The sequence below is a fragment of the Microbacterium sp. genome (genome assembly GCF_036566905.1).
Classification (GTDB): domain Bacteria; phylum Actinomycetota; class Actinomycetes; order Actinomycetales; family Microbacteriaceae; genus Microbacterium.
Window position 1 is genome coordinate 1 of record NZ_DATCVK010000109.1, and the last position, 44134, is coordinate 44134.

The 44134-nt window shown below is 66.9% G+C and carries 42 protein-coding genes; 12 read left to right on the forward strand and 30 right to left on the reverse strand.

What is annotated here, in order from left to right:
- Positions 1-158: 158 nt before the first annotated feature.
- From VIP82_RS07950 to VIP82_RS07965, 4 genes are all read right to left on the reverse strand, one after another.
- The gene (locus VIP82_RS07950) at positions 159-1463 is read right to left on the reverse strand and encodes a sensor histidine kinase (protein WP_331907385.1); all 1305 of its coding nucleotides are present in this window, start codon (positions 1461-1463) and stop codon (positions 159-161) included.
- Positions 1456-2133, reverse strand: coding sequence for a response regulator transcription factor (locus VIP82_RS07955; protein WP_331907387.1), 678 nt, complete (start codon positions 2131-2133; stop codon positions 1456-1458). The genes VIP82_RS07950 and VIP82_RS07955 overlap by 8 nt, the downstream gene beginning before the upstream one ends.
- A 76-nt stretch (positions 2134-2209) precedes the next feature.
- On the reverse strand, positions 2210-3193 hold the full coding sequence (locus VIP82_RS07960; RefSeq protein WP_331907389.1) for a hypothetical protein: 984 nt from the start codon (positions 3191-3193) through the stop codon (positions 2210-2212).
- Between the two features lie 108 nt (positions 3194-3301).
- Positions 3302-3607: an ArsR/SmtB family transcription factor gene (locus VIP82_RS07965; RefSeq protein ID WP_331907392.1), complete on the reverse strand. Its 306-nt coding sequence runs from the start codon at positions 3605-3607 to the stop codon at positions 3302-3304.
- Between the two features lie 81 nt (positions 3608-3688).
- Between VIP82_RS07965 and VIP82_RS07970 the strand changes: the two genes are divergently transcribed.
- The gene (locus tag VIP82_RS07970; RefSeq protein WP_331907394.1) at positions 3689-4915 is read left to right on the forward strand and encodes an MFS transporter; all 1227 of its coding nucleotides are present in this window, start codon (positions 3689-3691) and stop codon (positions 4913-4915) included.
- Positions 4916-5068: 153 nt separating this feature from the next.
- Here VIP82_RS07970 and VIP82_RS07975 read toward each other — a convergent pair whose 3' ends face one another.
- A complete protein-coding gene (locus VIP82_RS07975; RefSeq protein WP_331907396.1) occupies positions 5069-5389 on the reverse strand; it encodes a hypothetical protein in 321 nt (106 codons plus the stop codon).
- 183 nt (positions 5390-5572) lie between these two features.
- Between VIP82_RS07975 and VIP82_RS07980 the strand changes: the two genes are divergently transcribed.
- The 3 genes from VIP82_RS07980 (at position 5573) to VIP82_RS07990 (ending at position 6888) form a co-directional block, all read left to right on the forward strand.
- On the forward strand, positions 5573-5788 hold the full coding sequence (locus VIP82_RS07980; RefSeq protein ID WP_331907398.1) for a hypothetical protein: 216 nt from the start codon (positions 5573-5575) through the stop codon (positions 5786-5788).
- A gap of 11 nt (positions 5789-5799) precedes the next feature.
- A complete protein-coding gene (locus VIP82_RS07985; protein ID WP_331907400.1) occupies positions 5800-5970 on the forward strand; it encodes a hypothetical protein in 171 nt (56 codons plus the stop codon).
- A 93-nt stretch (positions 5971-6063) separates the two neighbouring features.
- Entirely contained in the window at positions 6064-6888 is an 825-nt protein-coding gene (locus VIP82_RS07990) for an alpha/beta fold hydrolase (protein WP_331907402.1), read from the forward strand.
- Here the strand turns inward: VIP82_RS07990 and VIP82_RS23025 are convergent.
- The 8 genes from VIP82_RS23025 to VIP82_RS08025 all read right to left on the reverse strand — a co-directional run bounded on the left by VIP82_RS23025 (position 6770) and on the right by VIP82_RS08025 (position 15868).
- Positions 6770-7156, reverse strand: a complete 387-nt coding sequence (locus tag VIP82_RS23025) for a DUF2255 family protein (protein ID WP_414684636.1) — start codon at positions 7154-7156, stop codon at positions 6770-6772. The genes VIP82_RS07990 and VIP82_RS23025 overlap by 119 nt on opposite strands.
- A gap of 62 nt (positions 7157-7218) precedes the next feature.
- Complete coding sequence (locus tag VIP82_RS07995) at positions 7219-8298, reverse strand: tartrate dehydrogenase (protein WP_331907404.1); 1080 nt, start codon at positions 8296-8298, stop codon at positions 7219-7221.
- Entirely contained in the window at positions 8295-9278 is a 984-nt protein-coding gene (locus VIP82_RS08000; protein WP_331907406.1) for an ABC transporter ATP-binding protein, read from the reverse strand. Before VIP82_RS08000 ends, VIP82_RS07995 begins: the two co-directional genes overlap by 4 nt.
- Positions 9275-10279: an ABC transporter ATP-binding protein gene (locus tag VIP82_RS08005; RefSeq protein WP_331907408.1), complete on the reverse strand. Its 1005-nt coding sequence runs from the start codon at positions 10277-10279 to the stop codon at positions 9275-9277. The genes VIP82_RS08000 and VIP82_RS08005 overlap by 4 nt, the downstream gene beginning before the upstream one ends.
- Complete coding sequence (locus VIP82_RS08010; protein ID WP_331907410.1) at positions 10276-11178, reverse strand: ABC transporter permease; 903 nt, start codon at positions 11176-11178, stop codon at positions 10276-10278. Before VIP82_RS08010 ends, VIP82_RS08005 begins: the two co-directional genes overlap by 4 nt.
- Positions 11175-12098 carry an ABC transporter permease gene (locus VIP82_RS08015; RefSeq protein WP_331907412.1) on the reverse strand — a complete coding sequence of 308 codons (924 nt, stop codon included), beginning with the start codon at positions 12096-12098 and terminating at the stop codon, positions 11175-11177. Before VIP82_RS08015 ends, VIP82_RS08010 begins: the two co-directional genes overlap by 4 nt.
- A gap of 66 nt (positions 12099-12164) precedes the next feature.
- The gene (locus VIP82_RS08020; RefSeq protein WP_331907414.1) at positions 12165-13865 is read right to left on the reverse strand and encodes an ABC transporter family substrate-binding protein; all 1701 of its coding nucleotides are present in this window, start codon (positions 13863-13865) and stop codon (positions 12165-12167) included.
- Positions 13866-14017: 152 nt separating this feature from the next.
- On the reverse strand, positions 14018-15868 hold the full coding sequence (locus VIP82_RS08025; protein ID WP_331907416.1) for an alpha/beta hydrolase family protein: 1851 nt from the start codon (positions 15866-15868) through the stop codon (positions 14018-14020).
- A 137-nt stretch (positions 15869-16005) separates the two neighbouring features.
- On the opposite strand from VIP82_RS08025, the gene VIP82_RS08030 reads away from it, so the two are divergent.
- Positions 16006-16722: a TetR/AcrR family transcriptional regulator gene (locus VIP82_RS08030; protein WP_331907418.1), complete on the forward strand. Its 717-nt coding sequence runs from the start codon at positions 16006-16008 to the stop codon at positions 16720-16722.
- Positions 16723-16735: 13 nt separating this feature from the next.
- Here VIP82_RS08030 and VIP82_RS08035 read toward each other — a convergent pair whose 3' ends face one another.
- The 13 genes from VIP82_RS08035 to VIP82_RS08095 all read right to left on the reverse strand — a co-directional run bounded on the left by VIP82_RS08035 (position 16736) and on the right by VIP82_RS08095 (position 30606).
- Positions 16736-17968, reverse strand: coding sequence for a flavin monoamine oxidase family protein (locus tag VIP82_RS08035; protein WP_331907420.1), 1233 nt, complete (start codon positions 17966-17968; stop codon positions 16736-16738).
- Complete coding sequence (locus tag VIP82_RS08040; RefSeq protein ID WP_331907422.1) at positions 17965-19815, reverse strand: S9 family peptidase; 1851 nt, start codon at positions 19813-19815, stop codon at positions 17965-17967. The genes VIP82_RS08035 and VIP82_RS08040 overlap by 4 nt, the downstream gene beginning before the upstream one ends.
- Positions 19808-20950, reverse strand: coding sequence for a M20 family metallopeptidase (locus tag VIP82_RS08045; RefSeq protein ID WP_331907424.1), 1143 nt, complete (start codon positions 20948-20950; stop codon positions 19808-19810). Before VIP82_RS08045 ends, VIP82_RS08040 begins: the two co-directional genes overlap by 8 nt.
- Positions 20947-21783, reverse strand: a complete 837-nt coding sequence (locus VIP82_RS08050; protein ID WP_331907426.1) for an alpha/beta hydrolase — start codon at positions 21781-21783, stop codon at positions 20947-20949. Before VIP82_RS08050 ends, VIP82_RS08045 begins: the two co-directional genes overlap by 4 nt.
- Positions 21784-22055: 272 nt before the next feature.
- Positions 22056-22835, reverse strand: a complete 780-nt coding sequence (locus tag VIP82_RS08055) for an NAD-dependent epimerase/dehydratase family protein (RefSeq protein ID WP_331907428.1) — start codon at positions 22833-22835, stop codon at positions 22056-22058.
- A complete protein-coding gene (locus VIP82_RS08060) occupies positions 22835-24040 on the reverse strand; it encodes a hypothetical protein (RefSeq protein WP_331907430.1) in 1206 nt (401 codons plus the stop codon). Before VIP82_RS08060 ends, VIP82_RS08055 begins: the two co-directional genes overlap by 1 nt.
- Positions 24037-25029, reverse strand: coding sequence for a hypothetical protein (locus VIP82_RS08065; protein WP_331907432.1), 993 nt, complete (start codon positions 25027-25029; stop codon positions 24037-24039). The genes VIP82_RS08060 and VIP82_RS08065 overlap by 4 nt, the downstream gene beginning before the upstream one ends.
- The gene (locus VIP82_RS08070) at positions 25029-26255 is read right to left on the reverse strand and encodes an enolase C-terminal domain-like protein (protein WP_331907434.1); all 1227 of its coding nucleotides are present in this window, start codon (positions 26253-26255) and stop codon (positions 25029-25031) included. Before VIP82_RS08070 ends, VIP82_RS08065 begins: the two co-directional genes overlap by 1 nt.
- A complete protein-coding gene (locus tag VIP82_RS08075; RefSeq protein WP_331907436.1) occupies positions 26252-26515 on the reverse strand; it encodes a hypothetical protein in 264 nt (87 codons plus the stop codon). The genes VIP82_RS08070 and VIP82_RS08075 overlap by 4 nt, the downstream gene beginning before the upstream one ends.
- On the reverse strand, positions 26512-27525 hold the full coding sequence (locus VIP82_RS08080; protein ID WP_331907438.1) for a LacI family DNA-binding transcriptional regulator: 1014 nt from the start codon (positions 27523-27525) through the stop codon (positions 26512-26514). The genes VIP82_RS08075 and VIP82_RS08080 overlap by 4 nt, the downstream gene beginning before the upstream one ends.
- A 57-nt stretch (positions 27526-27582) precedes the next feature.
- Positions 27583-28863, reverse strand: coding sequence for an ABC transporter substrate-binding protein (locus VIP82_RS08085; RefSeq protein ID WP_331907440.1), 1281 nt, complete (start codon positions 28861-28863; stop codon positions 27583-27585).
- A 70-nt stretch (positions 28864-28933) separates the two neighbouring features.
- A complete protein-coding gene (locus tag VIP82_RS08090; protein WP_331907442.1) occupies positions 28934-29758 on the reverse strand; it encodes a carbohydrate ABC transporter permease in 825 nt (274 codons plus the stop codon).
- A complete protein-coding gene (locus VIP82_RS08095; protein WP_331907444.1) occupies positions 29758-30606 on the reverse strand; it encodes a carbohydrate ABC transporter permease in 849 nt (282 codons plus the stop codon). Before VIP82_RS08095 ends, VIP82_RS08090 begins: the two co-directional genes overlap by 1 nt.
- Before the next feature lie 264 nt (positions 30607-30870).
- Here VIP82_RS08095 and VIP82_RS08100 point away from each other — a divergent pair, with 264 nt between their 5' ends.
- From VIP82_RS08100 to VIP82_RS08125, 6 genes are all read left to right on the forward strand, one after another.
- Positions 30871-31773: a 5-dehydro-4-deoxyglucarate dehydratase gene (locus VIP82_RS08100; RefSeq protein WP_331907446.1), complete on the forward strand. Its 903-nt coding sequence runs from the start codon at positions 30871-30873 to the stop codon at positions 31771-31773.
- Positions 31770-33191 (forward strand): aldehyde dehydrogenase (NADP(+)), encoded by a 1422-nt coding sequence (locus VIP82_RS08105; RefSeq protein WP_331907448.1) that lies wholly within the window; start codon positions 31770-31772, stop codon positions 33189-33191. The genes VIP82_RS08100 and VIP82_RS08105 overlap by 4 nt, the downstream gene beginning before the upstream one ends.
- Complete coding sequence (locus tag VIP82_RS08110; protein WP_331907450.1) at positions 33188-34144, forward strand: N-acetylglucosamine kinase; 957 nt, start codon at positions 33188-33190, stop codon at positions 34142-34144. Before VIP82_RS08105 ends, VIP82_RS08110 begins: the two co-directional genes overlap by 4 nt.
- Before the next feature lie 123 nt (positions 34145-34267).
- Positions 34268-37270 (forward strand): hypothetical protein, encoded by a 3003-nt coding sequence (locus VIP82_RS08115; RefSeq protein ID WP_331907452.1) that lies wholly within the window; start codon positions 34268-34270, stop codon positions 37268-37270.
- A gap of 215 nt (positions 37271-37485) precedes the next feature.
- Positions 37486-39099: a glycosyl hydrolase family 28 protein gene (locus VIP82_RS08120; RefSeq protein ID WP_331907454.1), complete on the forward strand. Its 1614-nt coding sequence runs from the start codon at positions 37486-37488 to the stop codon at positions 39097-39099.
- A gap of 96 nt (positions 39100-39195) precedes the next feature.
- Positions 39196-40629, forward strand: a complete 1434-nt coding sequence (locus VIP82_RS08125; RefSeq protein ID WP_331907456.1) for an L-fucose/L-arabinose isomerase family protein — start codon at positions 39196-39198, stop codon at positions 40627-40629.
- Positions 40630-40807: 178 nt separating this feature from the next.
- Here the strand turns inward: VIP82_RS08125 and VIP82_RS08130 are convergent, their stop codons facing one another.
- The 4 genes from VIP82_RS08130 to VIP82_RS08145 form a co-directional block, all read right to left on the reverse strand.
- Positions 40808-41185, reverse strand: coding sequence for a RidA family protein (locus VIP82_RS08130; protein ID WP_331907458.1), 378 nt, complete (start codon positions 41183-41185; stop codon positions 40808-40810).
- A gap of 75 nt (positions 41186-41260) precedes the next feature.
- Positions 41261-42190, reverse strand: coding sequence for a PDR/VanB family oxidoreductase (locus tag VIP82_RS08135; RefSeq protein WP_331907460.1), 930 nt, complete (start codon positions 42188-42190; stop codon positions 41261-41263).
- The gene (locus tag VIP82_RS08140) at positions 42187-42678 is read right to left on the reverse strand and encodes an MOSC domain-containing protein (RefSeq protein ID WP_331907462.1); all 492 of its coding nucleotides are present in this window, start codon (positions 42676-42678) and stop codon (positions 42187-42189) included. Before VIP82_RS08140 ends, VIP82_RS08135 begins: the two co-directional genes overlap by 4 nt.
- Positions 42675-43367 carry an alpha/beta fold hydrolase gene (locus tag VIP82_RS08145; protein ID WP_331907464.1) on the reverse strand — a complete coding sequence of 231 codons (693 nt, stop codon included), beginning with the start codon at positions 43365-43367 and terminating at the stop codon, positions 42675-42677. The genes VIP82_RS08140 and VIP82_RS08145 overlap by 4 nt, the downstream gene beginning before the upstream one ends.
- A gap of 103 nt (positions 43368-43470) precedes the next feature.
- Between VIP82_RS08145 and VIP82_RS08150 the strand changes: the two genes are divergently transcribed.
- On the forward strand, positions 43471-44079 hold the full coding sequence (locus tag VIP82_RS08150) for a helix-turn-helix domain-containing protein (protein ID WP_331907466.1): 609 nt from the start codon (positions 43471-43473) through the stop codon (positions 44077-44079).
- Positions 44080-44134: the final 55 nt, after the last annotated feature.

Sequence of the window (44134 nt, forward strand, 5' to 3'; positions counted from 1 at the left end):
GCCGCCCGGGTCGGGGGCCTGCGTGGCGGCGACCACTTCGGTCTGCCCGGCGTCGACGGGGCGGGCGGGGGAAGTTTCGGGGGTGCTGTTCTTGTCATCCATGCTCCGATGGTGCCGACCGGTCGCTGAAGCAGGCCTGAAGCATCCTGAAGCCGTGTTCAGGATGCCGCGGGGAGCACGACCGTGAACCGCGCGCCGCCGAGCGGCGAATCCTCGACCACCACGCTGCCGCCTTCGGCCTCGGCGATCGCGCGGACGATCGCAAGGCCCAGCCCACTGCCGCCGGCGTCGCGTGCACGTGCCTCGTCGAGGCGCACGAAGCGCTCGAAGATGCGCTCGCGCTCCGCCGCCGGAACGCCCGGGCCGTCGTCATCGACGGTCAGCAGCACCTGCCCGTCACTCTCGAGCACCCCGATAGCGACAGCCGACCGCGCGTGCCGCGCGGCGTTGTCGGCGAGATTGCGCACGAGCCGGCCCAGCAGGCGGACGTCACCGCGCACCCGTGCGGCATGGATGCCGGACCCATCGACCTCAGCCCCCCCGGCGCGGAGCCGCGAGATCTCCGCGAGGGCGAGGTCGTCGAGGTCGACGGCCTCTTGGTGGATCACAGGACTCTCGTCGAGCCGCGTCAGCAGCAGCAGCGCGTCGACGAGCTCCTGCATCCGCAGTCCTTCGTCGTGGACCACCCCGGCGAGATCGTCGACCGATGTCGCGTCGGGGTGCAGCTGCGCCAGTTCGGCGTGCTGGCGGATCGTAGCGAGCGGAGAGCGCAGCTCGTGCGAGGCATCCGATACGAACCGGCGCTGCGCAGCGGCCGCGGTATCCAACCGATCCAGCATTCGATTCATCGTGCCGGCGAGCGCGGCGATCTCGTCGCCCGATGCCGGCACGGCGATCCGCCGGTCCAGGCGATCGGCGGAGATGTCGTCCACCTCTGCGCGGATGCGCTCCACCGGGCGGAGTGCTCGCCCGACCACCCACCACGTGATCGCGGCGACCAGTGCGACGACGCCGGCGACGGCGACGGCGAGCAGCACCGCGACGGTGGCGAGGGTGCTCTGGTCGTCCTCCACCGACACCGCCAGGAGCAGCGCGCCGCCGTCGTCGAGGTCTTCCCGCACGACGATCATCGGTTCGTCGTCGTACGTGATCACGGGGCCTCCGTCGAGGTCGGGCAGGTCGCCGCCGTCGGCTTCCTCCGACGTGGCGACGACGCGCCCGTCCTCGCCGAGCACCTGCGCGATGTCGTCGTCGAGCTCGGTCACCACGGCCGGCCCTTCGGCGTCGATCCGGGCCGCGAGCTGCTCGGCGCGCGTCTCGGCGGCACGCACGGTGGCGTCACGGATGGTGACGGACAGGATGCCGTAGAACGCCAGCGCCCCCACCACCAGCGCGGCGGCGACGACCAGCGTCGAGGCCGCGGTGATGCGGGTCCGCAGCGAACGGCGATGCCCCTCAGCCACCGTCGGCCGCCAGACGGTAGCCCGCGCCGCGGATGGTCTCGATCGCCGCTCGGCCGAACGGCCGGTCGACCTTGCGCCGCAGGTGACCGACGTAGACCTCGACGATGTTCGGGTCCCCCTCGAAGTCGTCGTTCCAGACGCCGGCGATGAGGTCGCGCTTGGAGATCACCTGCCCACGGTGGCGCATGAGGTGCTCGAGCACGGAGAACTCCCGCGACGTGAGGTCGACATCGGTATCGCCGCGCCGCACCGTGCGGGCACCGGGGTCGAGCCGCAGATCGCCCGCCTCGAGCACCGTCGGCCGCTCGACACCGCCCCGGCGGATCAACGCACGCAGACGGGCGACGAGCACGGCGAACGAGAAGGGCTTGGTCACGTAGTCGTCGGCGCCCGTCTCGAGCGCCTCGACCTGGTCCCACTCGCCGTCCTTCGCCGTGAGCATGAGCACCGGCGTCCAGTTCTCCTCCGCCCGCAGCGCCTCGCAGACCTTCCATCCGCTCATGCCCGGCATCATCAGGTCGAGCACGATGGCGTCGTACGCGGTCTCCCGGGCCCGCCACAGTCCGTCCACACCGTTGTGGGCGACGTCCACCCCGAACCCCTCCGCCTCGAGTCCGCGACGGATGCCGTCGGCGAGGCGCACCTCATCATCCACCACGAGAATCCGCATCGGCCCCAGTCTGGCCCCCGCCGGCTGAATCCCGCCTGAAGCGCGGCCCTCCCGGAGGACGGGGCGTGACCTCGTGTCAGTATCGCCCGGCGGCGTGGAGGATTCGTAGTGCGGCGAGCGTCACCCACGGGTTCGGCAAAGTCTTGCCCGTCGGGCCCCAGTCGACGGACTCCACGCTCGGCCCCTCATCACGCACGCGGTACCAGCGCGCCGTCGCCGGCCACCCTCCGTCCGGAAGTCGAAGGCTCTCCAGCAGATCGAGCGCCCGGCCACAGCGCGGGTCGCGCATGTGACCCGTCTCACGTAACGCATCCAGCCCGGCCAGGACGTCATAGTGCCAATAGGCGGGGAAATGCAGCTGCACGGTAGATGGATGGAGCGGTTCATCGACGGACCGACGATACGTCACGTGCCGCTCGAGGAAGAAGTGGGCGGCTCGTGCGACGTTCTCTTTGTGCCGGCCGTGCGCCGCGAGACCCCGCAGCGGCAGGAACGACTCGTTGACCGACGACATCCGCGCTTCGGGGCGGCGGTCGCAGTTCCACCCGCCGTCTGGCCACTGCCACTGCGTGAGCCGATCGGCCAAGATGTCGACGCGCGGATCCGCACGGTAGCCCAACACGATCGCCGCCCAGAGGGCACCACCCTGCTGCGAGCCACAGCGCCGCGCCTTACCCGCCACCACGGGAACGAACCGTTGACTTGAATCCGCTCGGACTACTTCCCGGTCCGAGAGGTACTGGGGCGAGGTCCAGTGCGCGAGCACTTCGTCGACGAGGGAATCCACCTGGCCATCACCGCCGGCGCAGCCGAGTGAGGCAAGATGCAGCGCCACCCAGTGTGCACCCTGCCACTTGCGATACGTGGTGGCGGCAACCCGCAGCCGACCCGACAACAGGGCAGCCACCCGCGTCGACTCGCGCACCTCCCGGCGCAGCGCGCGCATGGGCCGCGACGAGGGGTCCTCGTCGCCGAGATCGCGGCGCGCGAGGAAACGCAGCGACACCTCCGTCGATCCCAGAAGCGCGCGCTCGTCCGCGGCATACCGCCCCTTCGCCACGCCCCGACTGTATGCCACGACAGACGCGAAGACATCCCGCTCGGACCCGGGACGCCCGCCCAAGGCCCGGCTACGGGGGCGCGTTCCGCCTGGACAGGATGCGGCAGGTCAGCTCCGAAGCACCGACTCCAGCAATCCCGGAAACAGCTCGTCGAGATCCTCGCGCCGGAGCGTCAGCATCCGCCCGCGCCCGTTCGGTTCGTTGCGGATGACGCCGGCCTCGCGGAGGACTTTCATGAAGTGCGACTTGGTGGACTTGGGGAGCGTCGGGTCAGTGGCATGGCAGGCGGCCATGTCGAGGGGACCATCGGCGAGCTGGCGCGCAATGGCGAGGCGCTCAGGGTCGCTGAGCGCGAAGAGCACGTCCGTGAGCTGGATCTCGGAGCGCTCGGGGTGCGGAAGATCCCCAGACATAGTTCGAGAATAGTTGAACAATTGTGGAAAGGCACGTACGCTCCGATAGTTCGAGAAAAATCGAACTCTAAGGGAGCAACCATGACCAACACCGCCTCGAGCCCAGTCGTCGAGCGGGCGAAGAGAGACGAAGCGCTCCCGCGCCGCACCCATTTCGGCTTCGTCCTGGCGATCGTGGCGCAGATCCTGATGATGGTCGGCGCCAGTGCGCCCTCGCCGTTCTATCCGGTGCTCGCGCAGAGCATCGGGTTCGATGCGATCGTCATCAGCGCCGTGTTCGCGGTGTACGCGGGAGCGCTGCTGCTCACCCTGCTGACGGCGGGCTCGCTCTCGGATCATGTCGGCCGTCGACCGGTCGTGATCGCAGGGTTCGTGCTGCTGGCTGGGAGCATGTTCCTGTTCTGGCATGCGGATGCCGTCGCAGTGTTGTTCTTCGCCCGGATTCTGCAGGGCGTGGCGAGCGGTCTGCTCATCTCAGCGCTGTCGGCGACCGCTCTCGACTTCGCGCCGAACGGACGCGCGGGTATCGCGGGACTCTGGAACGCGCTGAGCGCCGGCATCGGGCTTGCGCTCGGCGCACTGGTCTCGGGCGTGCTGCTCGACGTGAGCGGCCAGGCGCTGCTCGACGTCTTCGCTCCGCTGAGCACCGTGTATGCGGTGCTCGCGGTGCTGTTCTTCATGGTGCCGGAGACTGCTCCGCGCACGCCAGGAGCGTGGCGGTCGCTGCGCTTCCGGTTGACGGTTCCGTCAGCGATCCGCGCGGACTTCTGGCGCGGAGCTCCTGCCGTGGTCGCCGGTTGGGCGACAGGCGGACTGTTCCTGTCGCTCGGTGCGAACATCGTCCGAAGTGAGCTCGATGGCGAGGCGCACTTCTGGCAGGGGCTCGGAGTCGTGCTGCTCGCCGGCGTCGGCGCCGTGGCGGCGTTCGTGCTGCGCAAGCGTACGGCGCGGACGCTGGTGCTGTTCGGCACCGCAGCGCTCGGTGCAGGGACACTGCTGTCGCTGGTCGCGCTCGGTGTCGAGTCGCTGCCGTTCTACCTCATTGCGACCGCGGTGACCGGGATGGGTTTCGGCACCGGGTTCTCCGGTGTGATCGCCTCCCTGGCTCCGCGGATTCCGGCGGGCGAGCGGGCGGACACGTTCGCCGTGCTGTATGTGCTGGCTTATCTGTCGTTCGGTGTGCCCGCGGTCATCGCGGGGGCGCTGGTCGGGGTTGTCGGCCTGGGCGCTGTGGTCGTGGGGTACGGGGTCGTCGTGGTGGTGCTGGCGGGGGTCGCGTTCTGGTTGCGCCTACGGCGCGGGGCGTGACAGCATCCGCCTCAGGTAGATGTATGCGTCAGCGGAGCCTCGAGCGCTGACCGCATCCTGTCATCAGGGGTTCCGTGACTCGAACAACCCGGGAAGACCGCCGACATCTGGTCGCTAACGCGCGGCACAGGCAACGCGGTTATCGCTTCGTCATCACGGTCGCCCCGCGATCTCAATCGTCTCGGGCAGGTTGTCTCCCGGTTCCGTTGCCACACGGCGAGCGATGTCCCCGTCTACGAGGTACATCCCCGCATTCGATCCGGTGATGAAGAAGTCGTTGGCGGCGTCGCCGTCCAGCATCGTCGGAGTCAGCCACAACGCGTACTCCTTGCCTTTTTCGAGGAGAGGCCGGGACGACGGATCCTGCCGGACCGCGACGGCGTCTCCGGCGCTGACCGGCTCAGCAACCCGGCCCTTCCCAGCGCTTCCCGCTTCGTCCCGCGCGAAGCCAGGACCGATGATGACCTGCCGCACCGCATCATGAGCCGAGCTTAGGACGACGGCACACTGCCCTGCGCGCCGGAGCCCGGCTCGTTGAGAGCAACAGCGCCCGCGGCGCGGACCGGCATCCGCCTGCTCAAGGACCCGCCTTCGGGCCGTCTTGGTTCGAAGCCGGCGTGCGCGACGCGACTCCGCGACGCCGATAAAGTGCGTCGCATGGCAACGGACGTGACGCTCTACATCGGTCCCGCGACGGCGTACAAAAAATTCCGGTTCGTAGACATGAGCGCGTGGGAAGCCGTGCGTTCCCAGATCATCTCCGCGATGAACGCAGGCAAGGGCACGATCGAAATCGCCTGGAAGGGCGACACCATCGTCTACGTGTACAGCCCGCACCTCATGGTGACGTGGGTCGAGAAGACCGCGGAGTAGAGCGCCGCCGAATGCCACCGGCGCACATCCAGGTCGTGCCACGGCTCGAGAAGACCGCCGGCTACCTCAGTCGTCTTGGCGTTCCGTTCACGGTCCACGAGTGGGTCAACGGTGAACCCGAGGAGATCTCGGTCGAGGTCATGCGACAGATCATCGGATCTGCCGGCGGGGAATATCACTGAAGTACGCGTCGGCGCGGCGCTCCGAGCGACCGCGCTGCGGGCTGATCGTCAGAGTCGCTTGGGTCGGCGGATCGCCTGAACGATCATGGGGACATGACGATGCGGGTTCTGCTGAGCGATACGGCGTCGCTGGCTTACGACAGCGTCGGCGTCGGCATCCCGCTCCTCGCTCTGCACGGCGCGTACTCCGCACGGGGCGAGGTGCGCGGCTTCCTCGAGCCGATGATCGATGCACGGCCGGTGCGGCGGGTGTACATCGACTTGCCTGGCCACGGCGACTCCCGCCCCTCATCGGGAGTTCGGAGACCGGATGACGTGCTGGACCTGGTAGACCTCCTCCTCGACAGGGAAGCACCGACCGGCAGATTTCTGGTACTCGGGCACTCGTTCGGCGGACACTTCGCGCGCGCGATCGCGGCCCGGCATCCCGACCGGATCGCCGGAGTCGCGCTGATCTGCCCGGCTCTACCCGGGGAACAGCGCACCCCTGCACCAGTAGTGATTCGAGACGATCACGTGTCCACCGAACTCGATCCCGATCAGCGCGACGAGTACGAGGGGTACTTCGTCGTCCGAACGGCGGATACTCTCGATCGATTCCGTCGCGCGGTGATCCCCGTCGTCGGAGAGGTCGACGAGCAGACATTGGAGAGCGCGATCACCGCGGGACCACACAGCGCGGACCCCGACACGGTAGCCATAGACGCGCCGGTGCTGGTGATCTCGGGCCGACACGATCACTGGGTGGGCTGGGAACGGCAACAGCGCCTCGGCGATCGGTACCCGCGTGCCACCGTGGTCACTGCGGGCGACGCAGGACATGCGCTTCCCCACGAGCGTCCCGGTCTCGTGGCAGCGCTTTTGTCCGACTGGCTCGATGGGATCGGAATTTCCACAGCACCAGCTCGCCATCAGTAGCCACTGCGCGCGATAGGGTCCGGCATCCGCGCGCTGCCCGACCGGGTTGCGGGCGACGCGTCGGCCGAAGGTTCAGACGCCCTTCACAGCCGTCGTGGCGGTGGACTGAGATGCGCTCGTCGTCTTCGCTTGTGCGTTGGAACGTCACATGATGCAGATGGCCGCCCACCTCGATCGTGCCGGTGCGGTTCTCGACCGCTGCAGCGAACCACCGGGAGTCCGCCCCCTGGAAGGCACGGACCATCAGTCGTCCCTCGATCGTGACCATGCCGAGTTCGACGCGGTCCAGCACTGAGCTCCCGGCGGAGAGCCAGATCGACGAAAGGGCCGTCAGGCGAGTGCATCCGTGATGGCCCGCGCGAGCGTCTGCGTCGTACCCGTGCCGCCGATATCCGGCGTCAGGACCGCCGCCGCCCCATCCTCGAGGACACGTTCGATTGCCATCAGGATGGCCGCGGACGCGTCTGGATGACCGAGATGGTCGAGCATCATCGCACCGCACCAGATCTGTCCGATGGGGTTGGCGATGCCCTGACCTGCGATGTCTGGCGCTGACCCGTGAACCGGCTCGAACAGGCTTGGAAAGAGACCCTCGGGATTGATGTTGGCGCTGGGCGCCACTCCGATGGTGCCGGTGCAGGCGGGACCCAGGTCGGACAGGATGTCACCGAACAGGTTGCTTGCAACGACGACGTCGAACCAGTCAGGGTGCAGCACGAAGTTGGCCGCCAGGATGTCGATGTGGAACTGGTCCCGGGCGATGTCCGGAAACTTCGCTCCCATAGCCGCGAATCGCTCATCCCAGTACGGCATGGAAATGGTGATGCCGTTGCTCTTGGTTGCCGACGTGATTTTGTGGCGGTCTCGTCGCTGCGCCAGTTCGTAGGCATACCGCAGCACTCGATCCACACCGGTTCGGGTCATCACCGTTTGCTGGACGACCACTTCACGGTCAGTGTCATCGAAAATCTTCCCGCCGATGGATGAGTATTCACCTTCGGTGTTCTCACGGACCACGACGAAGTCGATATCGCCGGGGCCGCGGCCAGCGAGAGGGCTGGGAATTCCGGGGAGCAGACGGCAGGGGCGCAGACTGATGTACTGGTCGAACCGCCGGCGAAACTGGATGAGGCTTCCCCACAGCGAGATGTGGTCGGGGACGGTGTCCGGCCACCCGACAGCGCCGAAGAAGAGGGCGTCGAAACCCTTGAGTGTTTCGAACCAGTCGTCGGGGAGCATCTTTCCGTGCTCTACCCAGTAGTCGGCCGAGGCGAAGTCGAACTGCTCGTACGACAGTGGCACGTCGTACCGGTCCGCGGCGGCGCCGAGCACGGCAAGCCCTGCCGGTACGACCTCCTTCCCGATTCCGTCTCCGGGAATGACAGCAATTCGATGGGGCGCTGCGCTCACACCACGTTCCTTTCGGCAGGATAGTGACAGGCGACGCGGTGGCCGTCGCCGCGGTCGATAAGCGGCGGTTCCTCGACGGCGCACCGCTCGGTGGCTTTCCAGCAGCGGGTGCGAAACCGGCAGCCTGACGGCGGTGCCACAGGGCTGGGTACGTCACCGGTGAGCACGATGCGTTCCCGCGCTCGCTCGACGCGTGGGTCCGGAACGGGAATCGCTGACAGCAGAGCCTGTGTGTACGGGTGCATCGGACCCTCGTAAAGGGTGTCCACCGGCGCTTCTTCGATGAGTTTGCCCAGGTACATGACTCCGACGCGGTCGCTCAGGTGCCGGACCACGGACAGGTCGTGTGCGATGAACAGGTAGGTCAGGCCGAGATCACGCTGGAGGTCATCAAGCAGGTTCAGGACACCGGCCTGCACGCTGACGTCGAGCGCGCTGACAGGCTCGTCAAGGACGATGATCTCCGGTTCGACGGCGAGCGCTCGTGCGATGCCGATGCGTTGGCGTTGACCGCCGGAGAATTCGTGCGGAAACCGGTCAGCGAGTGCGGGATTCAAGCCGACCATGTCCAACAGCTCAAGCACCCGCTCACGCTGCTTCCCTCGATGAAGCCCGTGGATGATCAGGGGCTCCGTGAGGGTGTCGCTTACGGACTTTCGAGGGTTCAGCGACGCGTACGGATCCTGAAAGACGAACTGGATGCGGCGACGCAGGGCACGCAACCGTGTTCCTGCATGGCGTGTGATGTCCAAATCGTCGAGGCGGATGACCCCGGACGTCGAGGGCTGCAACTTGGCGACGCTGCGTCCCAGCGACGACTTGCCGCATCCTGACTCTCCGACAAGCCCAAAGGTCGTGCCGCCGGGCACGGACAGACTCACATCTGACACCGCATGGACGACCTCTGTGCTGCGCCGCAACAGGCTGCCGCCGGTAGGGTACTCCTTGACGAGACTTTCGACCGTCAACGTGGTGCTCATCGCGCCTCCTGCTGCCATTCGCCGACCCGGACGCAACTTGCCGTGTGCGCGGGCCCCACGCTCAACGGAGGCGGCACGACGACATCACAGCGACCTGCAACGGCGTACGCGCATCGCGGCGCGAAACGGCAGCCGTTCGGCCAGTTCGTAGCCACCGGCGGCTGCCCCGGGATCTGATAGAGGCGGTCGTCGCGCGACGAACGGCGGTCAAGGCGCGGCAGGGATGCGAGCAGCCCCGCGCTGTATGGATGCGCGGTGTCGTGGAAGAGCGGGTCTACGTCCGCCGCCTCGACGACGCCACCCGCATACATCACGATGACACGGTCGGCGATGCCGGCGACAACGCCGAGATCATGCGTGATGACAACGACCGTCGTACCGGTCCGTCGCTGCACCTCCCGCAGGACTTCTAGGACCTGAGCCTGCACGGTGACGTCCAGAGCAGTGGTCGGCTCGTCCGCGATCAGCAGGTCCGGCTCGTTGGCGATGCTCATCGCAATCATCACGCGCTGACGCATGCCGCCGGAAAACTCGTGGGGATAGCGGTCGATGCGCTTCTCGGGCGCCGGGATGCCCACAAGTTCAAGCAGTTCGACAGCCCGTACCCGGCGCTGCTCGCGCGTCGTGTCAGGACGGTGCACCCGCACCGCCTCAATCAGCTGGTCACCGACTGTCGCCACAGGGTTCAACGCTGTCAGCGCGTCCTGAAAAACGATGGCAACTTCGTTCCCGCGGATCTCGCGCAGTTCGTCGTCAGACAGCCCGACCAACTCCCGTCCGCGCAACCGGATAGACCCGGTGACGACCGCGCGCTTGGGAAGAATTCCCATGATCGCCATCGCCGTCATCGATTTACCCGAACCGGACTCCCCTACGATGCCGAGAGTCTCCCCGGCGAGCAGGGTGAAGCTGACGCCTTCGATAGCGCGGGCAGGGCCGGCGTCGGTCGGAAAGGTGACGGAGAGGTTTTCCACCTCGAGAAGCGGCGCGACGTCGTTCACAGGTTCTTGCCTTGCGGGTCGAGAGCGTCGCGCAGCCCGTCTCCGATGAAGTTGACGCTCAGCACAGTTATGAGGATGAACATGCCCGGGAAATAAAGCAGGTACACCTGCGGTGTGCCGACGTAGCCGGCGGCCTGGCTGAGCATGGACCCCCAGCTGGTCTGCGGCGATTGGACGCCGAAGCCAAGGAAGCTCAGCGTCGACTCCGCGATGATGGCCGACGCGACGGCCAGGCTCATGGCGACGGCGATGACCCCCGCCAGATTGGGGAGCAGGTGCGACAGCACGATGCGCACACTCGAGGCGCCAATGCCGCGAGCTGCTTCGATGAAGTCCTTCTCCCTCAACGACAGCACCTGCGCGCGCACCACACGGGCGATGTATGTCCAGCCCAGCGCAGTCAGGGCGAAGACGATGGTCGTCGGGGACGGCCCCAGCCCCTGCACGATCACAGCCAGCAGCGCAATGGCGGGGACGATGAGGAACAAGTCGGTCAGGCGCATGATGAGTTCCCCCACCCATCCCCCGGCGTACCCGGCGACGGCCCCCAGCGCGGTCCCGACCAACGTGGCCAGCAGCGCGACGCTCAATCCGATGGCCAGTGAGATCTGGCCGGCGTAGAGGATCTCGCTGAGGTAGTCACGGCCGAGCTCATCGGTGCCGAGCCAATGCTCGGCTGACGGAGAGGTCGGCCCGAGCAGCAGGTCCTGCTGACCCTGCGGGTACGGTGCGATCCAAGCAGCGCCGAAGCACACCACGATGAGGATCAGCAGGACGACGAGACTGCCCAGCGCCAGCTTGTGGTGTGCGAAGCGCTTAACGAGTTGCCGCGTGGAGCCAGCCGCGACGGGCTGTTCGGCGAGGAGTTCCTCGCTGCCGGTGATCCCTGCGCCGCTCATTGCAGCCTCACTCTCGGGTCGAGAAGTGCATACCCGATGTCGGCCACGAGGTTGCACAGCACCACTGCGATGGCGACCACAATCATCCAGGGCAGCAGCACGAAGACGTCGCCTGCGACAAGCGACTGCAGGAACAGGCGTCCCATCCCCGGGATGGCGAAGATCTGCTCGGTCACCACCAGACCTCCGATGAGGATCGCCGCATCGAGCGCGACCACGGTGACGAACGGCGCCAGCGAATTGCGGACCGCGTGACGCCAAATGATCTGCTTGCGAGGCACGCCCTTGGCTCGCGCGGTACGCACATAGTCGCTGGACAGCGAGTCCAACATCGCCGCCCGGCCGAAACGGCTCCACGAAGCGACCAGCGCGATCATCAACGCCGCCACCGGGAGGATGAGGTGGCGCGCGTAGTCCACCACACCGACCTCGGACACCGGCGGCAGACCGATAAAGAACAGCGGCGGCTCATCCAACCCGAACGTCTCCTTCGGCCAGACCGCCAACGCCTGGATCAATATCAGCCCGAACCAGAACGCAGGCATGGCGATGCCGACATACGACGCCCCGGTGAAGATCTGGTCGCCTAACGAGTATTGGCGGACAGCGGAATACACACTGATCCCGCCGGCGATGATGATCGCGACCAGCAGGCCCCAGAACGCCAGTTGCAGTGTCGGCCAGAGCGCGTCGCCGATGAGGGGCAAGACCGGCGTGCCGGTTCGCGAGCTCACCCCCCAGTCCCCCGTGAGGAAAGAGCGCAGCCAGAGCAGGTACTGCTCCACGATCGATCGCTCCAGGCCCAAACGCTCAATCTCCCGTTGCAGCGCAGTGGGGTCCGCGGCCTGCCGGAGCTTCGCCAGCGGGTCGAAGGTGGAGCGGACGGCCCAGAAGAGGATGAACGACGCCAGCAGGATCACGGGGAGTGAGTAGAGCACTCTCCTGGCGACGAAGCTGAACACAGTCTCTCCTGGGCCCGTCCGCTGTCAGCCTGCGAGACCCCAGGCGGCGAGGTTCCAGAAGGGACCCTGCACGGGGTTGATCTCGAGGGGCCCGCCCACCTTGTCGCTCCACAGCAGCACCAGCGGGACCGTGTCCAGCGGAAGGGAGGGCACGTTCTCAGCGATAACCGCGTCGGCCTGCTTCGACACATCGATTCGCTTGTCGATGTCCAGCTCGGTATCCACCTGGCTCAGCAGCGGGTCCAGCTCAGGAATCGAAACCCGGTAGAAGTTGATGCCCGAGAACCCGTTGTCTGCGGTCGGGATGTTGGTCGACAGGAACGACGAGCTGAGCGTGGGATCCGCGAACGTGTCCACAATCGCCCACAAGCCCGCCTGGAAGTCACCCTCCGGAGCGATCGTACCGAACAGGTCCGCCGGGGTGACCGAGTTGATGGTCATGTCGAACCCGGCCTCAGCGAGCTGGGACTGCAACACCTGGGTGGTGAGGTCGCGGCGCTTGTTGCCGGCCAGCGTTTCGATGGCGAAAGAGGCGGTCTGACCGCCCTTCTCCCAGACGCCGTCAGAGTTCTTCGCCCAGCCGTCACCCTCCATCAAGTCGCTCACCTTTTCGAGGTCGAGGCCGTACTGGGAGAAGTCGTCAGCGGCGTATTCGGCGACGATGGGACTGTTGAAGCTCTGCTGCGCCTCGTCAACTCCGAGGCTCCCGAACAGGCGCTCCACGATCGCGTCACGGTCAATGGAGTACGCGACGGCCTGACGGACCGCCTGGGAGTCGAAGGGGAAGGCCTCATTGTTGAACCACACCGCTTCCAGCGACCCGCTTCGCGCGTCGACCTGAGACGTGATGCCCGGCAGCCCAGACTCGATCTGGCTGAGTGCGTCCAGCTGCGGCGACGGGTACAGGACGTCGACCTGGCCGCTCTTGAGCGCCTGGAAGGCCGCAGTGGTGTCCGGGAGGAAGAGGTAGGTCACCTTGTCGAGATGAGGCTTTTCGCCCCAGTAGTTGTCATTGGGGATGAGGGTGACAGATGTTCCTCGGTCCCATGACTCGATCCTCCAAGGCCCGCCGCTGAAGTCGTAGCCGTCGGCCATGATGGCCGCTCGGTCCTGCCCATCCAGCAGGTGCGCCGGCAGCACACCGTAGTTGCTGAACAGGGTGCGCCAGCCGGCATACGGGGTGTCGAGCGTCACGACGACCGTCTGAGGGTCAGGCGATTCGATAGCGGAGATCCGGTCATAGCCGGTCTTGTCGAAGATGTCCTCACCGTCTCGGATCTGTAGGGCGGTGTATTCGAAGTCGGCGGAGGTGATGGGCTGACCGTCCGACCACACTGCGTCCGGGTTGATCTTGTACGTGATGGTCTGGCCGGCGCCGGTGGTCTCTGCCACAGGCTCCCCCGCGACCAGGTCCGACGGCACCGGCCCCCACGCACCATCGACCAGGCGGGTGTCGAAGACCACGGGCATGGTGGGCACCTGCATCATGTAAGTGCCCCAGATGGAGCCGGCACAGGTGGCGATCCAGTCCACGCAGTCGGGCTCCTGCTCGGCTCCGATGACGACTTCGCCCCCCTCCTGCACCGCGCCGGTCGGGGTTGAACTGGTGTTGCTGGTGGCGCCCGTGCAGCCTGACAGTGCTGCGGTGAGCGCGACAGCAGTAACCGATGCGACGGCGAGTACCAGCCGACGCGAGAGCCGGGAGACCGGCGGTGTCTTCGACATCTGAAACTCCACTTTTCGTTCGTTGACGGGTGGCTCGGGTGGCCCTACGTCGGCCGGGTGCCTCGAATATATGGCCGTGCATTCCCCTTTAGCAAGACTTATAGTCAATGGGATTGATTACGTTTTTGTTTCGCGATGCAGCCGACTTGTGGTCAGCGCTGGGCGGCGTCGGGTTCGACGTCGCTCCACGCAACTCCCGAGAGCGTTCGCAGTGCGAGATCGGTCATCCTTCGCTGGGTGTGCTCCAACATCGCCAACCCGGTCGGCTCGTGGCCGCCTTCGAAGACATCGAGAAGGATGTCCCCGCCGCGTTGCCGCACTTCGTCGACGAAGCTCTGAACTCCGACGATGGGGGTGCGCGTGTCGATGGCGCCTTGGTTGATCCATACGGACGCGGTCAGATGGTCGATGTAACTGATTGCCGAGTAGCGCTCAACCATCTCGGGCGGCACCCAAGTTGTCCAGACGCTCCGAACGGCGGGGTTCATCTCTGCGATGGCGGCGCTCCAGTCCGCGACGGCCACTTGCGCGAGACCCCCCGCGAACCGGTCGGGAAGCCGCCCGACACTGAGCAGGGTGAGATGGCCGCCGAAGGAGGCGCCCGTGATGAAGGTGGTGTCCGGATCCGCCAAGCCGCGCTTCGCGAGCCAGTCAAGGGCCGCGGCGACGTCTTCGATCTCCCGGTCGCCGCCTGAGCCCCAGAACCCCTCGCGGAAGCGTTGACCGAACGTGACGGATCCACGGTAGTTGAGCGCCGCGTAGGCGAAGCCGGCATCGAGCCAAGCCTGCGCGGACGGATCGTAGGCGTCGACGGTCACGAGGTTCGGACCCCCGTGGACGGCCAGTATCGTCCCGAGCGGTTCGCCGTCTGGGATCCCCAGCCACACCTGAACCTTGGTGCCATCGGCGCTGCCGACCATCGCCGAGCCGAAGGGAGTGGCCCGCGCGACCGCAGCCGGAGCGACGAGGGTCACCGGAGCATCATTGCTGTCCAGTCCGATGACATGAAGTGGCTCATCCCATCGAGACCGGACCACACGGACATGCCCGTCGGGTGCGTAGTAGGACGACCATTGGAAGGGATGGAGGTCGGCGACGTCCGGGTTCGCAAAACTCGCTCCCTCCATGACGATGCTGTATTCCGCGGACCCTTCCGTCAGCTCCAGCAGGCGGTGCAGCCCATCTTCTACGTGGAGAGCGAGCACCCGGCGGGACGGGGCGTGCCAGTCCAGTGGAACGAGTTCACCGGCCAGCTCGGGGAACGCGAAGTCTTCGCGAGCGTTCGTCCTGGGATTCCAGATCGCCGGGCGCGCGAAGCCGGACCTCTCCGTGCTCAGAAGAATGCGCTCGTCCCCGGCGGCTGCGGAGAACCGCACGCCTCGCACCGGCCCAGCCGGCAGATCATTCAGGACGCCTACCGTCTCATCGGTGTCGGCGTCGATGACAGTCAGTGCGGGCCTGCGTACGCCCGGGTTGTGGTCTGTGGTGTCCACACACACCAGGCGACCGTCGGCGGAGACTTGGCCGTACCATGCCTCGACGGGGTTGCTGTAGACCACTCGCGGCTCACCCCACGGCTGAGCAGGGATGAGCAGGACGTGGAAGCCTTCGTCGTCGACGACCGTGGCGACGACCGCTGAACCGTCGACACTTGCCTCCAGTCCACGCAACACGTACGGCGCCCGCCCGGGTGTGAGCGGCACGGCGGTCGTACCATCGACGGAGATGGCCACGAGTGAACCGACTTCGGATCCCCCGCCGTCGTCCAGGTCGATCACCCAGCGGCCGTCCGCGGTGAGGATGGCACCGACGCTTATCGGAAACGGAAGCAGTGGGGACTCCGGCTGACCCGGGCGCCAGAGTCGGCCACGCGAACCGTCGGGATGGTCCTCGACGAGGAGCAGCACCTCGTCCCGGCTCGTTGCCGGACGAACGGTGAGCAGATATGGCATGGAGAACCGCTGTCCGATACGGTCTTCCACGCTTGCGAATTCTGTCGACATCCTCGCTCCTCCGAAGTCAGATATGTTGACTATGACACTGACTAGACGCGTCCTCAAGAGGCAAATCAGCGTCGTTGACAATGGGCCTGCGGGGTGCGCTACGGTGAATCAGCGACACCGGCTCTGGAGGGGATGCGATGGCGACGAACCAAGCGGGCAAGAAGCCCGGCTCGCCTCGACCGCGCCGCCCGCGCGACTCCCTCAGCCGCGAGATCATCGTGGAAGCGGCGGAGAAGATCGTCGAGCGCGACGGATTGGACCGCCTGACATTCCAATCACTGGGCGATGAACTATCCGCCCACCCCACGTCTATCTACCGCCACTTCCGGGATAAGGATGATCTCCTCCTAGAGGTCATCGACACGCTGCGAGCACGCTCCTACAGCGGAGCGATGATCCCCACCGATGACTGGATGGCGGACCTACGGGCGCAGGCTCACCTCATCCACGACCACTATCTGCGTTACCCGCAGTTCGCGCTGCAGATGGCATTGCGGCGGCCGACGGACTTCCATTCGATGGACTTCTCCATCGGCGCGTTGCGCCGTGGCGGGTACGGCCCGGAGGAAGCAGCCCTGTATGCCCGCGCGATGGGGCAGCTCGTGCGGTCGGCGACGAGCATCGAGGCCGCCCTCGCCGCTCTGCCTGACGAAATCCACGAGGCCGACGAGCTCACCTGGGAGCTCGACTACCGGCGCCTGGACCTCGAGGAGTACCCCAATATCGCGTGGGTGGATTCGCGACTCCCCGGCATTCGTGACCCACGAGCGTGGGAAACCGCCTTGGACCTGCTGTTGGAGAGCATCGAACGCCGCGCGCCCGGCCGAGCCGCCGATGCCAGCGCCGACGAGTAGGGCGAAGGACCCTCTACGCAAGGTAATTCAGGACCTCACTGGCAGCCTCCTGGCCAGACGCGATCGCCCCGTCGAGCGTGGCGGCGTGGTGCCTGGAGATATCCGCGCCCGCGAAGATGAAGCGGCCGTCGATCTCGCGCACGGCAGTCGCGCGCCGATCGAACCCGGGAGGCTTCGCCAGCCAGGCGCCACGGAACAACGGGTCGTTGTTCCAATCGTGCGTGTCCACCGCCCGGACCCGCACCTCCGGGAGCAATTGTCGCAGCTCACGCTCAATCGCCCGTGGGGTGAGATCGGCACGGCCGAGGTCGCTTGCGGTGCCGAAGGCCACCAGCAGGGAGCGATCGCCTCCGAGCTTCCGGTACGTGCGCACGTATGCGAACGGCCCCGTTGCATCACTTGCCCGCACTGTGCCGTCGACACCCTCGACCTCAAGCCACAGTTTCACCGATGCGCCCGGATGAGTGCCGAGGGGCCGTGTAGCAGCCGTCACGCCCGCGGGCAGGGAGATGTGCGGCCAGGTGTTGACGGGTGTCGCCATGACGACGGCGGCCGCATCGACCGACGGCCCGCCGTCGGCGTTCACGGTGAAGCCTCGCCGGGAGGGGACAATGGCGCGGACGGCTCTTCCGGTCTGCGCGCCGGGCCCGTCGGAGTGGAGGGATGACACCAGCTGGCCGGTGCCGCCTTGGATGGTCAGGTTGTAGTGGTCGAGGTCCGCAAGGAGTGCTCCAGTGGCGCCGCGGAACGTGGTCGCGGCTGCCTCATCCATCCTGCAGCCGTTGAGGTAGCGGCAGAAGATGTCCATCCAGGCTCTCGCTGCGGATCCCACACCGCGACGCGCGAGCCACTCGTCGAGGCTGACGGAGTCGTCCCAGCCCTCGCTGGCCGACAGCGCCGCCGTGAGTTCTTCGATGGACTCCGAGGGGACAGCAGGCGACCCGAGGACAGCTTCTGCCGTCCTCACGATGTAGCGGTCGGGTTTCGGTGTCTCCTCCAGACGCAACCCGTAACGGGACATCTCCGCGAGGATGTGCTGATGCTCGGGCAGCACCCATGTGCCGCCGAACTCGACGTCTGTGGCGGTATCGTTGAACGGCCGCTGATAGGCGCGTCCACCGATACGGTCGCCAGCCTCCAACAGCGCGACGACAACGCCGGCCGCATGCAGGTCGCGCGCCGCGGTCAGTCCCGCCAGGCCCGCCCCGACGACCGCGACGTCGCGGTGGAGGGTCTTGCCGCTCATCCTCGTACTCCAGTCCACGGCTCGCCCCGCAACGCCCGCCGCGCCAGCTCGAGCATCACCTGCTGATCCCTCACGAGCTCGTCCACCGTCACCGTTTGGTGACCACCGTCGAACCACTCCAGTGAGACGTCGCCGCCAGCTTCTCTTAGCGCCGCGACGTACGCCTCGATCTGACGCGGCGGGGTCCGGGTGTCGTTTCGGCCGTTTCGGATCCATACCGGGGAGCGGACATCGTCCACGTAGCTCAGAGCGGACGCGTGGGTGTACGCATCGGCGGCTTCATCAGGAGTGCCTCCCAGGAACCACCGAATGGCCCGCTGCAGCGCGGGGCTCATGTCGGGATAAGCCAATGCCCAGTCCGCCATCGCGACGTGGGCCCAGCCACCCGCGAACAGGTCCGGAAGCTTTCCCAGCGCAAGCAACGTCAAATAGCCCCCGTACGACTCTCCGGTGATGAACACCTCACCCGGTGCGGCATGTCCGGAGGCGACCAGGAACTCGGCCGCCGACCGCACGTCCTCGATCTCGCCCACTCCGAGTCGGCCGACGAACGACTCCCGGAATTCTCGACCGAACGTGACTGATCCGCGGTAGTTGAGCGATGCGAACGCGAAGCCCTCGTCGATCCAGGCCTGCGCGACGGGGTCGAAGTGGTCCGTGGTGACGAAAGTAGGACCGCCGTGCAGTTCAAGCACGGTCGGCCATGGCCCGCCGCCCGCGGGCGTGCCGAGCCAAAGCTGACTGGACATCCCATCCGATGCTCGCACTTGCCAGGACGTGAATCGTGCGCCCGCGGGTGTGTCATGGGGCGGAAGCAACGGCTGCGGCGACAGCTGCTCTGGCCCTGTCCAGGACAGCACCTGGAGAGGCTCGTGATAGGCCTGGCGCGTGATCCTGACCGTGCCGTCCGCGGCGTAATGGGACGCATAGACGTACAGTTGGCCGGTGACGATGCTCGGCTGAAACACCGCCCCCTGAGGGTGTGGCACGCGGGTTACCTTGCCCGTGTCAGCGCTGACCTCGTACAAGACGTGCACACCCCCGTCGACGTGCGCCACGAGAATCCGCTTGGCGTCGGGCGACCAATCCAACGGGTGGACGTCACCGACGAAGTCGGGCATGGCATATTCGGTGCGAGCGCCGGTCGCCGGCGTCCAGATGGCCGGCCGAGCGAATCCGCTGCGCTCACTGACGACGAGGAGACGGTTGTCACCGGGTAGAGGCGAGAACGTGACCGCACGGGCAGTACCGTCGGGGGCATCGAAGAGCGTCCCGATGACTTCCCCGGTGCTCGTCTGCAGCGCAGTCACACCGAACCGCCGTCGATCGGGAAGGTGGCTCGTCGAGTCGACCGTCGCCACAGACCCGTCGGTCGACAACTTGCCGTTCCAGGCTTCGACTTCGCTGCGGTAGAGCCGTCTGGGAGGTTCCGACTCATCGAGTTGGACGAGCCACAGGTCGAACCCACCGGAGTGAACGGCGGTCAACAGACACGTGTGAGCGCTCGCGGACACGTCGATGCCCCGCAGCGAGTAGGGGGGCAGGTCCGGCGTAAGGTCGCGGTCGCTCCGGTCAATGAAGGACGCGAGCCAGGCGTGGCCCAGTTCGGTACCGCCGCCGTCGCGGAGCCGGATGACACCCTCACCGTCCGGCGCAGGCACCCCGGCCAAAAGGTCGCCATCGATCGGATGGATAGCCGTCAGGCTGTCGGTCCCCTCCCTCCAGCGCTCAAGGTAGGGACCATTCGGGCCGATGGTCACGACCAGCGCCTGGTTCAGGTCCCCCGCCGCGCGCTTGACCGAGTAGCGCAATGGGGTGGCGAACCGCTGCCGCCACGACTCACTCATCGCCGGTCGCAGCCGCTGAAAAGAGGCCACCTTGAGCTGGCGAGAGCGGGGCCCGCGTCAACTCGTTCAACAGTCCAGTGACAAGTTCGACCCGCTCCAGCAGAGATGGGACCGATACCCATTCGTCGACGCCGTGCGCGCCCGAACCATCGGGGCCGAGGCCGTCCAACGTCCGCGCTCCGAGCGCGGCTGTGAAATTGCCGTCGGAGGCTCCCCCCGCCGAGACAGCCTGAAGGTCGGTGTGACCCAGCCGTCCGCCCACCGCACGGGCGATGTCCAGCAGCTCCCGCGAGCAGCGGTCCTCCATCGGCGGACGGTTGATACCGCCGGTCACCCGGACCTCGACATCCGGGGTGTGCGCGGGCAAGGCGTGCATGTGGGCGTGAACTCGTTCAAGTTCGGCGACCGTCCACGCTCTCACATCTATCTTCAGGTGCGCGGCGTCGGGGATCACGTTCGTCGCGGTGCCCGCGTGCGCGACCGTTGGGCTCACGGTCGTTCCCTGCTGTTCGTCAGCGAATGACGCCACACCCAGCACCTGGTGCGCGAGTTCCACCAGCGCGTTGCGGCCCTCGGCGGGGTCTAGACCTGCGTGAGCAGCGCGGCCGTGAACATCCAGTCGGTAGATGCTGCCGCCTCGTCGGGCCACCTTGACCGCGCCACCCAGACTGGGCTCGAGAACGAGCACGGCGCCGGCACGCACGGCTTCACGTTCGATGAGAGCGCGTGAGGTCAGTGAGCCCACTTCCTCGTCGCTGGTCAGCAGCACCGCGACTCGCTCCGGGTGGCGAGCCTGGGCGAGCGCCTCGGCCATGATCACGATCCCAGCCTTCATGTCGAACACCCCCGGGCCGGTCACCCGGTCATCCCCGCAGCGGAACGGCCGCTGCGCGGTCGTTCCGACGGGAAACACGGTGTCGATGTGTCCAAGCAACAGCACATCGGGCTGCGTCCCGCCGGCCCACGAGAGGTGTGTGACACCGCTGACCGTCTCACGGCGCGGTGGTCCGATCAGCGGTTGAAGCCAAGCGGACACCAGTCCCTGCGCGGCTGCGATGCCGGGTGCGTACCCTGAGGGCGTTTCGATGGAGACCAACGCCTCCAACCGCTCCAGCACACGTGTTCTGTCAGTCACCATACGACGTCTTCCCTGGTCAGAAACTCCGCCAGCGCGGCGGCCGTGGCTTCGGGTGCCTCTTCGGCGAGATAGTGCTCAGCGTCGACGTGGCGCCCGGAGACGGTAGTGGCGTATGAGCGCCATATGTCGGTGACGTCGAAGTTCCGGCCGACGTAGCTGTGCTGCCCCCACAGTGCGAGCAACGGAGCGGAAATGACGCGACCGCACTCCTGGTCCTCACGGTCGTGCTCCAGATCCACCGTGGCGGCGGCGCGGTAGTCGGCGCAGGAAGCCCTGATGCACTCGTCGTCGAAGCAGCGGAGGTACTCGGCGAACGCGTCGGGAACGAACCCGTCAGTCCCCGGGTTCCGGCCCGCGAATCTGCTCTCGAGCCACGCGCGTGGCGCGGCTGTGATGAGGTCTTCCGGAAGCCCGCCGGGGCGCGAAAGGAAGAACCAGTGGAAGTAGCTCGTGGCCATTGTGCGATCGACGTTCTCGAACATGTGCAGGGTGGGCACGATGTCCAACACGGCGATACCGGCGACAGCGTCGGGGTGATCCACCGCCATTCGGTGCGCCACCCGGCCTCCCCGATCATGCCCCGCGACGAAGAATCGGTCGTAGCCCAGTTCCCGCATCACGGCCACCTGGTCGGTGGCCATCTCGCGCTTGGAGTACACGTCGCCCGCGGGACGGTCCGATTCGCCGTAGCCGCGCAGGTCAGCCGAGACGACGGTGTACCGCCCAGCAAGCGCTGCGGCGACCCGCTCCCACATCGCCTTGGTTTGCGGGTACCCGTGCAGCAGCAGCACGGGCGCTCCCGCCCCAGACACCGACACGGCGATTGACACGCCAGAGCAGTCGATCCGCCGGGTGTGCATAGCTGAACCCATGGTTGCGCCCTCATTTGAAGTCAGTGGCATTGACTATAGCAATGACTGCCTCGGCTTTGTACCTCCCGCAGCCATTCGCGTCCGTTGAGCACCCTCGCCGCGGGTGGCGCAGGAAATCCACGCGGTCCGAGAAGAGCTCGACCTGCGTGCTGACGCGCTGTGCGCCTGGAATTTTGGGCGGCGTCCCCAGCGCGGGCCGTCGGCGGGTCCTCGTCCGTCGGCCTCGACCGTCAGCGGCTGGGCACCCCGCCGAGCGGCAGGTCAAGGAATGGCCCGCCGAGGGGTGACCGGGGGTCGGGCGGCTCCAGCATCCCGCCGTGGATCTCAGCGAGTCGTTGGACGGCGTCGTCTTCAGGCTGATAGCCGATGCACTTTCCGGCTTCGAGCGGGAACCAGCCGGGGCTGTTGGCTGAGACTCCCCACACGAGGTGATGCCCTGGCGTGTCAAGCGCGACCACAGCCTCGATAAGACGAACCGTGTCGGCGACCGACAGCCACGTGGCGACCGTCCGGCCGGCGGACGGCTCGCGCCCGAACGTGCAGATGCGTGCCGAGACGACACACATCCCATACCGATCAGCGAACAGACTTCCCAGCGCCTCCATCGCCACCTTGCTGACCCCGTAATACGAGTCGGGACGAGACGCACGCACGTCGGCGGTGGTACCGGTCAAGTAGCCGCCGGCATGGATGGAGCTCGCGAGCAGCACGCGCCGGACCCCCGCGTGGTGGGCGGCTTCCAGGACCCGCTTCGTCCCGTCGATGTTCACCTGGAGAAGGTCGTCCCATGGCGCTTCGGTGGAGATCCCCGCCAGGTGCACCAGCGCGTCCGCCCCTTCCAGCACCGCGGCGAAGGACTCCGCATCGGTGACCGAGCATCGGGTCCACGTGCCGTCGGCGTGGTCGGGCAGCTCAAGGTCCACCAGCCGCAGCCGGTGGCGGCCGGCGAGCAGAGGGGTGACGGCCCGTCCCATGACGCCGGCTGCGCCGGTGACGACGACGATCGCCATCAGGCGGTGAGGAGCCGGCGGGTTTCGTCGAGGCGCTCACGCGGGACGAACTGGCCGAAGGTGTCGTTGGCGAAGAAGGTCACCCCGTCGGTGAGGTGGCGGTGTGAGCGCAGCACTTCGCGCTGATATTGGTAGCTGCGGATGTCGTCCAGGTGGGTGCGGTACGCGTACCAGGGGTCTACGAAGTCGACCGCGTAGAGCGTGCGCGCACGCATCCGGGCCTTGCTCTGCAGGTTCGGGATGATCTCGGTCCGCTCCACGAGGACAGCGAAGGTGGAGACGACGATCGCGTCCAGCGCGTCATAGCACTCGTCGGTCATGCCCCACACATCGCGTTCGACCTCCGCGCGCCAATAGCTGTCCATCCAGTAGATCTGGCGGTCGCCCATCGCTGCACGCAACCCGAGGAAGAACGCACGGATCCCCTCCTGCCGTTCCGCGGTCAGCTCCGGCGCGTTCTTCGGATTCCAGAAACCCAGCAGCCCGAACTGATTGCCGAGGAGCACTCCGTCCAGTTCGAAGTCGGAAACGAACGCTGCCGTCTGGCGCGCGACGAACTCGCCGGCGAGGGTGCCCACCGGGATGCCTGCGGGCCAACCGGCGTAAGCCCGGGAGTCGGCGTTGAGCGGGAGGGTGACGTCGATGAGCCCGGGAATTTCGTGACCGCCAGCGTCGGCGCGAGCGGCTGCTACCTCCGGGTGCCGGACGGTCTTCCATTCGCTGCGGCAGAACTCGGGGCCGGGCTCGAGGTATTCCAGCAGTCGCAGTTGCACACCGCGTCGGGCGGCTTCCTCACGAATGGTCGCGTAGATGTGAGCGAGCGAGCGGTAGTCCATCAGCTGTTCGGACAGCACCATCATCGGTCCCGCCGAGTACGGGTTCGCGGATCGCTCACCACCCTCGCGCACCCGGTCCAGCCAGTTGGCGTTGTGGTTGCGTATCGCCGTCTCGAAGGTCTGCCCCGTATCGGGGTCCCATGCGTACGCGTTGTACCGTGCCCAGTCGAAGGCGTCGTCCAGCCCGTCCGGTCCCCGCCAGTCCAACACGTGGTCGCCGTTGCCGGCACAGAAGACGATCGTCAGGTCGTTTCCGTCGATCCAGTCCGCATGGTGGTCGAAGAACGCTGCGACGCCGGTGCTGGGTTCGCGCAGATCGTCGAAGATCTTGGGGGTGACCCACAGGCAGACTTCGTGGGGGACGGTCATGAGATTCCTTTCACTGCGGTCAGCGCCGCGTCGAGTCGAGAAGTCGAGGCGAGGCCCGCGTGGTACACGAGAAGTTCGTTGGCGCCCGCCGCCTGAAGTGCCGCCCACGCATCGGTGAGCTCGGTGGCGGTGGGTGCCGGGTCGTTGAGGATGGTGACGTATGCGCCGTGCGCGGCGGCGTCGCGCAACTGGGCGACGGCGGACGCGGTGTTCTGCCACGCGTCTGCGAGGGTGTGGCCGAGGGGTGCGAGCTGGTCGGGGTCGGGATGGAACAGCACGTCGCTGATGCCGGATGCCGTCGCTTCCTGCAGCACCCGCGACCTGAAACTGTTCGCCGCATCGCTGCGCGCGCTCCGCACACGATCGGCGGTGTCAGCCGGGATGGTTGCGTGGCATCGAAGTGCCGCCCGGACTTGTGCAGGGTCCGCGTCGGCGGCCGTCGCGCACCGCGGGCAGAGGCACCATGACAGCGCCTCTACGTCCAGGTTGGCTGCCGTGGTCTTGTCGTGCAGGGAGGCGTGACCGAGATTCGACCAGGATGCGCCTTCGACGACCACCCGGTCCGAGCCTGCCCGCGCCACGCTCTGCAGGGTCGCAACGGCAAAGTCGAGTGCTTCGGGAGACCGGAGACAGATCGCATGGCGGGAGACCGTCCCGAACGCATCCACGACGCGCGGGATGTCAGGTCGAGCGCCCTCGACGTGGCCGAGCACGACCCAGGCGGATACCCGCACACCTGCCCGAGTGAGGCCGTCCCGAGCGCGTTCGTACGAGGCATCCCCCCGGGGAAGCGGCCCGGGGTCCTCGAGGTAGCTGGCTGACTGGTCGACGTGGACGATCCGGTGGGCGGGATGCCGGGGAGTGGCCGCTCGAGTGGCGTGGTAGGTGGCGGCGAGGGCGACCTGATCAACGCCACGGCCGGCGAGCCAGGCTGCGGCGGCGGGATCCCCGTCGATGTCCCACGGGAACAGGCTGAAGGTGACGCGCATCAGAATCGCGGCAGTCCTGCGTCGTAGCCGGGGTCGACCGACCGCATGTACCCGGTGTCATCACGGACCGTTCGTCCGGACTCGACGTAGGCGCGATGCAGCCGTTCCACGGCGTCGCGGCGCAGCTCGACGCCCAGGCCGGGTCCGTCGGGCACGGCGAGAGCACCGTCCCGGAATGAGAACGTGCCGTCGTGGACGATGTCATCACGCACGTTCCACGGATAGTGGGTGTCGCTGGCGTAAGTGAGGGCCTCGGATGCGGCGGCCACGTGTGTCATCGCAGCCAAAGACACCCCCAGGTGGGAGTTAGAGTGCATGGATACGCCCAGCCCAGCCGCGGCGCACTCGCGGGCAAGGTCCAGTGCGCTGGACAGACCACCCCAGTAGTGGTGATCGGCCAGGACGATGTCCAACGCCGTCGCGGCGACGACTTCGTCGAGGTCTTCCAGCGTGTTGACGATCATGTTGCTGGCCAGCGGCAGAGAGGTCGACGCGCGCACGCGCGCCATCGCCGGGATCGACAGCACCGGATCCTCCAGGTAGTCGAGGACGCCTTCGAGCGCGGCCGCCGCCCGGAGGGCGGTGGGTTCGGTCCACGCGCCGTTCGGATCGATGCGCAAGGGCACGTCCGGGAACGCCGCCTGCAGCGCCTGGATCGCGGCGACCTCCTGTTCAGGCGCGAAGACGCCCGCCTTGAGCTTGAGGGACCCGAACCCGTACTCGTTCACCATGGTGCGCGCGAGCTTGACGACGTCGTCCGCGCTGAGGACGCCGCCCCAATCGTCGGTGGCGCCACCCGGGTGGCCCGGCCACTTGTAAAAGAGGTAGCCGGCGTAGTCAACGCGTTCCCGTACCGCTCCGCCCAACAGGTCCACGACCCGGACCCCTTCCAGACGGGCCCAGGCGTCAATCGCAGCAACGTCGAACGGTGACCGCGCGATGTTGCGCTCTACGAGCGGCGTGTCGGGGCCGAGCACAGACAGCACCACTTCGGTGATGTCCTCCGGAGAATCCACCCGCGTGCCAATGAGGTGCGGAGCGATGGCTCGAAGCCGGTTGAGCAGTGTCAGATCTCCGCCCGCTTCGCCGAGGCCGGTCGTCCCGTCTTCGGTGGTGAGCACCACGAGGCTGCGCAGCGCCAGCGGTTCATGCACGCCCCACGTATTCAGGAGGGGAGGATCCGAGAACGCCAGCGGAATGACTTCCACTGCGGTGATGCGGCTCATCGCGACACCACCGTGTCGAGCCCGGGAGGGGCAGGAAGGCGGCGCGCCCCCTCCCCCTCCCGGACGGAAGTTCCCGTCAGAACGGACGTGAAGGTCCGCCCCAGCGGGTGGTCGGGGTTGTGGGCGAGGTCGGTGAACCGCGCAGCCATCAGGTCGTGTCCGTCCGGGTTCGGGTGGAGGTCGTCGCGTCGCTCGATGTCTACCGCGCCGAGGGTGGCGGCCTCGAGCGCGTCCGGCGAGGCGGTGTGCACTCGGGTCATCCCTCGTGAAGGGACGTGGCACGCACCATCAGCTGCGGGGCGTACAACTCGGCGGCTGAGTCGCCGACGGGGTCGAGGTTGAGCACCTGCCGGACGGCGGCAGCGCCCATCTTGTTGCCGGCGTGACGGATGCTGGTCAGCGGGACGATGGCGTACTCGGCGAACTCTATGTCGTCGTAGCCGACAAGGGAGACCTGCTCGGGGATGCGGACTCCTGCGGCGATCAGCTTGTGCATGAGGCCGAGCGCGAGCAGGTCGTTCCCGGCGAAGATGCCGTCCGGCAGCTGTCCGCGCTGGAGCAGCTGCTCGCCGATCTCCTCACCCGCCCGGACCGTCTGCAGCGGTACCGAGATGGTCTCCAGCTGAACCGGCTGGGGCGCGGATGCGATGGCGTCCCGCGCTCCGTCGCGGCGGTCGGCGACCTGCGGGTGAGGGCCCCCGACGAACAGCAGCCGACGGCGTCCCTGGGCGATGAGGTGCTCGGTCGCCAGTCGTCCGCCGCGGCGTCCATCACCGCTGATGGAGGGGTACACCATCTCGGCCTGCGGCTTGCCCAGCACGACAAAGGGAGTCCCCTTCTGGCGGAGTTCGACCAGTTCCTCGGGTACTGAGCCGACGGGTGCGATGAGGACGCCGTTGACCTGCTGAGATTCGAAGAATCGCACGTACTGCCGTTCACGCTCCGCGTTGTCGTCGGCGTTGGCGAGCAGAATGAACATGCCGTGTCGGGCCGCTTCCTCCTCAGCGCCAGAAGCCAGTTCTGCGAAGACGGGGTTGCGGCTGTTGGCGACAACAAGACCCAGCGCCTGGCTGCGGCCGACGCGAAGTCGCCGAGCCGCGTCGTTGCGAACGTAGCCCAGTTCGGCGATGGACGCCTGCACTCGAGCGAGCATCTCATCGGAGAGCCGGGTGGGCTGAGTGAGGGCGTAGGAGACTGTGGCTCGGGACACACCGGCGTGCTTGGCGACGTCGCTCACCGTCACGGTCTGTCGGGTGATCTCGGGGGTCATGATGTCTCCTGATGGGGTGGGCAGGCCGGCCCGCGAGCCGGCCTGCCCCGATGATGGTCATCCCTCGGCGAACGCCGCGTCCATGCGCTCGAGCACCTCGGTGGTGCTGATGGTGCCGTTGAACAGCTCCTGGATCGAAGTCAGGTGCTCGCTCTGCACCTTCGGGTTCGGCCAGAACACGTCCGGGAAGGGACGGTCGCGCCCATCGGCCTGGTACTCCGCGACCGCCGCGAGCACCGGGCCCGTCTCGAAGTCCTCCGACGGCAGCGCCGGCGCTGCGCCGGACTCGGTGGCGTAGATCGCCTGGCCCTCGCTGGAGGCGAGGAACTCGACGAACTTCTTCGCCAGCTCCGGCTCCTTGGCGTCGGCGTTGATCGCGTACTCGATACCGACGGACACCGGCAGGTAGGTGTCAGCCGGGTCGTCGGTCGCGGGCACCGGCTTCATCGAGAACGTCGTTCCCTCCGCGGCGTACTGCGCCGCGTTCGCGGCGGCAGAGGTGACCTGGATGGCACCCAGCGCGGTGCCCTCGCCCAGGCTCGTCATCTGCTCGTCGTAGCCCACACCGTTGGGGTTGTCGTTGAAGCAGCCACCGTCACGCATCTCGGCGTACTGGTCCATGGCGGTCTGCCACTCCGAGTCCACGAAGGTGGCCGAACCGTCCAGCTGCTGCTCGGTGAAGTCAGCGTCCGGACCGTAGACCAGCGTGGAAGTGAGCGCATACGGCACGAGCTGCGTGGTCCACGCCGACTTCAGGCCGAGCGCGAAGGCGACCTTACCCTTCTCCTTCGCCGCGGTGCAGAACTCGAGGACCTCGCTCCACGTGCTCGGAGGTGTGAGCCCCGCCTCCTCGAGCGCCTGGTCGTTCCACACCGCGCCGATTCCGACGACCGTAACCGGAATGCCCACCAGGGTGCCGTCGCTGTTGACCGATACCGAACGCTGCGAGTCGCTGAGCTCGCCCGCCCACGACTCGTCTTCCAGCGACATCAGCAGGTCGTCGTCTCCGAGGGTGCGCACCGCGGTGGCGTTGCCCCCACCAGGCCAGATCCGGAACACGTCAGGCGCCGTGCCCGCGGACAACTGCGTGCGCAGCGTCTGCTGGTAGGCCGCGTCGTCGTTGGCGAACGTCGCCTTCACCGTGACGCCGGGGTTGGCTTCCTCGAACGCATCGATGACAGCCTGCGCAGGCGCCTCACCGGCCGCAGTGAAGGTGAGCACCTTGCCCCCTCCCTCCGCTCCAGTGGTGGTGTTGGTCGAGCAGCCAGCCAGCGCCAGCGCAACGACTGCGGCCGAAGCTAGCGCAACAGTGCGCCGCTGTGCCGTTGTAGAACTCATCTTTCCTCCTTTGGAAGTGGGCAGGTGCCCGGGTGCATGTGATGCGCGCCGCTGGGAAGGTGTCGGGACACTATCCCTTGAGCCCTCCCGCAAAACCCTTGATGACGTACTTCTGCAGCGAGAAGTAGACGACAAGGATCGGGATGACGGTTATGACCAGCCCCGCGAAGATCAGGGGCCACACGGTGACGTACTGGCTGACGAAGCTGTAAATGGCCACGGGAGCGGTGGTGTTGCCGCTTCCGGACAGGTACAGCAGCGGCACGAAGAACTCGTTCCAGATACCCACCAGGTTCAAGATGATGACAGTCCCTGTGACGGGACGAACCAACGGGAACACGACGCTGACGAATGCGCGGGTCGGCCCGCAGCCGTCCAGAAGCGCCGCCTCCTCGTAGTCCATCGGCAGCTCTCGCAGGAACGTCGTGTATAGGAAGATGGAGAAGGGCATGCCGGTGCCGACGTTGATCAGGATGACCGCCCAGAGCGACCCGATGAGCCCGAGGTCACGCAGCGTCGTGTACAGCGGCAGCAGCGCCAGCTGCGCCGGGACGATGAGACCGCCGATGAAGAGGTAGAACGTCAATCGCGACCACGACCGTGTCACTCGCGCCAGCGGGTACGCAGCAAGCGCCGACACAACGACGATCAGGGCGACGCTGATGACCGCGATGAAGGTGCTGTTGGCCAGCGCACTGCCGAGGGCGGCCTGATTCCACGCCTGGACGTAGTTATCCAAGGTCGGCGGCCAGGCGAAGGAAAGGGCGCCGGTACCGCTGTTCATCGGCTTGAGGGAGACGTTCACCAGCGCGACCAGCGGGATGGCGAAGATGATGGCAGCCAGAATCAGCGCGACTTCGCGCACCAGGGTCGTGGCCGTGTAGCGACGGTACATCAGTTGGCCTTCCTCAGCGTGAGCCGGTACTGGACGGCAGCCAGCCCCGCAATGAGCACGGTCATCACCACAGCCAGCGCTGTCGAGAACGGATACTCACCGAAGGCGAACGCGTTCTTGTAGATGAGTGTGGAGATGGTCTCCGTGGCAGTCCCCGGCCCGCCGCCGGTCATTGCGACCACCTGGTCGAACTGCTTGAGACCGCCGATGAGGGACAGCATCACGTTGATGACGATGGCGCCGTTGAGCAGAGGAAAGATCACGCTGCGGAAGCGCCGCCAGGGCCCTGCCCCGTCGATGACTGCGGCCTCCATGATCTCGTCCGGGATGGCCTGAAGCCCGGCGAGGAAGATCACCATCGAGTACCCGGAGAACTGCCAGACGATGGCCACGATGATGGAGCCCAGCGCGAACCGCGGGTCGCCGAGCCAGTCTTGGGCGAGGGCCCCCAGCCCGACCGCGCGCAACGCTTCGTTGACGGCGCCGCTGGGTGAGAGCAGGTAGCTCCACACGTACCCGGCGACCAGAGGCGTAAGAACGACCGGGGCGAAGAAGATGACGCGCAGCACGTAGCGCGACTTGACCATCGTGTTCACGCCGAGCGCGAGCGCGAGTCCGATGGCGTTCTGCACGACGGTGGCCACCACCGCCAGGATGATGGTGTTGATGAGCGCGGCCTGCGCGGCGCGGTCGGTGAACACGTCGGCGAAGTTCTCGAACCCGACGAAGCTCCAGTCGTCGCCGAGACCGTTCCAGTCGGTGAAGGAGAAGAACCCGCCTCGGAAACTCGGCACCACGACGATGAACAGGTAGATAGCCAGTGCCGGAACCACGAACCACCACGGCACGCTGACCCCCGCGCGACGCGCGCGACGAGAGGTCGCGTCCCTGGAACGAGGGGGTGCGCTCGGGAGTTCGGCGGGGGGCGCCTCGCTAGTCATCCAGACCACTTTGTCTACTTCCGTCTGCGATCCGCTTGACACGTGGATCGATTCACAAGACACTCTATACACAGCCGCCCGGGATCGCGCAAGTGAAATTCCGCAGCGCTGTGAATCGATCCACCAATATAGCCGCCGAGCGGCGGTATATGTCGAAACGAGGTCTTCCCTGTGCAGCTGCACGGAGTGCTGTTCTTTCCTGTGACACCTTTCGATTCGTCCGGCGAAGTTGCCGTGCCGGTTCTCGAGCGTCATCTGTCCGACGCGCTCTCTTTCAGGCCTGGAGCGGTCTTTCCTGCGTGCGGGACGGGGGAGTTCCATGCCCTGGACACGTCGGAGTACGACACCGTCGTGCGCGCCACGGTCGACGTCGTCGACGGCTCCGTTCCGGTCGTCGCCGGTGCGGGCGGCCCGCTCGGCCACGCGCGCGCCATGGCGCGTGCGGCGCAGGCGGCGGGAGCAGACGCGCTGCTGGTGCTGCCGCCATACCTCGTCTCCGCACCCCAGACAGGGCTCGTCGCCTACATCCGTTCAGTTGCCGACGCGACGGACCTTCCGGTCATCGTTTATCACCGCGGACTCGGTGCGTTCACACCCGAGTCCATCGCGGAGCTGCTCGGCGACCCTCGCGTCATCGGAGTGAAAGACGGCGTGGGCGACATCGCCGCCACGCAGCGGTTCACCCTGGCTGCGCAGCAGGTTGGGCGCGACGACGTGCTCTTCTTCAACGGGCTGCTCACAGCCGAACTGAGCCAGCGTGCGTATCAGGCAATCGGCGTGCCCCACTACTCGTCAGCGGCGTTCGCGATGGCACCGGCGGTCGCCACAGCGTTCTTCCACGCGTATCAAGACGGAGATCAGGGCCGCGTGGATCAAATCCTTGCCGGGTTCTACGAGCCGCTGGTGACGTTGCGAGACCGTGTCCCCGGATATGGTGTGTCGCTCATCAAAGCCGGACTTCGTGCGCGAGGACTGGATGTCGGAGGCGTCAGGCCACCGCTCACCGATCCGTCGCCGTCCGACCAGCTCGAGCTCGAACGGATCCTCGCCGCCGGAGAGGACCTGGTTCAATGAGCGTCGACAGCGCGATGACGGAAGCTGCGGGCGCAACGGCCGCGGCCGCGGCCGCGAGCGACCGCGAGCGTGCGGACTGGCTGCGGACGGTCGCCGACGCCTTGGACGCGAACGCGGTGGATCTGGTCACGCTGGCGGATGAGGAAACGCAGCTGGGGGAAACTCGGCTGTTCGGCGAAGTAACGCGCACCACCAGCCAGCTCCGACTGTTCGCGGAGGTGGTCACCGAAGGTTCCTACATCGAGGCCGTCATCGACCACGCCCGCCCCGAGGCGACGCCACCGCTGCCCGACCTTCGTCGGTTGCTTCGGCCGCTGGGGCCTGTGGCCGTCTTCGCCGCGTCGAACTTCCCGTTCGCCTTCTCGGTAGCAGGAGGAGACACCGCCTCCGCCCTCGCGGTCGGCTGCCCTGTTGTCGTGAAGACGCATCCGGCTCACCCGGAACTGTCACGCCGGACCGCCGCGATCGTCGAGCGGGCACTGCAGGGCGCCGGTGCACCCTCGGGGGTGTTCGGGACGGTTGAAGGCTTCGACTCCGGTCCCGCGCTGGTGCAGCACCGGGCAACAACAGCGGTGGCTTTCACCGGTTCGACCGCCGGCGGCCGCGCCCTGTTCGATCTTGCCGTGGGAAGGCCAGACCCCATCCCCTTCTACGGCGAACTGGGAAGCATCAACCCGGTCGTGATCTTCCCCGCAGCCGATGAGGCGCGCGGGGCCGAGCTGGCCGACGGACTGGTGGCGTCGATGAGCCTGGGTGCCGGCCAGTTTTGCACCAAGCCGGGTGTCGTCTTCGTGCCGCGAGACTCCAACACCGAGACCGCGATTGACGTCGAGGCCACAGCCCCTCCGATGCTCACCCCCGCCATCCGGGCTGCCTTCGACCGCGGCGTGGACGAGCTGCTCGCCACACCCGGGGTCGACCTCATCGCCGGCGGCCGCGGTGGCCCGTTGGTGCTCGCTGCCGACACGGCGACTGTCATCGCCAACCCGTTGCTCCTGCGCACGGAGGTGTTCGGCGCGGTCACGCTGCTCGTGCGCTACGACGACACCTCGCTGACCGGCGCCCTGGAATGCATGGAGGCGAGCCTGACCGCCACCGTCCACGCAGAGTCCGCTGACGACGTCCGCGACATCGTGACAAAGTTGGAGCGTCTGGCCGGGCGTGTGCTGTTCGACGGATGGCCGACCGGTGTGGCCGTGACCTGGTCTCAGCATCATGGCGGGCCATGGCCGGCGACGACATCGCAGTTCACCTCCGTGGGCGCCACCGCGGTGCGGCGGTTCCTGCGCCCGATTGCGTACCAGAGTGCTCCAGAAGAGCTCCTCCCGCCTGCGCTCCAAGAGCACAATCCGCTCGGGATCCCTCGACGCGTCGATGGAGTGCTCGAGCCTGCCACCGCTGGTGAGGTGCGGTCGTGACCGCCCCCGCAGGCACGCTGTGCGTCGACGCCGGACAGACCGGCATCAAGCTGCGACTGCGGGATGGCGTCCACGTCTTCCAGCTGACGACCCCAGGTGTTCGCACGCACAGCCCGCTCGCCGAACAGCTGGCCGACGCGGTTCACCGCGCGGCCCAGCAGTGGGACCGCCCCATCGACACCGTCGCCGCCGGAGTGTCCGGACTTACCGACGACGCCCGCGAAGGACGTGAGCTCCTGGCACGCCTGGAGCCCGCCGGAGTGGGGCGGGTGGTGATAGCCCACGACTCTGTGACGTCCTACCTCGGGGCGCTCGGCGCCGGCACGGGCGCGGTCATCGCCGCTGGGACCGGTGTGGTCACCCTCGCCGTCGGTCCCCGCACGGTGGCCCGCGTCGACGGCTGGGGCAACATCATGGGCGACGCCGGCAGCGGGCACTGGATCGGCCGGGCCGGCTTGGAAGCGGCGATGCGCGCGTACGACGGCCGAGCGACGCCGACACGTCTCTTGGAAATGCTCGCCGAGCGCTGGCCCGACCCTGAAACCGCGTACATCGAGCTGCAGAGCGATCCGGACCGGGTTCGGGTCATCGCGTCCTTCGCCCAGCAGGTCGTCGAACTCGCCACGGTCGACTCCACCGCCGCCACGATCTGTCGTGCTGCGGCTCGTGAACTGTCCGTGTCCGTGGGCGCCGGGCTGCGCCGGGTGCGGGGCGGACCGGAGGCGTGGCCCGACGGACCCGAGGTTGCCGCCATCGGTGGCATCTTCGGCGCCGACATGATTCGGCACCCGTTCGAGCGTCTGCTGCGAGCGTCGTGGCCGAACGTCGTCGTCGCCGTGCCGCGGGGCTCTGGCCTGGATGGCGTCCAGGCGCTGCCCGCACTCCCCGCCGACCACCCGCTGCGCGACCGAGTCACCGACTGCGCCAGCGCAGGAACCCGCCAGTCGGTCTGAGCCCACCCCCGTCCACCCATCCATTCACCAGCTGATTCCACAAAGAGGTGTGTCATGTCCTTCCTCCCGCGTGCCGGTCGAGTTGTCGCGGCCGCAGTCGTCGCCGCTCTCGCGGTTGCACCAATGCCTGCGACGCTCTTCGCCAGCGAACCTATCCCCCAACCGACGCTCGCGTGGCCGGTGTCGGGTCCGCTCCCGGAGGTCGCGTCCGTTCAGGGCCACACGATTGAACTGGCGTCGTTCGACGGAGTGGAGCAGGACGTTGCTCCCTATCTCGGAAACGTGGCACGACTGGCCAACTCGGTCCACGACGACTCCGCCACCAACTACGGTTTCATCACGTGCGGATGCTGGCGAGCTGGGCAAGGCCCCAACGACGCGCGCGTGATGGAGAACGTGCTCACCCTGGGGTACTTCTACACCACCGACACGCCGTGGAATCCGTACTTCCACGACGAGGCACTCGGGCTGCGGTTCAACGCAGCCGTGCAGTTCCTGCTCACCCGGCAGAACCCTGACGGATCCTTCCCCCAGGGCGGTGGCGACGTGAAGTCGCGAGCGGCCACCGGGTTCGCCCTCGAACTCTACGCGGAGCTTCTCGACCTGCTCGAACACGATGCCACCATCGACCCTCTGCTGCCGGAGACGCTCACCGGGTCCCTGGAGCGGGCGGCATGGTGGTTCCTCGAAGACGCCGAGGTGTGGGGTCCGCACGGCGACCAGTTCGCCAATCAGGTCGCCAGCGGGCTGGTCGGAATCTCGAACCTGCTCGAGCGTTTCGACGACCCGGCACTGCGAGCACGGTTCGAGGAGCGCCTCGCCGAACACCGCACAGTGTCGCAGAGCGAAGCAGGCTTCTACCGGGACGGAACGGTCGCCCACCGCTACAGCCTCGAGGTCGAGTCCGAAGACCTCGCCGGGTGGGGCGATGACGCCACCCGTGGAGTCATCGACGAGATGCAGACCGCCTACATGGACTGGGCGCAGTACCACCTCCTCTACGACCAGGAGCTCGATGGCTTCTTCATCAATACCGCCGCCGACTCCCGTCACCGCGGCTGGAACTACGCCGACCAGATCCCCATCGGCGCAAACCACCTGTGGTCGGCCGTCGTGCCGCAGGCGAACGCCTATGGTCGCACCGCCGAGGACGTCGCTGAAGAACGGGCCGCCTTCGCGGCGGGAACGTGGGAGACCACCGTCGCCCCGAAGGTTGCCGTTACGTGGTCGTACATGGATCCAGCACTGGTGCGAGATGTCATCCTCGGGGAGGAGCATTACCCCTCAGCGGCTGAGCGGGTGGCCGCGATTGACACCCTGCGCCCCTTCGCCGCAGGCGACTACACCCAATACCGTGCAGACTCGCTTCTCGGCCAGGAGTTCGTGTTCGCCAAGCGCGACAAGTACATCACGGCCCTGTCGTTCGGGAAGCATGTGAACACCCAGTACGGCTTCTGGGACAACCAGCGGTTTGGCCTCAACTATCTCTACGACCCGCAGATGGGTGTCGTGATTCAGAGCCAGAACGCGCCGGCGATCGGAGCGCCTCGCACACGACCGGCAAGCGCGGAGTTGTCGTGGGGCACGGGGCGCGTGGTGGGCGGGATCTTCCGAATGGACGCGTACGACCAGCCGGTGCCCAGCTACTCGCTTGCCGGAGCGCCGGCTGATCCCACCGATGTCAGCGCAACAGACACGCTCGAGGTGACCTACGCACCTTCGGATGGCACCGTCACGAAGAAGGTCACTTTGGGTGAGGAGCTGGGAGTCTCGGTGGCGACGACCGGGGCGTTCTTCGAGCGCATCCCCCTCATCGTCGGCGCGGACGATGAACTCCTCTGGGACGACGGCACACCGCTCGCCCTCGGGAGCGCTGCCCCTTCCCCCGAAGATGCGCAGGGCCTCATCCTCCATCGCGACGGTCGAAGCCTCGAGATCACGTGGAACGGCGGCGACTCGGCGACCATCCGCCCCACCTCCTTCCCTGTTGCGGGCGGAGAGCGGACCCTGCACGTGCTCGACATCAACGCCACGGACACGCTGGACTACTCCCTGCGGGTTGCCGACGACCGGTGCCCGGCCTCGAACCCGGCTGCCACCGTGCTCATCGGGACGACAGACACGGGCGTGGCCAACATCGACGACGGCAACGGATGCAGCATCAATGACCTGCTCCGAGTCGAGGAACAGTGGTCGAGCCACGGCGACTTTGTCGCCCACGTCACCCAGGTGCTCGACCCTCTCGCGACGCAGGGCCGTCTGACGTCGAAGGACAAGTCCCGTGTCGTGCGCGCGGCCGCCCAGTCCGACGTCGGAAAGGACCGCGTCATCGTGACGCCCGCCTCGGAGTCCGCGACCGCGGGTAGCGAGCTCGGCCTCACCCTGTCAGGCAACCGTGTCGGCGCATTCACCGTGGACGGGCCCTGCCTGGTAGCGCCTGCTTCTGTCACAGGTGCCAGTGAGGTGACGGTGACCATCCGGGAGACGTTCCTGCCCGGAGAGTGCACGCTCGCCATCCGCAGCGAACTGACGTCCGGGACAGTCGAACAAGACGAAGTGCCGTTGACGATCGTTCCCGCCGCCGACGGCACCGTGTTCACGGACACCTTCTCGTCGCCGGCGGCCACAGAGGCAGCGTGGACCAACGTGGACGGCGTGTGGTCTGCCACCGATGGTGTGTTCCGGCAGAGCGACACCACTCGAACCGGGTGGCGTTCGGTCGTGGACGGGCTGCGGGTCGCGAACGGGTCCGTGGAGGTGGACCTCACCTTCCGGAGCACCGCCACCTCGACCGCGTTCGCGGGCGTCCAGCTGCGCACCACGAGTCCCGGCGACGCGTACACCACCAGCGGTTACCTGGTCTATGTGCGTCAGAACGGGTCGGTGGACATCTTCCGCGCCGGCCAGGGCGTCATCTCCAGCGGGACCGGGACGCCGCTGAGCGGTGCCACCCGCCTACGAGTAGAGACGGACGGGGCGACACTGCGGGTGTTCGTCGGCGAAGAAGCCGCACCGCGCGCCACTGTCACCGACCCCAACCCGGTCACGGCAGCGGGGTTTGTGCAACTGATCACCGGGCGTGCGGCAGTGGATTTCGACAACGTCCGGGTGCGACAGACCAACTGACCAGGCCGGGGACGGGAGGCGCCGGACGAGCTTGGTTCCGGCGCCTCCTCTTCTTTGCTCCGATATTGGACGACCTGCTCTCGCGCGGAGCAGTTGTTGACCCGCCATGAGCCTCCCCGGTAAGCTCAGATCATTGTGAATCGATTCACAATCGGACTCGATGTTGAGGACCCACACCTTGCGCCGTCGAATCGCGGTCCCAGAAGGAAGTGACAATGAGGCCACTGATCCGGAATCTGTCCATGGCTGTGGTGGGCGTCCTCGCGGCGGCATTGCTCGTCGCCCTGCCCGCCCCGGCGGCGCTCGCGGCGCCCGCACCACTGGACATCTACCCGCTGCAGTCGACGTACCCCGCTTCCCCAGACTTCGCCCTCACCGTCAACGGGCAGAACGTTCCGGTGCAGGATTACGCCGGGTACGACATCGCCCAGTTCGCGATGGGCGCCGGAGAAGCGGCCATCTCTATCCGCAAGGTCAACAACACCAACATCGGCTCCTACTCCATCAGCCCCCTCAAGCTCGGACTGACTGGTTCGGTCTCCGGGCCAACGCTGAACTTCACGGTCACCAAAGACGAGTACCTCATCGTGAAGATCGATGGTCGCCCCGACCTGGTGATCGCCATCGACCCGCTCGAAACGGGCCGGCCGGCGTCCAGCGGCACGGGGATCTTCAATGTCACGGCCGCGCCCTACTCCGCCTCCCCCGGTGCCCAGTACTCCACAGCCGCGTTCCAGAACGCCCTCAACGACGCTGCGGCGTGGGGGTCAGCCAACGCCAGTCAGGGCACCGTCTACGTGCCGGCCGGGGTGTGGACTCTTGGGACGCTGTACCTCCGGTCGAATCTGCGCCTCTACCTCGCCCCTGGGGCGGTCCTCAAATACACCGGCGACCGCGCCCACTACGACGTGCATTGGAAGAAGCTGTCGCAGAACCGCGATGTGACGTGGTTCCTGTCGACGAGGTACTCGACGACCAACATCTCCATCACCGGTCGCGGGATCATCGACGGGAACGGGATGGCCTCGCTGCAGCCGGCCAACCTCGGTGTGAACCTGCTGGTGCCGATCTATACCGACCAGTTCACGGTGGACGGGATCACTTTCCGGGAGTCCAGCAGCTGGGCCATCATGCCCACCCGCTCGAGCAACATGACCTTCCGTAACATTAAGATGTTCAACCGCTTCGACATGGGCGAGAACGACGGGATCGACGTGATGGAGTCCACCAACGTCACCGTGACCAATGCGATGGGCATCGGCCTGGACGACCCGTTCAGCACGAAGACGTGGGCCAACCACATCGACCTGTTCAAGAACGTTCCCGGTTCCCCTCGCGCGCTCGAGAACGTCACCTTCGACGATCTGGTGAGCTGGACCCACTGTTACGGGTTGAAGGTCGGTCAGGGCGTGTTCCAGCAGCAGCTCAATGTGACCTTCCGCAACGCCACGATCTACGATGCCTCGGTCGGTGTCGGGATCCACCATAAGTACGGCGCGGCGGGCGCCGTCAGCATTCAATTCGAGGACATCGACATCGAGCGTGTGCAACACAGCGCCTGCGGTGATGGCAACCGAACATGGATGGCACTGTGGACCGGTGCGACCGCCGAGGGTATCGGGCCTGTCACTGATGTCGACCTCACTCGTATCCGGGTGCGCGACGCCGGCACGACGCCCGCGAGGATCACTGGCGTCAGCGGGGCACCTATCACGGACGTCAAGTTCGAGGCGATTCGCATGCCGGGCAGCACGACGACGGCGACAACCTTGCAGCAGATGAACGTGACGAACGTCACTGACGCATCCAATATCCAGATCGTCCCGTAGCGACGACGTTGCAGGCCTGGATGCTTCGCGCATAGGATTGGGGTAGGTGTGAATCGATTCACACCTACCCCGATCAACTCCATCTGAAGGTCGACGATGCCCACACTGGTGAACGCGCTGTTAGAGCCGAAGACCCGTCGCAAGCCGCGCATCGGCCTGGTCGCAGGCGGACTGGGCACCTACTGGCCACAGTTTCCGGGCCTCTTGCCGCAGCTGCAAGAGTCCGCGGCCTACGTCTCCCAGCGGTTCCAGCAGATGGATGCCGAGGTCACCGACGTCGGATTCATCTCAGACGCGCACGAGGGCGCGGCTGCCGCCGAGAAACTGCGCCAAGCGGACTGCGACCTCATCGTGCTGTTTCTGACCACCTACCTCACTAGCTCGATGGTGCTGCCCATAGCCCAGCGATCGCATGCGCCCGTCCTGGTCATCGACCTGCAGCCCACCGAGAAAATGGATCACGCGAGCTTCGACACCGGTGCGTGGCTCGCATACTGCGGGCAGTGCCCGGTGCCGGAGGTCGGGAACGTGTTCCGTCGAGCGGGTATCCCATTCCGGTCGGTGTCGGGATACCTGCGGCAGGAACCGGCGTGGGAGCGCATCTCCCGCTGGATCAGCGCCGCCCACGTCCGAGCGGCATTGCGGCATGCGCGCCACGGGCTGATGGGACACCTTTATCCGGGCATGCTGGATGTGTCGACGGATCTGACGCTCCTACCTGCGACCTTCGGCTCCCACGTCGAGGTGCTGGAGTTCGACGATCTGAGGGTGCGTGCGGATACGGTCTCCGAGAGGGAGGTCGCCGAACGGATGGCTCTGGCGCGAGAGCTCTTCACCATCGACGAGTCCGTGGCTGACGATGACTTCGCGTGGGGTGCGCGAGTATCCGTTGCGCTGGATCGCCTGGTCGACGACTTCGAGTTGGACACGCTCGCCTACTATCACCGCGGCCTCGACGGGGAACAGCATGAGCGACTCGGGGCCGGCATGATCCTCGGTGCCTCGCTGCTCACGGCACGCGGCGTCCCGGCAACCGGTGAGTTCGAGCTGCGGACCACGCTGGCACAACTGGCTACCCAGGTCATCGGCGCCGGAGGTTCCTTCTGCGAGATCCAGGCACTGAACTTCGTAGACGGCGTCGTCGAGATGGGTCACGACGGACCCGCTCACCTGGCGGTCTCCAGCCGCGATCCTTTGCTGCGCGGCCTCGGCGTCTACCACGGCAAGCGCGGATGGGGCGTCTCCGTCGAGTTCGACGTGCAGCACGGCCCGGTGACGCTCCTCGGCCTCGGACAGGAGGCCGATGGCTCCCTCACCTTCATCGCGTCCGAGGGAGAGGTCGTGCACGGTCCGCTCTTGGAGATCGGGAACACCACCAGCCGCGTCGACTTCCGCAGGGACCCCGGCGAGTGGGTCGACGAGTGGTCGGCGACCGGCGTCGGCCACCACTGGTCTTTGTCGGTAGGCCACCGCGCAGCCGACTACCAGGCCGCGGCGTCGCTGCTCGGAATCGGCTATCGACACGTTTGACCAGTTCACCCACCCGACCGCGCAACGCAACGGCCGGTCCGTCGCACCTCGCGTCAACTGCGAGCAACTGGGAAGCGTGGCCGATGGCCGGTGCGCGCGCGGACCCTCTTGCGGTCTCCCGTTTCCGATGGATCTGCCGAAGGTAACGGCGGAGGCGAGCTCCACGGCGCGCTCGACGCTAACCTACGGCTGCGACGGCGGTGATCTCGATACGCAGTCCGGCGGGCAGGAGTGACCCGATCGTCGCCCGCGCGGGGCGCGCGTCGCGCGGCAGCACGCGGTCCCACACAGAATTCATGAGTGGCCCGTGAGACAGATCCGCAAGGTACACGGTGACCGACAGGAGGCGACCAGCGGCGGAGCCGGCCCCCTCGGCCTCGGTGATGACGTTGCGCAGGCACGCCTCTATCTCATCTTCGATGTCGTCAGGGATGGCGCCGGCTCCATCGACCGTACCCAGGACCCCCGAGAGGTAGGCCACGCCGCCGTGGACGACGGCGTGCGGCATCAGCGGGTTGGCGAACAGGTCGGGGATACGTATGCGTTCGATGGTCATGGGTCCTCGCAGACGGGTGTCGGATGAGTCGGTCAGGAGTGGATGAGGCGGCTGGTTCCAGATGAGATGGCGGTGTCAGATGAGCAGAGCGATGTCGCCTCGACCTCGGCTGACGCACGTTGCGAGCAGGCGCTGCCCGCGGTCGGAGTCGTTGAGACATCGGTCGCGATGGTCGAGGTCGCCCGAGGGCGCTTCGATGACGCATGACCCACACACCCCGCCCTCGCAGGAGTAGTCGACTGGAATGCCGTCGCGCAGGAGCGCGGCCAGCAATGTCTCGTCGGCCGCGACCGACACGCTCCTGCCGGTGCCGAGCAGGCGCGCGAAGAAGGGCTCACCGAGCCGCTCGCCGGGCCCGGCGGCCACAGCGAACGCTTCCGATCGCGTTCGCTCCGGTGGATGGCCGGCCGCGTCGAGGGCAGCCATGAGGGAGCGAGGACCGCAGTGGTACAGCGCGGTGTCTGCGGTGAGTCCGGCGACGAGTGACGAAACGTCGAGACGTGTCCCCTCCGCGGACACATGCAGGTGCACCCCCAGTCCGCTCGCCTCGAGGCGGTCGAGCAGTACCGCGTCGGCGCGGCGGTTCACGGCGTAGTGCACCTCCCCGTCCAGCGCGGGTGAGACGTCGTGGAGAAGGCCGATGATCGCTGTCACGCCGATGCCGCCCGCGACGAAGACGTGACGCGATGCCGTCGCGTCGAGCGACATCCCCGGCTGGGGGTAGGAGATGAACACGGGATCACCCGGCTGTGAGGCGTGGAACAGCGCCGAGCCGCCGCGTCCGGCATCCTGACGCTGCACCGCGATCTCGTAGTCGCCACCCCGAGAGGACACCAAGGAGTAGTCGCGGCGCACGCCCGTCGGGTGCTGGACGTGTACGTGATCGCCGCCCGCGGCCACCGGAAACGCGCGCCGGTGAATTGGGGCGACACGGATGGCGCGGACCCGTGGTGACAAGTCGCGGACCGCTGTGACCTGCGCGGCCATCAGGAGTCGGGTGGTCATGCCGTTGCCGGGCCGGGAAGCACAGCGTCACCCGCGCGGAGCGTCCCGCCGCGGATGATCCGACAGTTCAGGCCTGCACGACCGATCAACGGCTCGAATACCGGCTTATCGATGAGGCGCTCGAAGTAGCGGCAAGGCACGTTCAGCCGCCCGCCGTAGAGCTCCACGTCCCCGATCGTGAAGCGCTCGCCCACCAGATCATTGAGGGGAACGCCCGTCGTAACGAGATTGCGACGGGTCTCGCTTCGCTCCAGCCGGATGTCGAGCTCGTTCTCGATCGCCTGCAGCACCTCGTCGGCGATGATCGTCACCTGGCGATCCTCGTGCCACATGTGCGAGTAGTGGCCTTGGCGGGTGGCATAGCGGTCCCCTTCGAGACCGATGCCCGCAATCGCTGTCGCGGTGGCGAGCTCGTGCATCTCCACACCGGCAACCTCGGCAATCCAGATACCCTCCAGGCGCCCCCTCCAGCGCGGCGACGTCGTCATCGAATCCGGCCTTTCACTGCGGCATCCACCGCAGCGGCCAACAGTTCGGGATGCGTGACCATCGGGAGATGTGCTGTCGGGATGCCCACGACGTCATAGCCGCGTGCGCGTGCCCGCTCAGCCATCTCGACCATGAGGGGCTGCACCTCGCACCACACGTAAGTCGAGGGAACCACCCGCGCGACGGCAGCAGCCGCTGTCGAATGAGTGGCCAGCGGCATCGGGGTCATGTTCGCGGCGAGCCACGCGACATCGTCCACATCCTCGATCCCGAGCGCCTGAGGCGGCAGGGGGGCGATCAGCCACGGTCGCTCACCATCGACGGGGACGAACGCGTCCGCTAGCCATGGGATCAGGTCGAAGGCCGATTCGCCCGCCTCAGGGAGGAATGCGTCGAGATAAACGATCCGGCCGACGCGGGTCGACGTCGCAGCCTCGCGCGCGACGATGCCGCCGTAGCTATGTCCGACGAGGACGACATCCTGCAAATCGCCCTTCTCGAGCAGGTCCACAATCGCGGCCGCATGGACGGACGGATCGATACCCGCGCTCGCCGCCGCAGAATCGCCTGCGAGCCCCGGCAAGTCGGGCGCGATGACCGTATGGCCGGAGTCCCGCAGCAACGGGACGACGCGATCCCACACCCAGCCGCCGAGCCAGGTGCCGTGGATGAGCAGGATCGTCGACATAGGGGTCCTTTCGTAGCAGCCCAGCTGGCAGCTGACGAGGCGACCGTAGCGTGCCGATCGGCACGTTGCCATGTCATTTGGCAAACATTAACATTGCTGCAACATGACTCCTCCGGATGATGCGGCGCGCGAAACGCTCGACGGCGACGAGACCGTTATTGCCCGAGCCGTGCGCGCGCGTCGCCTGATGCTAGGGCTATCGCTCGCCGCGGCGTCGCGGCTGAGCGGCATTTCGGCACCACACCTCTCCCGCATCGAGTCGGGTGACCGCGTGCCGGCCGTGACCCTGCTCATGCGATTGGCCCGCGCCTACGACGTGCCCCTCGGCGTGCTCGTCGGGGAGGCTGACGAGGTGGACACGCGAGGGGTCACCGTGCGTCGACGCACGTCTGACGAGCGGCTCGCGGGAGCGGAGCGTTCGTTCGACATGCTCGGCTCCCAATCGCCGCACGCGCTCCTGCAGCCGATGCGCGTGACTCTGACCGAGGCGGTGTCTGGCGACCCCCAAGTGCATAACGGTGAAGAGTGGGTGCACGTCGAGTCCGGAGTGCTCGATGTCGAGATCGGCGGATCGACTGAGCGACTGGGCGCCGGCGACTCAATTCACTTCGATGCAGAGATCCCACACCGGCTCGGTCGCGTCGGAGCCGCATCGGCGGTATTCCTCATGGTCACCTCAATCGCCGGGGGCGGTCATCACCGCAGGGGCTAACCACCCCGAGCGACGACAGGATGCGACCTCCAGTTCATGACGGGCTGGTTTCCGG

Excerpts from the sequence above, each read along its gene's own strand:
- VIP82_RS07965 (WP_331907392.1), bottom strand. The coding sequence starts at position 3,607 with ATGTCTGGGGATCTTCCGCACCCCGAGCGCTCCGAGATCCAGCTCACG.
- VIP82_RS07970 (WP_331907394.1), top strand. The coding sequence starts at position 3,689 with ATGACCAACACCGCCTCGAGCCCAGTCGTCGAGCGGGCGAAGAGAGAC.
- VIP82_RS08020 (WP_331907414.1), bottom strand. The coding sequence starts at position 13,865 with ATGTCGAAGACACCGCCGGTCTCCCGGCTCTCGCGTCGGCTGGTACTC.
- VIP82_RS08080 (WP_331907438.1), bottom strand. The coding sequence starts at position 27,525 with ATGACCCCCGAGATCACCCGACAGACCGTGACGGTGAGCGACGTCGCC.
- VIP82_RS08030 (WP_331907418.1), top strand. The coding sequence starts at position 16,006 with ATGGCGACGAACCAAGCGGGCAAGAAGCCCGGCTCGCCTCGACCGCGC.
- VIP82_RS08025 (WP_331907416.1), bottom strand. The coding sequence starts at position 15,868 with ATGTCGACAGAATTCGCAAGCGTGGAAGACCGTATCGGACAGCGGTTC.
- VIP82_RS08145 (WP_331907464.1), bottom strand. The coding sequence starts at position 43,367 with ATGTCGACGATCCTGCTCATCCACGGCACCTGGCTCGGCGGCTGGGTG.
- VIP82_RS08035 (WP_331907420.1), bottom strand. The coding sequence starts at position 17,968 with ATGAGCGGCAAGACCCTCCACCGCGACGTCGCGGTCGTCGGGGCGGGC.
- VIP82_RS08150 (WP_331907466.1), top strand. The coding sequence starts at position 43,471 with ATGACTCCTCCGGATGATGCGGCGCGCGAAACGCTCGACGGCGACGAG.
- VIP82_RS08105 (WP_331907448.1), top strand. The coding sequence starts at position 31,770 with ATGAGCGTCGACAGCGCGATGACGGAAGCTGCGGGCGCAACGGCCGCG.
- VIP82_RS08090 (WP_331907442.1), bottom strand. The coding sequence starts at position 29,758 with ATGTACCGTCGCTACACGGCCACGACCCTGGTGCGCGAAGTCGCGCTG.
- VIP82_RS08115 (WP_331907452.1), top strand. The coding sequence starts at position 34,268 with ATGCCTGCGACGCTCTTCGCCAGCGAACCTATCCCCCAACCGACGCTC.
- VIP82_RS08140 (WP_331907462.1), bottom strand. The coding sequence starts at position 42,678 with ATGACGACGTCGCCGCGCTGGAGGGGGCGCCTGGAGGGTATCTGGATT.
- VIP82_RS08000 (WP_331907406.1), bottom strand. The coding sequence starts at position 9,278 with ATGAGCACCACGTTGACGGTCGAAAGTCTCGTCAAGGAGTACCCTACC.
- VIP82_RS08120 (WP_331907454.1), top strand. The coding sequence starts at position 37,486 with ATGAGGCCACTGATCCGGAATCTGTCCATGGCTGTGGTGGGCGTCCTC.
- VIP82_RS08070 (WP_331907434.1), bottom strand. The coding sequence starts at position 26,255 with ATGAGCCGCATCACCGCAGTGGAAGTCATTCCGCTGGCGTTCTCGGAT.
- VIP82_RS08010 (WP_331907410.1), bottom strand. The coding sequence starts at position 11,178 with ATGAGCGGCGCAGGGATCACCGGCAGCGAGGAACTCCTCGCCGAACAG.
- VIP82_RS08125 (WP_331907456.1), top strand. The coding sequence starts at position 39,196 with ATGCCCACACTGGTGAACGCGCTGTTAGAGCCGAAGACCCGTCGCAAG.
- VIP82_RS08065 (WP_331907432.1), bottom strand. The coding sequence starts at position 25,029 with ATGCGCGTCACCTTCAGCCTGTTCCCGTGGGACATCGACGGGGATCCC.
- VIP82_RS07985 (WP_331907400.1), top strand. The coding sequence starts at position 5,800 with ATGCCACCGGCGCACATCCAGGTCGTGCCACGGCTCGAGAAGACCGCC.
- VIP82_RS08135 (WP_331907460.1), bottom strand. The coding sequence starts at position 42,190 with ATGACCACCCGACTCCTGATGGCCGCGCAGGTCACAGCGGTCCGCGAC.
- VIP82_RS07980 (WP_331907398.1), top strand. The coding sequence starts at position 5,573 with ATGGCAACGGACGTGACGCTCTACATCGGTCCCGCGACGGCGTACAAA.
- VIP82_RS08085 (WP_331907440.1), bottom strand. The coding sequence starts at position 28,863 with ATGAGTTCTACAACGGCACAGCGGCGCACTGTTGCGCTAGCTTCGGCC.
- VIP82_RS08060 (WP_331907430.1), bottom strand. The coding sequence starts at position 24,040 with ATGACCGTCCCCCACGAAGTCTGCCTGTGGGTCACCCCCAAGATCTTC.
- VIP82_RS08040 (WP_331907422.1), bottom strand. The coding sequence starts at position 19,815 with ATGAGTGAGTCGTGGCGGCAGCGGTTCGCCACCCCATTGCGCTACTCG.
- VIP82_RS08075 (WP_331907436.1), bottom strand. The coding sequence starts at position 26,515 with ATGACCCGAGTGCACACCGCCTCGCCGGACGCGCTCGAGGCCGCCACC.
- VIP82_RS07955 (WP_331907387.1), bottom strand. The coding sequence starts at position 2,133 with ATGCGGATTCTCGTGGTGGATGATGAGGTGCGCCTCGCCGACGGCATC.
- VIP82_RS07990 (WP_331907402.1), top strand. The coding sequence starts at position 6,064 with ATGACGATGCGGGTTCTGCTGAGCGATACGGCGTCGCTGGCTTACGAC.
- VIP82_RS08130 (WP_331907458.1), bottom strand. The coding sequence starts at position 41,185 with ATGACCATCGAACGCATACGTATCCCCGACCTGTTCGCCAACCCGCTG.
- VIP82_RS08055 (WP_331907428.1), bottom strand. The coding sequence starts at position 22,835 with ATGGCGATCGTCGTCGTCACCGGCGCAGCCGGCGTCATGGGACGGGCC.
- VIP82_RS23025 (WP_414684636.1), bottom strand. The coding sequence starts at position 7,156 with ATGGTCACGATCGAGGGACGACTGATGGTCCGTGCCTTCCAGGGGGCG.